54 protein-coding genes and 1 tRNA gene are annotated in these 56080 nt (G+C 67.2%); 41 read left to right on the forward strand and 14 right to left on the reverse strand.

Annotation, left to right across the window (positions count from 1 at the left end; genetic code table 11):
- The 8 genes from CDV49_RS20545 to CDV49_RS17540 form a co-directional block, all read left to right on the forward strand.
- A partial coding sequence (locus CDV49_RS20545) for a cell envelope biogenesis protein TolA (protein ID WP_088216681.1) occupies window positions 1-1009 on the forward strand: 1009 nt, incomplete at its 5' end.
- On the forward strand, window positions 1006-2343 hold the full coding sequence (gene tolB, locus CDV49_RS17510; protein ID WP_088216682.1) for a Tol-Pal system beta propeller repeat protein TolB: 1338 nt from the start codon (window positions 1006-1008) through the stop codon (window positions 2341-2343). The genes CDV49_RS20545 and tolB, both read left to right, overlap by 4 nt.
- 117 nt (window positions 2344-2460) lie before the next feature.
- Complete coding sequence (gene pal / locus CDV49_RS17515; RefSeq protein WP_088216683.1) at window positions 2461-3024, forward strand: peptidoglycan-associated lipoprotein Pal; 564 nt, start codon at window positions 2461-2463, stop codon at window positions 3022-3024.
- 10 nt (window positions 3025-3034) lie between these two features.
- Window positions 3035-3868 (forward strand): tol-pal system protein YbgF, encoded by an 834-nt coding sequence (gene ybgF / locus CDV49_RS17520; RefSeq protein ID WP_306424955.1) that lies wholly within the window; start codon window positions 3035-3037, stop codon window positions 3866-3868.
- Window positions 3859-5124, forward strand: coding sequence for a tRNA lysidine(34) synthetase TilS (gene tilS, locus CDV49_RS21015; RefSeq protein WP_306424956.1), 1266 nt, complete (start codon window positions 3859-3861; stop codon window positions 5122-5124). The genes ybgF and tilS overlap by 10 nt, the downstream gene beginning before the upstream one ends.
- 87 nt (window positions 5125-5211) lie before the next feature.
- Entirely contained in the window at window positions 5212-7119 is a 1908-nt protein-coding gene (ftsH, locus tag CDV49_RS17530; RefSeq protein WP_088216684.1) for an ATP-dependent zinc metalloprotease FtsH, read from the forward strand.
- Window positions 7120-7215: 96 nt separating this feature from the next.
- Complete coding sequence (locus CDV49_RS17535; protein WP_179209256.1) at window positions 7216-8217, forward strand: magnesium transporter CorA family protein; 1002 nt, start codon at window positions 7216-7218, stop codon at window positions 8215-8217.
- Window positions 8214-8996 carry a methyltransferase domain-containing protein gene (locus CDV49_RS17540; protein ID WP_306424957.1) on the forward strand — a complete coding sequence of 261 codons (783 nt, stop codon included), beginning with the start codon at window positions 8214-8216 and terminating at the stop codon, window positions 8994-8996. The genes CDV49_RS17535 and CDV49_RS17540 overlap by 4 nt, the downstream gene beginning before the upstream one ends.
- Before the next feature lie 128 nt (window positions 8997-9124).
- Here CDV49_RS17540 and CDV49_RS17545 read toward each other — a convergent pair.
- From CDV49_RS17545 to CDV49_RS17560, 4 genes are all read right to left on the reverse strand, one after another.
- Window positions 9125-9199 (reverse strand) — tRNA-Gly (locus tag CDV49_RS17545).
- Between the two features lie 132 nt (window positions 9200-9331).
- Window positions 9332-9685: a DUF1428 domain-containing protein gene (locus tag CDV49_RS17550; protein WP_088216687.1), complete on the reverse strand. Its 354-nt coding sequence runs from the start codon at window positions 9683-9685 to the stop codon at window positions 9332-9334.
- A gap of 77 nt (window positions 9686-9762) precedes the next feature.
- Window positions 9763-11517, reverse strand: coding sequence for a monovalent cation:proton antiporter-2 (CPA2) family protein (locus tag CDV49_RS17555; protein WP_088216688.1), 1755 nt, complete (start codon window positions 11515-11517; stop codon window positions 9763-9765).
- 127 nt (window positions 11518-11644) lie between these two features.
- Window positions 11645-13216 carry a fatty acyl-CoA synthetase gene (locus tag CDV49_RS17560; protein WP_088216689.1) on the reverse strand — a complete coding sequence of 524 codons (1572 nt, stop codon included), beginning with the start codon at window positions 13214-13216 and terminating at the stop codon, window positions 11645-11647.
- A gap of 298 nt (window positions 13217-13514) precedes the next feature.
- On the opposite strand from CDV49_RS17560, the gene CDV49_RS17565 reads away from it, so the two are divergent.
- The 11 genes from CDV49_RS17565 (at window position 13515) to CDV49_RS17615 (ending at window position 24992) form a co-directional block, all read left to right on the forward strand.
- The gene (locus tag CDV49_RS17565) at window positions 13515-14456 is read left to right on the forward strand and encodes an ABC transporter substrate-binding protein (RefSeq protein WP_088216690.1); all 942 of its coding nucleotides are present in this window, start codon (window positions 13515-13517) and stop codon (window positions 14454-14456) included.
- Between the two features lie 101 nt (window positions 14457-14557).
- Complete coding sequence (locus CDV49_RS17570; RefSeq protein ID WP_088216691.1) at window positions 14558-15331, forward strand: ABC transporter permease; 774 nt, start codon at window positions 14558-14560, stop codon at window positions 15329-15331.
- Complete coding sequence (locus CDV49_RS17575; RefSeq protein WP_088216692.1) at window positions 15328-16110, forward strand: ABC transporter ATP-binding protein; 783 nt, start codon at window positions 15328-15330, stop codon at window positions 16108-16110. The genes CDV49_RS17570 and CDV49_RS17575 overlap by 4 nt, the downstream gene beginning before the upstream one ends.
- Window positions 16111-16325: 215 nt before the next feature.
- The gene (gene hutI / locus CDV49_RS17580; RefSeq protein WP_088216693.1) at window positions 16326-17558 is read left to right on the forward strand and encodes an imidazolonepropionase; all 1233 of its coding nucleotides are present in this window, start codon (window positions 16326-16328) and stop codon (window positions 17556-17558) included.
- Window positions 17555-19111: a histidine ammonia-lyase gene (hutH, locus tag CDV49_RS17585; RefSeq protein ID WP_088216694.1), complete on the forward strand. Its 1557-nt coding sequence runs from the start codon at window positions 17555-17557 to the stop codon at window positions 19109-19111. Before hutI ends, hutH begins: the two co-directional genes overlap by 4 nt.
- A 2-nt stretch (window positions 19112-19113) precedes the next feature.
- A complete protein-coding gene (gene hutG, locus CDV49_RS17590; RefSeq protein ID WP_088216695.1) occupies window positions 19114-19914 on the forward strand; it encodes an N-formylglutamate deformylase in 801 nt (266 codons plus the stop codon).
- Between the two features lie 4 nt (window positions 19915-19918).
- Complete coding sequence (hutU, locus tag CDV49_RS17595; protein ID WP_088216696.1) at window positions 19919-21595, forward strand: urocanate hydratase; 1677 nt, start codon at window positions 19919-19921, stop codon at window positions 21593-21595.
- 1 nt (window position 21596) lies between these two features.
- Window positions 21597-22250 carry a flavin reductase family protein gene (locus CDV49_RS17600; RefSeq protein WP_088216697.1) on the forward strand — a complete coding sequence of 218 codons (654 nt, stop codon included), beginning with the start codon at window positions 21597-21599 and terminating at the stop codon, window positions 22248-22250.
- Window positions 22247-22918 carry a HutD/Ves family protein gene (locus CDV49_RS17605; RefSeq protein ID WP_088216698.1) on the forward strand — a complete coding sequence of 224 codons (672 nt, stop codon included), beginning with the start codon at window positions 22247-22249 and terminating at the stop codon, window positions 22916-22918. The genes CDV49_RS17600 and CDV49_RS17605 overlap by 4 nt, the downstream gene beginning before the upstream one ends.
- Window positions 22915-24276, forward strand: coding sequence for a formimidoylglutamate deiminase (locus CDV49_RS17610; RefSeq protein WP_088216699.1), 1362 nt, complete (start codon window positions 22915-22917; stop codon window positions 24274-24276). The genes CDV49_RS17605 and CDV49_RS17610 overlap by 4 nt, the downstream gene beginning before the upstream one ends.
- Window positions 24277-24314: 38 nt before the next feature.
- The gene (locus CDV49_RS17615; protein WP_088216700.1) at window positions 24315-24992 is read left to right on the forward strand and encodes a UTRA domain-containing protein; all 678 of its coding nucleotides are present in this window, start codon (window positions 24315-24317) and stop codon (window positions 24990-24992) included.
- A gap of 159 nt (window positions 24993-25151) precedes the next feature.
- Here the strand turns inward: CDV49_RS17615 and CDV49_RS17620 are convergent, their stop codons facing one another.
- Entirely contained in the window at window positions 25152-25586 is a 435-nt protein-coding gene (locus CDV49_RS17620) for a MarR family winged helix-turn-helix transcriptional regulator (protein WP_088216701.1), read from the reverse strand.
- A 64-nt stretch (window positions 25587-25650) separates the two neighbouring features.
- Here CDV49_RS17620 and CDV49_RS17625 point away from each other — a divergent pair, with 64 nt between their 5' ends.
- From CDV49_RS17625 to rpsD, 4 genes are all read left to right on the forward strand, one after another.
- Window positions 25651-26010 carry a DUF1428 domain-containing protein gene (locus CDV49_RS17625; protein ID WP_088216702.1) on the forward strand — a complete coding sequence of 120 codons (360 nt, stop codon included), beginning with the start codon at window positions 25651-25653 and terminating at the stop codon, window positions 26008-26010.
- A 2-nt stretch (window positions 26011-26012) separates the two neighbouring features.
- The gene (locus CDV49_RS17630; RefSeq protein WP_088216703.1) at window positions 26013-26777 is read left to right on the forward strand and encodes a VOC family protein; all 765 of its coding nucleotides are present in this window, start codon (window positions 26013-26015) and stop codon (window positions 26775-26777) included.
- Window positions 26777-27250, forward strand: a complete 474-nt coding sequence (locus CDV49_RS17635; RefSeq protein ID WP_088216704.1) for a VOC family protein — start codon at window positions 26777-26779, stop codon at window positions 27248-27250. The genes CDV49_RS17630 and CDV49_RS17635 overlap by 1 nt, the downstream gene beginning before the upstream one ends.
- Window positions 27251-27497: 247 nt before the next feature.
- A complete protein-coding gene (gene rpsD / locus CDV49_RS17640) occupies window positions 27498-28118 on the forward strand; it encodes a 30S ribosomal protein S4 (RefSeq protein WP_088216705.1) in 621 nt (206 codons plus the stop codon).
- Window positions 28119-28306: 188 nt separating this feature from the next.
- On the opposite strand, the gene CDV49_RS17645 is transcribed toward rpsD, so the two are convergent.
- Window positions 28307-28876 (reverse strand): thymidine kinase, encoded by a 570-nt coding sequence (locus CDV49_RS17645; protein ID WP_088216706.1) that lies wholly within the window; start codon window positions 28874-28876, stop codon window positions 28307-28309.
- A gap of 412 nt (window positions 28877-29288) precedes the next feature.
- Window positions 29289-30575, reverse strand: a complete 1287-nt coding sequence (locus tag CDV49_RS17650; protein WP_088216707.1) for a DEAD/DEAH box helicase — start codon at window positions 30573-30575, stop codon at window positions 29289-29291.
- A 343-nt stretch (window positions 30576-30918) separates the two neighbouring features.
- Here CDV49_RS17650 and CDV49_RS17655 point away from each other — a divergent pair, with 343 nt between their 5' ends.
- The 3 genes from CDV49_RS17655 (at window position 30919) to CDV49_RS17665 (ending at window position 33620) form a co-directional block, all read left to right on the forward strand.
- Window positions 30919-31536, forward strand: coding sequence for a hypothetical protein (locus CDV49_RS17655; RefSeq protein WP_088216708.1), 618 nt, complete (start codon window positions 30919-30921; stop codon window positions 31534-31536).
- 195 nt (window positions 31537-31731) lie between these two features.
- A complete protein-coding gene (locus CDV49_RS17660) occupies window positions 31732-32895 on the forward strand; it encodes an alpha-hydroxy acid oxidase (RefSeq protein WP_088216709.1) in 1164 nt (387 codons plus the stop codon).
- 110 nt (window positions 32896-33005) lie between these two features.
- Window positions 33006-33620, forward strand: coding sequence for a 50S ribosomal protein L25/general stress protein Ctc (locus CDV49_RS17665; RefSeq protein WP_088216710.1), 615 nt, complete (start codon window positions 33006-33008; stop codon window positions 33618-33620).
- Between the two features lie 333 nt (window positions 33621-33953).
- On the opposite strand, the gene CDV49_RS17670 is transcribed toward CDV49_RS17665, so the two are convergent.
- Window positions 33954-34262 carry an antibiotic biosynthesis monooxygenase family protein gene (locus tag CDV49_RS17670; RefSeq protein ID WP_088216711.1) on the reverse strand — a complete coding sequence of 103 codons (309 nt, stop codon included), beginning with the start codon at window positions 34260-34262 and terminating at the stop codon, window positions 33954-33956.
- Window positions 34263-34362: 100 nt separating this feature from the next.
- Between CDV49_RS17670 and pth the strand changes: the two genes are divergently transcribed.
- From pth to CDV49_RS17720, 10 genes are all read left to right on the forward strand, one after another.
- Window positions 34363-35043: an aminoacyl-tRNA hydrolase gene (gene pth / locus CDV49_RS17675; RefSeq protein ID WP_088216712.1), complete on the forward strand. Its 681-nt coding sequence runs from the start codon at window positions 34363-34365 to the stop codon at window positions 35041-35043.
- Window positions 35043-35423 carry a DUF2237 family protein gene (locus CDV49_RS17680; protein WP_088216713.1) on the forward strand — a complete coding sequence of 127 codons (381 nt, stop codon included), beginning with the start codon at window positions 35043-35045 and terminating at the stop codon, window positions 35421-35423. The genes pth and CDV49_RS17680 overlap by 1 nt, the downstream gene beginning before the upstream one ends.
- Entirely contained in the window at window positions 35420-36028 is a 609-nt protein-coding gene (locus CDV49_RS17685) for a (d)CMP kinase (protein WP_088216714.1), read from the forward strand. Before CDV49_RS17680 ends, CDV49_RS17685 begins: the two co-directional genes overlap by 4 nt.
- Before the next feature lie 111 nt (window positions 36029-36139).
- A complete protein-coding gene (rpsA, locus tag CDV49_RS17690; protein ID WP_088216715.1) occupies window positions 36140-37819 on the forward strand; it encodes a 30S ribosomal protein S1 in 1680 nt (559 codons plus the stop codon).
- A 264-nt stretch (window positions 37820-38083) separates the two neighbouring features.
- A complete protein-coding gene (ihfB, locus tag CDV49_RS17695; RefSeq protein WP_035707499.1) occupies window positions 38084-38380 on the forward strand; it encodes an integration host factor subunit beta in 297 nt (98 codons plus the stop codon).
- Window positions 38380-38748, forward strand: a complete 369-nt coding sequence (locus tag CDV49_RS17700; protein WP_088216716.1) for a LapA family protein — start codon at window positions 38380-38382, stop codon at window positions 38746-38748. Before ihfB ends, CDV49_RS17700 begins: the two co-directional genes overlap by 1 nt.
- A gap of 11 nt (window positions 38749-38759) precedes the next feature.
- Window positions 38760-39422, forward strand: coding sequence for a phosphoribosylanthranilate isomerase (locus CDV49_RS17705; RefSeq protein ID WP_088216717.1), 663 nt, complete (start codon window positions 38760-38762; stop codon window positions 39420-39422).
- A 2-nt stretch (window positions 39423-39424) separates the two neighbouring features.
- Entirely contained in the window at window positions 39425-39868 is a 444-nt protein-coding gene (locus CDV49_RS17710; protein ID WP_256947395.1) for a GNAT family N-acetyltransferase, read from the forward strand.
- Between the two features lie 13 nt (window positions 39869-39881).
- Complete coding sequence (gene trpB, locus CDV49_RS17715; RefSeq protein WP_088216718.1) at window positions 39882-41111, forward strand: tryptophan synthase subunit beta; 1230 nt, start codon at window positions 39882-39884, stop codon at window positions 41109-41111.
- A 93-nt stretch (window positions 41112-41204) separates the two neighbouring features.
- Window positions 41205-42170: an alpha/beta hydrolase gene (locus CDV49_RS17720; protein WP_088216719.1), complete on the forward strand. Its 966-nt coding sequence runs from the start codon at window positions 41205-41207 to the stop codon at window positions 42168-42170.
- Window positions 42171-42250: 80 nt separating this feature from the next.
- Here the strand turns inward: CDV49_RS17720 and hemE are convergent, their stop codons facing one another.
- The gene (hemE, locus tag CDV49_RS17725; protein WP_088216720.1) at window positions 42251-43276 is read right to left on the reverse strand and encodes a uroporphyrinogen decarboxylase; all 1026 of its coding nucleotides are present in this window, start codon (window positions 43274-43276) and stop codon (window positions 42251-42253) included.
- 118 nt (window positions 43277-43394) lie between these two features.
- Between hemE and CDV49_RS17730 the strand changes: the two genes are divergently transcribed.
- The gene (locus CDV49_RS17730) at window positions 43395-43610 is read left to right on the forward strand and encodes a hypothetical protein (RefSeq protein ID WP_256947394.1); all 216 of its coding nucleotides are present in this window, start codon (window positions 43395-43397) and stop codon (window positions 43608-43610) included.
- Window positions 43611-43612: 2 nt separating this feature from the next.
- On the opposite strand, the gene CDV49_RS17735 is transcribed toward CDV49_RS17730, so the two are convergent.
- From CDV49_RS17735 to CDV49_RS17755, 5 genes are all read right to left on the reverse strand, one after another.
- Window positions 43613-45019 (reverse strand): FAD-binding oxidoreductase, encoded by a 1407-nt coding sequence (locus CDV49_RS17735; protein ID WP_088216721.1) that lies wholly within the window; start codon window positions 45017-45019, stop codon window positions 43613-43615.
- Between the two features lie 127 nt (window positions 45020-45146).
- Window positions 45147-45821, reverse strand: a complete 675-nt coding sequence (locus tag CDV49_RS17740) for an arylesterase (protein ID WP_088216722.1) — start codon at window positions 45819-45821, stop codon at window positions 45147-45149.
- On the reverse strand, window positions 45821-47149 hold the full coding sequence (locus CDV49_RS17745; RefSeq protein ID WP_088216723.1) for a virulence factor family protein: 1329 nt from the start codon (window positions 47147-47149) through the stop codon (window positions 45821-45823). The genes CDV49_RS17740 and CDV49_RS17745 overlap by 1 nt, the downstream gene beginning before the upstream one ends.
- Entirely contained in the window at window positions 47146-49770 is a 2625-nt protein-coding gene (gene mprF / locus CDV49_RS17750; protein WP_088216724.1) for a bifunctional lysylphosphatidylglycerol flippase/synthetase MprF, read from the reverse strand. The genes CDV49_RS17745 and mprF overlap by 4 nt, the downstream gene beginning before the upstream one ends.
- 330 nt (window positions 49771-50100) lie before the next feature.
- On the reverse strand, window positions 50101-50580 hold the full coding sequence (locus CDV49_RS17755) for an Lrp/AsnC family transcriptional regulator (RefSeq protein ID WP_088216725.1): 480 nt from the start codon (window positions 50578-50580) through the stop codon (window positions 50101-50103).
- A gap of 198 nt (window positions 50581-50778) precedes the next feature.
- On the opposite strand from CDV49_RS17755, the gene CDV49_RS17760 reads away from it, so the two are divergent.
- The 4 genes from CDV49_RS17760 to lpdA are packed head-to-tail and all read left to right on the forward strand — an operon-like array spanning window position 50779 to window position 55833.
- Window positions 50779-52011, forward strand: coding sequence for a 3-methyl-2-oxobutanoate dehydrogenase (2-methylpropanoyl-transferring) subunit alpha (locus CDV49_RS17760; protein ID WP_088216726.1), 1233 nt, complete (start codon window positions 50779-50781; stop codon window positions 52009-52011).
- Between the two features lie 3 nt (window positions 52012-52014).
- Window positions 52015-53028 carry an alpha-ketoacid dehydrogenase subunit beta gene (locus tag CDV49_RS17765; RefSeq protein WP_088216727.1) on the forward strand — a complete coding sequence of 338 codons (1014 nt, stop codon included), beginning with the start codon at window positions 52015-52017 and terminating at the stop codon, window positions 53026-53028.
- Between the two features lie 2 nt (window positions 53029-53030).
- Entirely contained in the window at window positions 53031-54443 is a 1413-nt protein-coding gene (locus CDV49_RS17770) for a dihydrolipoamide acetyltransferase family protein (RefSeq protein WP_088216728.1), read from the forward strand.
- A 1-nt stretch (window position 54444) separates the two neighbouring features.
- On the forward strand, window positions 54445-55833 hold the full coding sequence (gene lpdA, locus CDV49_RS17775) for a dihydrolipoyl dehydrogenase (protein WP_088216729.1): 1389 nt from the start codon (window positions 54445-54447) through the stop codon (window positions 55831-55833).
- Window positions 55834-56080 lie beyond the last annotated feature (247 nt).

Consider the following 56080-nt stretch of genomic DNA (forward strand, 5'->3'; position numbering starts at 1 on the left):
GCTGCCCGCCGAACCGCCGCCGGAAACGGCGCCGGAAGGGGTGGTGGTGCTCGGCCCCCCGATCTCGGACCGGCCCCCGGCGCAGGAAACGCCGCCCGCGCCGAAAGTGTCCGAGCGGCCGAAGCAGCGCCCGGTGAGCCGCGTGGCCCCCACGCCGACCGAAGCGCCGCCCCCCGAAGCCAAGACCGCCGAGACGCGGCAGGAGGCCGTGCGCGCCGATGCGCCCGCGCCGCCCAAGGAGGCGAGGGAAGCACAGGAGGCCACCGCACCCGAGGAGGCGACAACCCGCGTCGTGACGGAGGCGACAGAGGTCGCGGAGGAAGCCGCGGCCCCGAAACCCGCCGCCCCCGCCTCCGCGGCGCCCCCCCGGAACCGGCCGGAGAAGCCGAAGCCCGAGATGAAACCGGTGGAAACCGCCGCGGTCGAGCCGGAGAAGAAGCCGCAGCCGCCGAAACCCGTCTCCAAGCCGGATGCGCCGAAGGAAACCAGGAAGGAACCGCCGAAGCCCGCGGAACCCGCCCGCGAACCGCCGAAGAAGGAAGCGCCGAAAGAGCCCAGGAAAGCGGAGGCCCCGAAGCCCGCCGCTTCCGATGCGATCGCCGATGCCGTGGCCGCCGCCGTTGCGGGCGGCGCTTCCAGCGCGTCGGGGAGTGGCACCGGAGGGCGGGGCACCGCGCCTTCCGGCCCGCCCATGACCTCCGGGGAGAAGGATGCGCTTCGCGTCGCGGTGCAGTCCTGCTGGAACGTCGGCTCGCTCTCCTCCGAGGCGCAGAACGTCACGGTCACACTCGGCGTAAAAATGGCGCAGAGCGGCATCCCGGAGGGCGGCTCCGTGCGCATGATCGGGTATGAGGGCGGTTCGGAGACCGCGGCGCGGCAGGCCTATGAGGCCGCGCGCCGGGCCATCCTCCGCTGCGGAGCCAAGGGCTTTCCGCTGCCGGCCGAGAAATACGAACAGTGGCGGGACATCGAGATGGTGTTCAACCCGGAGAGCATGAGGATCAAATGAAAGTGCTGCGGACAGCCCTTGGCGCGACGGCGATCGCGCTCGCCTGCCTCGCCGCGACCGCGACGGTTGCCCCGGCGCAGAACGGGCCGCTGAGGATCGAGATCACCGATGGGGTGATCGAACCTCTGCCCTTCGCCATCCCGCCGTTCATCGCGGCGAACGGCGGCGCGCAGCAGCTTGCCGCCGACATCTCCCGCGTCGTGGCGGCGGATCTGGTGGGAACGGGGCTGTTCCGGGAAATCCCGCCCTCCGCCTATATCTCGCGCGTGACCTCCTTCGACAGCCCGGTGCAGTATCAGGACTGGAAGGCGATCAACGCGCAGGCGCTCATCACCGGGGCCGTGTCGGTCGAGGGCGGGCGCGTCACGGTGAAATTCCGCCTGTTCGACGTGTTCTCGGGCCAGCCGCTGGGCGAGGGGCTTCAGTTCACCGGGAGCCAGCAGGGCTGGCGGCGGATGGCGCACAAGGTCGCCGATCAGGTCTATTCCCGCATCACCGGCGAGGGGCCGTATTTCGACAGCCGGGTGGTGTTCGTCTCCGAAAGCGGGCCGAAGGACGCGCGGGTCAAGCGGCTTGCCGTCGCGGATTACGATGGGGCCAGCATGGGCTTCCTGTCCGACGGGCGGGCCATCGTGCTCGCGCCCCGCTTCTCGCCCTCGGGCGACAGGGTGCTCTACACCTCCTATGAATCCGGCTTTCCGCGCATCTACATCATGGACGTGGCCAGCGGCAGCCGCCGCGCGCTCGACGATCAGCCGGGCACGATGACCTTCGCGCCGCGCTTCTCGCCCGATAGCCAGCGGGTGATCTTCTCGCTCTCGCAGGGGGGGAACACGGATATCTACGCGCTCGACATCGCGTCGGGTCGGCGGACCCAGCTCACCTCCACCCCCGCCATCGAAACCGCGCCCAGCTTCTCGCCCGACGGGCGGCAGATCGTGTTCGAGAGCGACCGCTCCGGCTCGCAGCAGCTTTACATCATGGGCGCGAACGGCGGCGAGGCACGGCGGATTTCCTTTGGCGAGGGGCGCTACGGCACGCCGGTCTGGTCGCCGCGCGGCGATCTCATCGCCTTTACCAAGCAGAACGCCGGCCGCTTCCATATCGGCGTGATGCGCACCGACGGGTCGGAGGAGCGGCTGCTCACCGCCTCCTATCTCGATGAGGGTCCGACATGGTCGCCGAACGGGCGTGTCATCATGTTCACCCGTGAAGGCGCGGGGGCCGGTGGCCAGTCGCAGCTGTTCTCCGTGGACATTTCGGGCCGGAACCTGAAGCGGGTGCCGGTGAACGGCTCCGCCTCCGACCCGGCCTGGTCGCCGCTGATGAAATGAAGGCCCGCCGGCCCGCCGCGGGCGGGCAGGCGCGAACGTGAACGGACACTGGGCCGCGCGGCGTTTCCACAACGGCTGCGGCATGTTAAACAGCCTCAAGCGAGGACGGGGACAGAAATGAAATTCGCAACGACAGCACTTCTTCTGGTGGCAGGCCTCGGGCTTGCCGCATGTAACAACCCGGACAAATACGCGACCGGCGCGGGCGGCTACGGTGCAGGCGGGGCCGGGGGTGTCGGCGGCGCTGGCGGTGCGGGCGGCTATGGGGCCGACGGCATCGGGACATCCGGTATCGGGGATGCGTCCAATCCGCGCTCCATCGCCTATTTCAACCAGACGGTCGGGGATCGGGTGCTGTTCCTCGTCGATCAGTCCACGGTTTCGCCGCAGGCCCGCACGATCCTCGACGGGCAGGCGCGCTGGCTTGCCACCAATCCCGAATACCGCATCACAATCGAAGGCCATGCCGACGAACAGGGCACGCGGGAATACAACCTCGCGCTTGGCGCGCGGCGGGCGAATGCGGTGCAGGAATACCTGATCTCCCAGGGCATCGCGCCCAGCCGGATGCGGACGGTGAGCTATGGCAAGGAACGCCCCGTCGCCACCTGCCCCGATGAAAGCTGCTTTGCGCAGAACCGTCGTGCCGTGACGGTCCTCGCCTCCGGCGCGGGAAGCTGAGGCGACAGTGATGCTCAGTCTGCGTCTTATCGTCCTCTGCACGGGTCTGGCGCTTCCGATCGCCGCGGGAGCGCAGAACCGGCAGGAGACGCTGGCCGATATCCGCAAGGAGGTGAACAGCCTGTCCTCGGAGGTCCAGTCCCTCCGCTCGGAGATGATCGCCTCTGCCGGACAGGGCGGGCCGCGGATCAGCGGCACGACCCTCCAGCGGCTCGACCTCATCGAGGCGGAGCTTCAGCGCCTGACCAATCGGACGGAGGAGCTTGGCCACCGGATCGGCAAGGTGGCCGACGATGCGGCGAACCGCATCGGCGACCTTGAGTTCCGGCTGACGGAGCTGGAGGGGGGCGACCCCACGGCAGCCGGGGCCGCGGCCCCGCTGGGCGGCGGGGGGGCGGCCCCCTCGCAGAACGCGCCCAGGACATCCACCCCCGCGCCCGCTTCCGCAGCGGCGCAGAAGGCCGTGGGCGAGCAGGCGGATTTCGATCGGGCCCGGGCGGTGCTCGATCAACGTGACTTTCGCACCGCCGCGGGTCTCTTCACCACCTTTGCCGAAACCTACCCGGCGGGCGCACTGACGGGCGAGGCACATTACTACCGCGGCGAGGCGCTTGCCGCGGATGGCGATACGCTCGGCGCCGCCAAGGCCTATCTGGAGAGCTATTCCGGCTGGCCGCGCGGTGAGCGGGCGTCGGAATCGCTGCTGAAGCTTGGCACCAGCCTCGGCGATCTGGGTCAGACCAACGATGCCTGCACCACGCTGTCGCAGGTTTCCGTGCTCTATCCCGATACGCCTGCCGTGGCCCAGGCGACCACGGCGATGCAGAAGCTCGGATGCAACTGACGCCAGAGGAGGCCTTTGCCGGTGCGATGGCAAGGCTTCTTCCGGCGCAATCCTCCTCCCCTATGCCCTCTCTGGGGCTTGCCGTCTCGGGCGGCGGCGATTCCATGGCGCTGACCTGGATCGCGCATCGCTGGGCGCGGGAGCGGGGCGTGGCCCTGCACCTCGCTACGGTCGATCACGGATTGCGCCCGCAGGCGGCGGCGGAGGCGGCGGACGTCGCGGCTTTCGCGGCGCGACTTGGTCTTTCGCATGACACCCTTCACTGGCGGGGCTGGGATGGGCGCGGCAACCTGCAGGATGCCGCCCGCCGCGCCCGCCGCCGCCTGCTCTCCGCATGGGCGGGGGAGCGGGGGCTGGGGGCGGTCCTCATCGCGCATACCGCCGACGATCAGGCGGAGACCTTTCTCTTGCGCCTCGCCCGCGGTTCCGGCGTCGATGGGCTGTCGGCCATGCGGGAGTCGCGGCGGGAGGCGGGGCTGCTCTGGCTCCGCCCGCTGCTCGGCGTGCGCCGCGAGGCGCTGCGGGAGCTGCTGCGGCGGCAGGGCATCGGCTGGGCCGAAGATCCCAGCAATGCCGATCCGCGCTATGATCGTGTGCGCATGCGTCAGGCGCTCCCGGCGCTCGGCGCCCTCGGCCTGACGGTGGAGCGGCTCTCGGACACGGCCGCGCGGCTCGCCGAGGCGCGGGATGCGCTTGCGGTTCAGGCGGCGCTTGCGGCGCGGCGGCTCCTTCGGGTGGAGGCGGGGGATGTGCTCGTCGATCTCGCGGGGCTGGCGGCGGAACCGGTGGAGATTCGCGCGCGCCTGCTTTCGGCCGCGCTTTGCTGGGTGTCGTCGGCGGAATACCGCCCTCGCCGGGCGGCGTTGGACCGGCTCTCGGCGGATCTCGCAAGGGGGACGGGCGGCACGCTGCACGGATGCCTTGTGACGGAGCGGCACGGTGTCGCACGAATCGGACGGGAGCCGCAGGCGGTTCTGGGGCTGCGCCGCGCCGCGCCGGGCGTCTGGGATCATCGCTGGCGGCTTTTTGGCCCCGATTGCGATGAGTTGGAAATCGGGGCGCTGGGGCCCGGCGGCCTGTCACAACGGCCCCGCTGGCGGGAAAGCGGCCTGCCGCGCCGCACGCTCCTCGCCCAACCCGCCCTCTGGCAGGGCCAGCGACTCATCGCCGTGCCGGTGCTGGAACCCGGTGGTGCGTGGCGCGCGGAACTGCTGGGCGGAGCGGACGCGTTCCATTCCTCCCTCATCCCGCATTGAACCTCCCCCCGTATTCTCTATCTTAGGGGGTAGCAGCGCGTGAGCCCGGACTTTTCCCGGGTTGGCGCGTATCAAGGGGAGTATCTCGTGGGTAACGCGCGCAACATTGCGTTCTGGGTCGTCCTGTTCCTTCTGATCCTGGCGCTGTTCAACCTGTTCAGCGGCGGCCAGTCCACCATGGCCTCCCGCACGGTGGCCTATTCGGATTTCATCGAGCAGATCGACAACGGCGGCATCAGCAACGTCACCATCGACGGTGAGCGGATCCTGTTCCGCGACAAGGACGGTCAGCAATATGTCACCATTCAGCCGCAGGGCGCGAATGTCGCCGACAAGCTGATCGCCAAGAACGTCAGCGTGAACGTGGAGCCGCAGGAGCAATCGGGCTTCCTGTCGCTTCTGTCGCTGTGGCTGCCGTTCCTCGTGCTGATCGGTATCTGGATCTTCTTCATGAACCGGATGCAGGGTGGTGGACGCGGCGGCGCGATGGGTTTCGGCAAGTCGCGCGCGAAGCTGCTGACGGAAAAGCATGGCCGCGTGACCTTTGACGACGTTGCCGGCATCGACGAGGCCAAGGAAGAGCTGGAGGAGATCGTGGAATTCCTGCGGAACCCGCAGAAGTTCTCCCGTCTCGGCGGCAAGATCCCCAAAGGCGCCCTGCTCGTCGGCCCGCCCGGCACCGGCAAGACGCTGCTCGCCCGCGCCATCGCGGGGGAGGCGGGCGTGCCGTTCTTCACCATCTCCGGCTCCGACTTCGTCGAGATGTTCGTGGGTGTGGGTGCGTCCCGCGTGCGCGACATGTTCGAGCAGGCGAAGAAGAACGCGCCCTGCATCGTCTTCATCGACGAGATCGACGCGGTCGGCCGCTCGCGTGGCGTGGGCTACGGCGGCGGCAACGATGAACGCGAACAGACGCTGAACCAGCTTCTGGTCGAGATGGACGGGTTTGAGGCGAACGAGGGCATCATCATCGTCGCGGCCACCAACCGGCCCGACGTGCTGGACCCGGCACTGCTGCGCCCCGGCCGCTTCGACCGGCAGATCCAGGTGCCGAACCCGGACATCAAGGGACGGGAGAAGATCCTCTCCGTCCATGCCCGCAAGGTGCCGCTCGGCCCCGACGTGGACCTGCGCATCATCGCTCGGGGGACGCCCGGCTTCTCGGGCGCCGATCTCGCCAACCTCGTCAACGAGGCCGCGCTGATGGCTGCCCGTGTGGGCCGGCGGTTCGTGACGATGGAGGACTTCGAGAACGCCAAGGACAAGGTGATGATGGGCGCGGAACGCCGCTCCATGGTCATGACCGAGGACGAGAAGAAGCTGACCGCCTATCACGAGGCCGGTCACGCCATCGTCGGCCTGAACGTTCCTCAGCATGATCCGATCCACAAGGCGACGATCATCCCGCGCGGTCGCGCGCTGGGGCTGGTGCTGTCGCTGCCGGAGCGGGATACGCTCTCCGTCACCATGACGAAGTACAAGTCGAAGATCGCCATGGCGATGGGCGGCAAGGTGGCGGAGGAGCTGATCTTCGGTCGGGAAAACGTCACCTCTGGCGCGACCTCCGACATTCAGCAGGCGTCGCGAATCGCGCGCGCGATGGTGACGCAGTTCGGCATGTCGGATCAGCTCGGCAATATCGACTACGCCAACGAACAGCAGAGCTATCTCGGCAATTACTCGGGCGGCACAACCCATTCGCCCGAGACGCAGGAGAAGATCGACGCGGAAGTCCGCCGTATCGTTGACGAGGGCTTCGACCGTGCCCGCACGATCCTGACCGAGAAGAACGAGGATCTGCATCGGCTTGCACAGGGCCTTCTGGAATATGAAACCCTCACGGGGGACGAAATCCGAAAGGTCATCGCGGGCGAGCCCCTCAGCCGCGGCAATGATGACGACGCACCGCCGAGCGGACTGCCGCCCAGCCTGACGGCGATCCCGAAGACGCCCCGGCCGAAACCGTCGGGTCTTGAACCGGAATCCTCCGCCTGACCTTGAAGCGGCGCGCGGTTTGAGCCAGATCATAAGCGCCCCGGAGCCATGGCCGCTCCGGGGCGTTTTCTTGTCTCCAGCTCCCAGGAGGAGGCCATGATCAAACTTTTCGGTCAGACGGCGGGCCAGCTCAAACCGCTCGACATAGATCCTGCCGTGCCGCTTCCGGTCGAGGCTGCGGTCTGGATAGACTTGTACCAACCGACGCGGGAGGAGGAGCAGTCGCTCGAAGCGGCGCTCGGCATCTCCATCCCGACGCGGGCCGACATGAACGAGATCGAGGCCTCCTCCCGCTTCTATCATGAGGACGGGGCGCTGTTCATGACGGCAAACGTGCTTTCGCGGCCCGCACAGGGAACCGGCGACCCCGCGCAGCAGGACGTGTTCCTGTCGATGCCGGTCACCTTCATTCTGGTCGGCGCGCATCTGGTGACGGTCCGTTACCACGAACCCCGCTCCTTTCAGATGTACACCAACTGGGCGGAGCGCGGCGATGCGCCCTGCGCCAATGGCAACAGCGTGTTGCTCGGTCTGTTCGAGGCCATCGTTGACCGTCTTGCCGATATCGCGGAGGAGGCGGGCACGGGGCTGGACCTCATCGGGGCCCGGCTGTTCGATTCGCTTCCCGACGATGGCGCCCCGGACGAGACGCTCGACATGCTGGTGGAACGTATCGGGCGGGCCGAGGATCTGAACGGCAAGATCATGGCCTCCATCGTCACGCTGAACCGCGTGGTGACGGCGATGAGCACGCTGCCGAAGATGGATGCGAAGAGGGACGCGAAACTCCGGCTGAAGACGCTGGGGCGCGACCTTCAATCCGTGTCGGATCACGTGGAGCGGCAGGCCCGGCGCATCACCTTCCTGCTCGATTCCACCCTTGGCAAGATCAACATCGAACAGACGGGCATCATCAAGATCTTCTCCGTCATGTCGCTGGTCTTCATGCCGCCGACGCTGATCGCGTCCATCTATGGGATGAACTTCGATTTCATGCCGGAGTTGCACTGGGAGGGCGCGTATTACGTGGTGATCGTGCTGATGATCGTCTCCTCCGTCGCGCCATATCTGTATTTCAGGAAAAGGGGCTGGCTGTGAACGACTGGAATCCCGAACTTTACCACCGGTTTGCCGATCTGCGGTTGCGGCCTGCGCTGGACCTGATGGCGCAGGTGCCGCGCCTGCCCGAAGGCGATGTGATCGACCTTGGCTGCGGTAGCGGGGCGGCGGGGCCCGCGCTTGCTGCCCGCTTTCCGGGGCGGCGGATCATCGGCGTGGACAGTTCCCCGGCCATGCTGGCCAAGGCCGGGGAGGCGGGCATCTATGCCGATGTGATCGAGGCGGATGCCGCCACCTGGCGACCGGACACACCGCCCGCCCTCATCTTTTCCAACGCGCTGCTGCAATGGCTGCCGGACCACGACACGCTGATGCCGCACCTCGTCGCGCTGCTGGAGCCTTATGGCGTTCTGGCAGTGCAGATGCCGCGGCAGGAGGCTGCCCCCTCGCATCGGCTGATCCGGGAAGTGGCCGCCGCGCGTTACCCGGACCGGTTCGGCGACCCGGAGGCATTCCGCACGACGCTCCGCCCCGCGACCGGTTATGTCCGGCTCTTGGAGCCGGAGGGCGAGATCAACGCGTGGGAAACCGAATACGTCCAGCGGCTGCAACACTCGGCGGAGGGGCACCCGGTGCGGCTGTTCACCAGTTCCACGGCGATGCGGCCGGTGCTGGACAGGCTGACGGCGGCCGAGCAGGCGGATTTTATCGCGGCCTATGAAGCAGCAATCTCTCCGTTCTATCCGCAGGAGCCGGACGGAACGGTGCTGTTTCCGTTCTTGCGGCTGTTTTTCGTTCTTCGGCGCGGGATCCTGTGATCCCGCCCGTAGCCGGGGGAGATGCCGGTTCCCGAAACCTTTCCCGTCGAAGCAGTACAGCATAAGCGGCCGGACATGCCAAAGCTCCCCCGGAGGGGAGTTTTCTGATCGACTTGACGGAGAAAAATTGGAGCGGGCGATGGGATTCGAACCCACGACCCCAACCTTGGCAAGGTTGTGCTCTACCCCTGAGCTACGCCCGCTTCCTTCTGGGTGAGGGTCATTTATCCAACCGTGCTCGGACCCGCAAGACCAAAAACGAAGATTTCTGCGAATTCCCTTTTGCGCGCTGCGAAGGGCAGGGACAGGGCGGGTGTCGGGGGGCGAGCGGGTGGTCAGGGCCGGCGGACGACCACCTCGAAGCCGCCATAGATCATCCTGTCCATGCTGAAGGGCGGGTCTTCCGCGTCTGACGACAGGCGCGGATCTGACATGACCTTTTCATTGACGGCGTCGCGATGCGCCCTGTCGCGGAAGGTGATCCATGAGAAGAACACCACCTCGTCATCGGCCAGCAGCACCGCCTGCGGAAAGGAGGTGAAGGGCCCCGAGGCGATATCATCGCCCTTTGCCTCCACCACGCTCAGCGCGCCATGTTCCGTCCAGAGCGATCCGGCCAGATCGGCGAGCTTGCGGTAATCCTCCATCCGGCTCTTTTTGACCGGGACGACGAAACCGTCCACATACATCCGGCATCTCCCACTTCCCTTGGAGGGAGACTAGCGCGCGGCGATGAACGCGCAACGCGGGTGAGGGGCCGAACGCGTCAATTCTGTTTCATGTTGCCGATCAGCAGATCACGCCCGGCAAAGATCCCGCCGCTGATCTCCTGCTCCAGCCGTTCCTTGTCGCGCTGCCGGATACTGGCGACGAGATCGCGGATCGTGTCCTCGTCGTTGTCCATGCGGCGGAGCGCCTCCTCCGCCATCACGAAGGCGGATTCCATGGTTTCGCGGATCTGCCAGTCCACCCCGGCATGGACGAGTTCCAGCACATGTTCCCGGTCCCAGGCACGGGCAAGCACGGGTACGTGCGGAAACTCCGATTTCATCAGCTCGACCGCCTTCACCGCTGCCGTCTTGTCGTCCATCGCGATGAGGACGAGCTTTGCCTCGCCCGCGCCCGCCGCATGCAGGATATCGAGTCGCGAGCCGTCACCGTAATGCACCTTGAAGCCGTATTCCGCCGCGCTGCGGATCGCATCGGGGTCGATGTCGATGATGGTGATCGAACAGAGCTGACCCAGAAGCGGCTGGCTGGCGATCTGACCGAAGCGGCCAAAGCCGACCAGAAGGACGCTGGCGCGCTGATTGCTGACTGCTTCAACGCCTTCCATCGAAGGGGTTTCGGGCGGGGTCAGGCGATCGTGGATGATGATGAGGATCGGCGTCAGCACCATGGAGACGATGATCATCGCGGTGAGGATGGCGTTTTCCTCTCCGGTGAAGATCCCCGCGCTCGTTGCGGCGGCATAGAGGACGAAGGCAAACTCTCCGCCCTGCGCCATGAGCACCGCACGCTCGAACGCTTCACGGTTGCTGGCGCGGAACAGCCGGGCTACGGCATAGATGCCCGCCATCTTCAGGATCATGTATCCCGCGACGCAGATGGCGATCAGGCCGATATTCGCGGCGATCACATTGAGATCCAGCGCCATCCCGACGCCGAGGAAGAACAGCCCGAGCAGGATGCCGCGGAACGGCTCCACATCCGCCTCAAGCTGATGCCGGAACGAGGATTCGGAGAGCAGCACACCGGCCAGAAATGCGCCCATCGCCATGGACAGGCCCGCCCATTCCATGACGAGCGCCGCGCCCAGCACGACCAGCAGCGCCGCCGCCGTCATCACCTCCCGCGCCCTGGAGCGCGCGAGCAGCGAGAAAAGCGGATCGAGCAGCCACAATCCCGCCACGACCAGCGCGCCGATGGCCGCCAGACCCGTCAGGATGGAGGTGAGCCGGTGCGCCAGCGTCACCTCCTCCCCTCCGCCGGGGGCGATGAAGGCGACGATGGCAAGAAGCGGGACGATCGCGAGATCCTCCAGCAGCAGCACAGCCACGATCCTGCGCCCGGAGGGGAGGCCCAGTTGCCGCCGCTCCTCCAGCATCTGCATCACGATGGCAGTGGAGGTGAGCACGAAGCCCGTCCCCGCCACGAAGCTTTCCGCCAGCGAATACCTCAGCGACAGCCCGACGCAGGTCAGAAGCGCGATGCAGACCAGAACCTGCGTCGCGCCAAGTCCGAAGATATCCCCGCGCATCGACCAGAGGCGGGAGGGCTGCATCTCCAGCCCGATGACGAACAGGAAGATGACGACCCCAAGCTCCGCCACGTGAATGATCGCCTGCGGATCGTGGAACAGCGCCAGCCCGTAAGGGCCGACGACAAGCCCGGCCGCGAGATAGCCCAGCACCGAGCCGAGGCCCAAGCGTTTGAACAGCGGCACGGCAATGACCGCCCCGGCAAGCAGAGCCACGACCTGAAGCATGTCAAAGCCGTGGCTGGCCGTTTCACCTTCCATGCGATCCTCCGCGCGCGCTGTAGCAAGGAGTAGCACGGGAATGCGAAAAGGCTATCGCCATATGGTCTGACCGGAAGATGAGGGCCCGCCGGGCGGGACTCCCTTCCGGCCCGCCCTCACTCCGCCGTTACTCCGCCGTCTCCGCGTTCAGCCCGGCATATTCGTTGCGGAGTTCCCGCTTGAGCAGCTTGCCCGCGCTGTTCCGGGGGATGTCCGCGCGCACGACGACGCGCTTCGGCAGTTTGAACGGCGCCAGACGGGAGCGGCAGAAGTCGATCAGTTCCTCCTCCGTCGCCGTCATGCCGGGGCGGAAGACGACGATGGCCGTCACCGCCTCGATCCACCGTTCGTGCGGCAGGCCGACCACCGCGACTTCGGAGATGGCGGGGTGCTTGAAGATCGCCTCCTCCACCTCGCGGCTCGCCACCATGGTGCCGCCGGTCTTGATGACATCCTTCACCCGGTCAACGACATAGAGAAACCCTTCGTCGTCGAAATAGCCGATGTCGCCGCTGTGGAACCAGCCGCCCGCAAAGGCTTCCTCCGTCGCCTCCGGCTTGTCCCAGTAGCCGATCAGGAGCTGGGGCGAGCGATGCACGATTTCGCCATGGGTGCCGGGGGGCACGTCGTTCATGGCTTCGTCCACCACGCGGGTCTCGACCGTCATCGCGGGTTTGCCGGCAGAGGCGGGACGAGTGTCGTGGTCCTCCGGCCGCAGGACGGTGGCAAGCGGTGCGATCTCGCTCTGGCCATAGCAGTTATAGGCCCCCGATCCCGGCAGCCGCGCGCGCAGTTCCTGCAGGACCGGCACCGGCATGATCGAGGCTCCGTAGTAGAGCTTTGCAAGGCTGGAAAGGTTCCGCTTGTCGAAATCCGGGTGGCGAAGCAGGCTGATCCACACGGTCGGCGGCGCGAAGAAGGAGGTGATGGCCTCCTCCTCGCACAACCGCAGGACCGTCTCGGCTGCGGGCGTCTCGATCAGCAGGGTGGAGGCCCCGAGCAGCAGTTGCGGCATGGTGAACACATGCATCTGCGCCGAATGGTAGAGCGGCAGTGCCGCCAGCGCCCGATCCTCCCGCTTGAGGTCGAGTTCCAGCGCGCAGGCCATGTATTCCGACAGCAGCGCCCGATGGGTCATCATCGCGCCCTTCGGGGCGGCCGTGGTTCCCGAGGTGTAGAGGAGTTGAACGAGGTCGTTCTCATCCACCGGCAGCAGGTCGAGCCGCGGATCCGACGGGCCGGAGGCGGCTGTCAATACGTCGAATCCATGGCCACCGTGCAACGTTCCAACGAGCTGGATGCCCGCCGCTTTCGCGATCTCCGTGGCCAGCGGCGCCAGCGCCGGATCATGGAACACCGCCGTGGCACCGGACTGGCGGAGCAGGTAATCCAGCTCCGGCGCGGTCAGCGCATAGTTCACGGGAACATGAACCAGCCCTGCCCGCGCGCAGGCAAGCCAGAGGATGAGGTAGGCATCGGAATTGCGCCCGAACGCTGCGACCCGTTCCCCGCGCGACAATCCGGCGGCGACCAGCGCGCCCGCGGTCGCGTCCACCGCGCGCAGCAGCTCGTCATAGCTCCAGCGCCGGGTGCCGAAACTCAGGGCGAGCCTTTCGCTGTTCCGGCGGGCCGAGCGGCGGAACGCGTCGTAGATCGTGTTGCGCCGGGCGAGCGCGCCGGCACGGGTATCGTCGGTCATGTCTTCCTCCTCGTAACGCGCGTCCCCGTGGGGCCTCCGTCGCGCGCCGTCCTCCGCCGGCGATGCCGGTGCTGCCATCCTGTCGAGTCCCGGGAATACCCGCAAGTAGCCGCGCAGTCGCATTGCCACTTGGCTCGTATTGGTCCCCCTGGTGAGCCGGACGCGAGCCGACTGGGCACGCATGCGTAATTATTGGGCGATGCCCCATTTTTCCGCGATCTTCTGGTGAATTTGTATAGACAAAAGCAGCTTTCAGGCGTCCTGCTAGGCAAAAGACTACTGAACAGGGTTGAAAAAGATGACTGTCAGAACGCTTCTCGGCGCTTTCGCGCTGGGTCTCATCTCCAGCGCGGCAAGCGCTGCCACTCCCGTTACGGTCGGGCTTTCCGGCTGGACGGGGTTCGCACCCCTCACGCTTGCCAAGGAAGCGGGGATCTTCGAGAAGAACGGGCTCGACGTGTCGCTGAAGAAGATCCCGCAGGCCAGCCGGGGCCTCGCCATGGCGTCGGGTGACATTCATTGCGCGGCGACCACGGTGGAAACCTGGCTGGTGTGGAGCGCGAACGGCGTGCCTGCCAAGCAGATCTTCCAGCTCGACAAATCGCATGGCGCGGACGGGATGGTGGTGCGCGGCAATGTCGAGAAGATCTCCGACCTGAAGGGCAAGACGATCGCCGCTTCGGCCCCCGGCACCTCACCCTATTTCTTCCTCGCCTGGATCCTCAATGAAAACGGGCTGAAGATGTCGGACGTGCGCGTGGTGAACCTGGAGCCGGGACCGGCGGCGCAGGCCTTCATCGCCGGGCAGAACGACGCGGCGATGACCTATGAGCCCTATCTCTCCTCCGTGCGGGAGGCAAAGGATGCGGGCAAGATCATCGCCACGACGATCGACTACCCCGCCGTGATGGATACCTTCGGCTGCACCCCAGATTTCCTGTCGAAGAACCCGGAGGCCGCAAAGGCGCTGGCGAAAAGCTATCAGGAGGCGCTCGACCTCATCAAGGCGGAGCCGGAGAAGGCCTTCGGCATCATGGGCGCCGACGTGAACCAGACGGCGGAGCAGTTCAAGGGCTCGGCCCAGTATCTCGAATGGCAGGATCTGGCGGCGGCCAAGACCTTCTTCGCGGGCGAATACCTCGATTTCGCGGGCAAGGCCGGGAAGCTGATGGTGGAGATGGGCCTGCTGAAGTCCGAGCCTGACGTGGCCGCGCTGATCGACACGCAGTTCATTCAGTAACGCAACGACCGGGCGGGGGCGCTGCCTCCGCCCGCCTGCAATGACAGCCGACAGCCGATGGCCTGTTCGGACCAACAACCGGGAAGGCCGCCGGAACGCTCATGAAACCGCTCGAACCGATAAGCCCGCGCCTGCGCATGGTGCTGGGGATCATCTTCTTCATCCTGTTCTTCGCCCTCTGGGCGGGGGTCACGCTCACGGGTTACGTCTCGCCCACCTTCCTCGCCAGCCCGGTGCAGATGCTCAAGGACGGCTGGTGGCTGCTCACGGAACGCGGCTTCCTGACGGATATCGGCATGACGGCCTGGCGGGTCTTCGGGGGCTTCGCCATGGCGACGGTGGTGGCGGTGCCACTGGGCATCGCCATGGGTGCCTACAAGCCGATAGAGGCTTTGTTCGAGCCGTTCGTGTCCTTTGCGCGCTACCTGCCTGCCTCGGCTTTCGTGCCGCTGCTCATCCTCTGGGCGGGGATCGGCGAAATGCAGAAGCTGCTCGTCATCTTCATCGGCTCGGTGTTCCAGCTCATCCTGATGATCGCGGTGATCGTGGCGGGCACGCGCAAGGATCTGGTGGAGGCCGCCTATACGCTCGGCGCGCGCCAGAACGGCATCCTGCGCCGGGTGATTCTGCCCTCCGCCGCACCCGAGATCGCCGAGACGCTGCGGCTCGTGCTCGGCTGGGCCTGGACCTATGTGATCGTGGCGGAGCTGATCGGCGCATCGTCGGGCATCGGCTACATGATCATCAACGCACAAAGCCTGATGGCGACGGGGCAGATGATCTTCGGCATCATCGTCATCGGGGTGATCGGCCTGATCACCGACCTTGCCTTCCGCCGCCTGAACCTGCGCCTTTTCGCCTGGAGATACACATGAGCCTTCTGGAGATCCGCGGCGTCACGCGCACCTTTCCCGGCGTCCGGGGCGGCCAGCCGGTGCTCGCCCTGCAACCCACCGACCTTACGCTGGAGGAGAACGATTTCGTCACCATCCTCGGTCCCTCCGGCTGCGGCAAGTCCACGCTCCTTCGCATGGTGGCGGGGCTGGACACGCCCACCGCCGGGACGATCACGCTGGACGGCAGGCCGGTGAAGGGTCCGGGCGCGGAGCGGGGGATGGTGTTTCAGTCCTATACGCTGTTCCCCTGGCTGACGGTGCGCCAGAACATCGCCTTTGGCCTGCGGGAGAAGGGCGTGTCGGCGGGCGAGCAGAAGGACATCGTGGAGAGCTACATCGACCGGGTGGGCCTGCGCGGGTTCGAGGAGCACTGGCCGCGCCACCTGTCGGGCGGCATGCAGCAGCGCTGCGCCATCGCGCGGGCGCTGGCCAACCAACCGCGCGTCCTGCTGCTGGACGAGCCCTTCGGCGCTCTGGACAACCAGACCCGGAGCCTGATGCAGGAGCTGCTGCTGGGGATCTGGGAGCGGGAACAGAAGACGGTGATCTTCGTGACCCACGACATCGAGGAAGCGGTCTTCATGGCCTCCCGCGTGGTGACAATGAGCGCGCGTCCAGGGCGGATCAAGTCGATCACGCCGGTGCCGTTCGGCCATCCGCGGGACTACACGCTCAAATCCTCGCCCGAATTCTCGCAGATCCGGCTGAAGCTGACGGAGGAAATCCGGGGCGAGGCGATCGCGGCAGCCGCGCATTGACGGTGGGCCGGGAGATATCCCGGCCAGCCGCCACCAGCAGCCATGACGCCCTGAAAGACGGACGGCAGTTCCCCGCCGAGGCAGGCGGGGCAGTGCGGCGGAAATGGCACCATGGCGTGTCATGCGACGGGCCCTTCTTCAAAACATGTGGAAGCGGGCGGGAAAATAGGTGCTAATATGTACATACATATTAGGCGAATCGGACGGAGAGCGACATGGAACTCTTTTCTGACGGCGCAGGCGGCAACGGCTCCGGCCTGTGGCGCAATGCCCGCCTCCTGACGATGGTCGAAGGCGCCGCTCCGGTGGAGCAGGGCGCGGTGGCGGTGCGGGACGGGCGGATCATCTATGCCGGGCCGGAGGCGGGGCTGCCGGAGGGCCTGGATGATCTTTCCGTCACGGATTGCGGCGGGGGGTGGATCCTGCCCTCCTTCGTGGATTGCCACACGCATCTGGTCTTTGCCGGCAACCGCGCGCGGGAGTTCGAGATGCGCCTGGCCGGGGCGAGCTACGAGGATATCGCCCGGGCGGGGGGCGGCATCCTCTCCTCCGTCGCTGCGGTGAATGCGGCGGAGGAGGATCGCCTGCTGGCCGAAAGCCTCCCCCGGCTGGACGCCATGCTGGCGGAGGGCACCTCCACCGTCGAGATCAAGTCTGGCTACGGGCTGAACATCGGGGCCGAACTGCGGATGCTGCGCGTCGCCCGTCGTCTGGGCAGGATGCGGAGTGTGCGGGTCAGGACGACATGGCTCGCCGCCCATGCCGTGCCGCCGGATTACCGCGGCCGGAACGCCGACTACATCCGGGAGGTCGCCATCCCCGGGCTGGAACAGGGCCATGAGGAGGGGCTGATCGACGCGGTGGACGGGTTCTGCGAGCGGATCGCCTTCACCACGGAGGAGCTTCGCCTGCTCTTCGAGAGGGCGCGGGCGCTCGGCCTGCCGGTGAAACTCCATGCGGAGCAGCTGTCGGATTCCGGCGGCAGTGCCTTCGCGGCGGGATATGGCGCGCTGTCCTGCGACCATCTGGAATATCTCGACGCCACGGGCATTGCGGCGATGGAGGCGGCCGGGACGGTCGCCGTGCTGCTGCCCGGTGCGACCTATGCGATCCGGGAGGCGCAAATGCCCCCCGTTGCCGGTCTGCGCGAGGCGGGCGTGCCCATCGCGCTTGCCACCGACTGCAACCCCGGAAGCTCCCCGCTCACCTCCCTGCTGCTGACGATGAACCTTGGCGCCACGCTGTTCCGCCTGACGGTGGCGGAATGTCTGGCCGGGGTCACGCGGGAGGGCGCGCGCGCGCTTGGCCTTCTGGCGGAGACGGGCACGCTGGAGGCGGGCAAGAGCGCCGACTTCACCCTGTGGCAGATCGGGTCGCCTGCGGAACTGGTCTACTGGCTGGGCTTCAATCCCGCGCATCAGCGGGTCTATCGCGGATTTGCCGAATGACGATCACGCTGACACCGGGGCAGGTGACGCTTGCCCAGCTTGAACGCATCTATCGCGACGGCGCTGCCGCGCGGCTGGACCCGGCGACTGCGCCGGGGATCGCGCGGGCCGCGGCGCGCATCGCCGCCATCGCTGCGGGGAACGAGGCCGTCTATGGCGTGAACACCGGCTTTGGCAAGCTCGCCTCCATCCGCATCGGGGCCGCCGATACCGCGACGCTCCAGCGCAACCTGATCCTGTCGCATTGCTGCGGCGTGGGGGAGCAGCTGCCCGAACCGGTGGTGCGGCTGATCCTGGCGCTGAAGCTCGTGTCGCTGGGGCGGGGTGCCTCCGGCGTGCGGCCGGCGGTGACGGCGCTTCTGGAGGAGATGCTGGCGCGGGGGGTCGTGCCGGTCATTCCGGGACAGGGGTCGGTGGGCGCGTCGGGTGACCTGGCGCCGCTCGCCCATATGGCCGCCGTGATGATGGGCGAGGGGGAGGCCGTCGTCGGCGGCACCCGTCTTCCGGGCCGCGATGCGCTGATGCAGGCGGGCCTGTCCCCCGTGGTTCTGGCCGCCAAGGAGGGGTTGGCCCTCATCAACGGTACGCAGGTTTCCACCGCTCTGGCGCTGGCCGGGCTGTTCGGCGCGCATCGGGCGGCGCAGGCGGCGCTGGTGACGGGCGCGCTCTCCACCGATGCGGCGATGGGGTCGTCCGCGCCCTTCCACCCGGAAATCCACCGCCTGCGCGGCCATCGCGGCCAGATCGACGCGGGCGCGGCGCTCGCCGCGCTGCTGGACGGCTCGGCGATCCGCGAAAGCCATCTGGAGGGCGATACCCGCGTGCAGGATCCCTACTGCATCCGCTGCCAGCCGCAGGTGGACGGCGCGGCGCTCGACCTGATCCGGCAGGTGGGCCGCACGCTGGAGGTGGAGGCGAATGCGGTGACGGACAACCCGCTGGTGCTGACCGATGACAGCGTGGTCTCCGGCGGCAATTTCCATGCGGAGCCGGTGGCCTTCGCCGCCGACATCCTCGCGCTGGCCGTGTCGGAGATCGGGGCGATCGCCCAGCGGCGGATCGCGCTGCTGGTGGATCCGGCGCTGTCTTTCGGGCTGCCCGCGTTTCTGGCGGCGGAGCCGGGGCTGAACTCCGGGCTGATGATCGCAGAGGTCACCTCCGCCGCCTTGATGAGCGAAAACAAGCAGATGACCCACCCGGCCTCGGTCGATTCGACGCCCACATCGGCCAATCAGGAGGATCACGTCTCCATGGCCTGCCACGGCGCGCGGCGGCTGCTGCGGATGGTGGAGAACCTAAACGCCATTCTGGGGATAGAGGCGCTGACCGCCACGCAGGGCATCGAATTCCGTGCGCCGCTGGCGACCAGCCCGGGCCTTGGCAGGGTGATGGCCGTGGTGCGCGGCGTGGTGCCGACCCTGACGCAGGACCGCTACATGGCCCCCGATCTGGCGGCAGCGGCGGCGCTGGTGGCCAGCGGCGCGCTGACCGCGCCGGTCGCCGACATGCTGCCCAGACTGGAGGCCGGATTGGAGGCCGGATTGGAAGGATGACAATGCAGGTATTCGAGGTTTCCGAAGGGGAGGGGCCGGTCATTCTGGGCCTGCCGCATACCGGCACATGGGTGCCGAATGACGTGGCAAAGACGCTGAACGAGCGGGGCCGGGGGCTGGACGATACGGACTGGCACATCGAGCGGCTCTATGCGGACCTGCTGCCCGGCGTCACCACGGTCCGGGCGCGGTTCCACCGCTACGTGATCGACGCGAACCGCGATCCGTCGGGGGAGAGCCTGTATCCCGGGCAGAACACTACCGGCCTCGTGCCGCTCACCGATTTCGACGGCAACCCGATCTGGGCGGAGACGCCCGATGCGGCGGAGGTGGAGCGGCGGCGGCTGGCCTTCCATGCGCCCTATCACGCGGCACTGGCCGCGCAGGTGGAGCGGGTGCGGGCAAGGCATGGCGTGGCGATCCTCTATGACTGCCATTCGATCCGCAGCCGCATCCCCTTCCTGTTCGAGGGTACGCTCCCCGATTTCAACGTGGGCACCAACAACGGCACGACCTGCGCACCGCAGGTGGCGGAGGCCTTGACCGGCGTCACCACCGCGGCGGAGGGCTATACGCATGTCCTTAACGGGCGCTTCAAGGGCGGCTGGACGACGCGCCACTACGGGCGGCCCCTTGAGGGCATCCACGCGATACAGATGGAGCTTGCCCAATCCACCCACCTTTCCACCGAAGCCCAACCCTTCGCCTATGACGAGACGAAGGCCGCGCGGCTCCGCCCGCATCTTTCCCTGATCCTCCACCGCCTCGCCGCGCTTGCGGCTGCGCTTGCCCGCAAGGAATAACGCCATGAACGCCGATCCCCGCCACAACCAGCGCGACATCTTCCCGCCGACCGGCACGGAACTGAACGCGAAAAGCTGGCTCACCGAAGCACCGCTGCGGATGCTGATGAACAACCTTCACCCCGACGTGGCGGAGCGCCCGCATGACCTCGTGGTTTATGGCGGCATCGGGCGGGCGGCCCGGACATGGGCCGATTTCGACCGGATCGTCGCGACGCTGAAGACGCTCAACGATGACGAGACGCTGCTGGTGCAATCCGGCAAGCCGGTGGGCGTGTTCCGCACCCACAAGGACGCGCCGCGCGTGCTGATCGCCAATTCCAACATCGTGCCGCATTGGGCGAACTGGGAGCATTTCAACGAACTCGATCGCAAGGGCCTGATGATGTACGGCCAGATGACGGCCGGGTCTTGGATCTACATCGGCGCGCAGGGCATCGTGCAGGGCACCTACGAGACCTTCGTGGAACTGGGCCGCCAGCATTACAACGGCGATCTCAAGGGAAAATGGGTGCTGACCGGTGGCCTGGGCGGCATGGGCGGCGCGCAGCCGCTGGCCGCCGTGATGGCGGGCGCCTGCTGTCTGGCGGTGGAATGCGACGAAAGCCGCATCGATTTCCGCCTGCGCACCCGTTACGTCGATGAAAAGGCCCATACGCTGGACGAGGCGCTGGAAAAGATCGACCGCTGGACGAAGGCGGGGGTGGCGAAATCCGTGGGTCTGGTGGGCAATGCCGCCGAGATCTTCCCCGAGCTCCTGAAACGCGGCATCCGCCCGGACATCGTGACGGATCAGACCTCCGCCCATGATCCGGTGCACGGCTACCTGCCCGAAGGCTGGGGGGTCGCCGAATGGCGCGCAAAGCAGGAGAGCGACCCGGAAGCGGTGAACCGCGCCGCCCGCGCCTCCATGCGGCGGCATGTGGAGGCGATGGTGGGCTTCCACGACGCGGGCGTGCCCACGGTGGATTACGGCAACAACATCCGGCAGATGGCGCTGGAAGAAGGGTTCGAGCGCGCCTTCGCCTTCCCCGGTTTCGTGCCCGCCTGCATCCGGCCGCTGTTCTGCCGCGGCATCGGGCCGTTCCGCTGGGCGGCGCTGTCGGGCGACCCGGAGGATATCGCGAAAACCGATGCCAAGGTGAAGGAGCTGATCCCGGACAACCCGCATCTGCACAACTGGCTGGACATGGCGGCGGAGCGGATCGCGTTTCAGGGTCTGCCCGCGCGGATCTGCTGGGTGGGGCTGGGCGACCGGCACCGGCTGGGCCTTGCCTTCAACGAGATGGTGGCCAACGGCGAGCTGAAGGCCCCGGTGGTGATCGGGCGGGATCACCTCGACTCCGGCTCCGTCGCCAGCCCCAACCGGGAGACGGAGGCGATGCGTGACGGGTCCGACACCGTGTCTGACTGGCCACTGCTCAATGCCCTGCTGAACACCGCCTCCGGCGCGACCTGGGTGTCGCTGCATCATGGCGGCGGCGTGGGCATGGGCTTCAGCCAGCATGCGGGCATGGTCATCTGCTGCGACGGGACGGAGGATGCCGCGCGCCGGATCGAGCGGGTGCTGTGGAACGACCCGGCCACGGGTGTGATGCGCCACGCCGATGCCGGCTACGACATCGCCATCGACTGCGCCACGGAACACGGGCTGCGCCTGCCCGGCATTCTGGGGAACTGAGATGGACTACGCCCCCGGACGCGAGGCCTGCCCGCTGCCGTTCTCGCCTTTCAAGGCCTGCACGGTGCCGCGCCCCATCGGCTGGATCTCCACCGTCTCGCGATCGGGGGTGGCGAACCTCGCACCCTACAGCCAGTGGCAGAACCTGACCTTCGACCCGCCGATGGTGATGTTTGCGGCCAACCAGTATTCGGACGGCCGCCGCAAGCATTCGGTGGTGAACGCCGAGGAGACGGGCTGGTTCGTCTGGAACATGGCGACATGGGAGCTGCGGGAGGCGGTGAACATCTCCGCCGCCGAATGGCCCGACGGGGATGACGAGTTCCTCCGCGCCGGTGTCACCCCAGAACCCTGCGTGGAGGCCCCCGGCCCCCGTGTTGCGGAAAGTCCCGCGCATTTCGAATGCCGCTACCTTTCCACCCACCGCCTGCGCGGCAATTCCAGCCACGGCTGGGTGGAGGTGGTCTATGGCGAGGTGGTCCGCATCCACGTGAAGGACAGCGTCCTGACCCCGGAGGGGAAGCTCGACTATCCCCGCATCCGCCCGCTCGCCCGCATGGGCTATTACGATTACGCCGCCATCAGCGAGACGTTCGAGATGCGGGTGCCGGGGGCTTCGGGCGCAGCCTCCGCCGGGCTGGAGGGCAAGGCATGAGGCATCTTTCCGTCAGTGATTACCTGACCCAGCCGTGGAAGAATGGCGGCGGCCTCACCCGGGAGATCGCGCGTGCGCCGGAGACGGGGGAGTTCGACTGGCGGCTCTCCATGGCGACGGTGGCGGAGGATGGCGCGTTCTCGACCTTTCCCGGCGTGGACAGGACGCTGACGGTTCTGACCGGCGCGGGGATCGTCCTTACCGTGGCCGGGCGGGAGGCGCGGCTGACGCCCGGCGTGCCCTTCGCCTTTCCGGGCGACGTGCCCGCCGCTTCCCGCCTGCTGGCGGGTGAGGTGACGGACCTGAACGTCATGACGCGCCGGGGCAGGGTCTCTCACGAGGTGACACGGCAGACCGGGCCCGCCATGGTCCTCAACCCTGCCGTGGTTCCCAACCCCACCGTGGTCCTCAACCCCGCGTTGGTTCCCGGCCTGCGGGCGGGCACCGGCCAGCCCGCTTCCACTGCACGGGGCGCTGACGACCTGCCGGAGGCCGATCCGGCCGGTTCGCCGGAGGAGCGCCACATGCTTCTTTTTGCCCTGACTGCGTTCACCGTGAACGGGATTGACGTCGCCCGGTTCGACACTCTGATACCCGACCGGGACGAGACGCTGCATTTGCCGGAGGGTGCGGAGGTTCTGCTCATCCGGCTGGAGACACTGCCATGACCATTCTATGGGCCGAAACCGCCTTGACGCCGGAGGGCTGGCGCGACGGCGTGCGGATCGAGATCGCGGAGGGCCGCATCCTCTCCGTGACCTGCGGGACGGAGGCGGAGGGCGAGCGCCATCCGATCCTGCTGCCCGCGCCGGTCAACCTGCACTCGCATGCGTTTCAACGCGCGATGGCGGGGCTGACCGAACGGCGTGGCCCCGATCCGAAGGACAGTTTCTGGACGTGGCGGGGGCTGATGTATCGCTTCCTCGACCATCTGACGCCGGAAGATGTGGAAGCCATTGCCGCGTTCGTGCAGGTGGAGATGCTGGAGGCGGGCTATGCCGCCGTCGCGGAGTTCCACTACCTCCACAATACGCCCAACGGCGCGCCCTACGCCGATCCCGCAGAGATGTCGGCCCGGATCGTGGCGGCAGCGGCCGATACCGGCATCGGGCTTACCCTGCTGCCGGTGTTCTACCAGTATGGCGGCTGCGACCGGCGCCCGCTGGGCCCGGGGCAGATGCGGTTCTTCAACACGCCCGACAGTTTCGCGGTGCTGCATGCCGCCGCTGCTCAGGCGGTGGCGACGCTGCCCGGCGATGCGCGGATCGGCATCGCGCCGCATTCCCTCCGCGCCGCGGACCCGGAGGGGCTGGCGGCCGTTCTACCGCTCGCGCCCGATGGGCCGGTACATATCCATGTGGCCGAGCAGGTGGCAGAGGTGGAGGAGGTGCTGGCCCATCGCGGCGCCCGCCCGGTGCGCTGGCTGCTCGACAATGCCGCTGTCGATGAGCGCTGGTGCCTGATCCATGCCACGCAGATGGAACCGGCGGAGACGGAGGCGATGGCGCGCTCCGGGGCGGTGGCGGGTCTCTGCCCGATCACGGAGTCGAACCTCGGCGACGGGATCTTCGACGGGCGGCGGTTTCTGGACGCGGGCGGCGCCTTCGGTGTCGGCTCCGACTCCAACGTCCGCATCGCGCTGGCGGAGGAGCTTCGCACGCTGGAGTATTCCCAGCGGCTGCGCGACCGCGCCCGCGCGGTGCTGGCGGAGCAGAAGCGGTCCACGGGCCGGGTGCTGTTCGAGGGCGCGGCCAAGGGCGGTGCCCAGGCGGCGGGCCGCGCTGCGGGCGGCATCGCGCCGGGTCTCTGGGCGGATCTCGTGGCGCTGGACGGCGGGGCGGTCGATCTGGATGGACGGCGGGGGGATGTGATCCTCGACAGCTACATCTTCGCGGGCGATGACCGGATGGTGAGCGATGTCTGGTCCGCCGGGCGGCATGTGGTGACGGAGGGGCGGCATGTTTCGCGGGACCGGATCGCCGCCCGCTACCGGGAGACGCTGGCCCGGCTGAGGGCGCGGCTCTGACCGTCGCCCAGATACGCTCCGGCGCCTCGTGGCAGGCGATCCGCGACGAGGTGCTTCGCCGCATCCGCGCCCGTGACTGGCCACCCGGCACCTCCATCCCGAACGAGGCCGATCTCGCCGTGGAGTTCGGCTGCGCGCGGGCGACGGTGAACCGCGCGCTCCGCGACCTTGCCGCGGCGGGCGTGCTGGAACGCCGCCGCCGCGCGGGCACCCGCGTCGCCGCGGCCCCCGCAGGCCGGGCGCAGCTCGAGATACCCGTCCTTCACCGCGATGTGGAGGAAAGCGGCGCGGCCTATGGCTATCGGCTGATCTCCCGCAGGACGGAGCCGCCACCGGCGGCGCTGGCCCTGCGGCTCGGGCTCGATCCGGCGCGCGCGCTCTTGCATCTCCGCTCCCTGCATCTCGCGGATGATGCGCCGCATGTGTTCGAGGACCGCTGGATCAACCCCGCTGCCGTGCCCGAGATCCTTGCCGTCGATCTGGAGCGCGTCAGCGCCAATGAATGGCTGGTGGAGAATACCCCCTTCAGCGCCGGCGACATGCGCATCTCCGCAGAAGCGGCGGAGGCGGAGGTGGCCAGACATCTGGGCGCGGCAGTAGGGGCCGCACTGCTGGTCGTCGAACGCTCCACCCGGCGGGAGGCGGCGGTCATCACCCATGTCCGGCAGTTCTTCGCGCCGGGCCACCGCATCGACCTTGCCCTCTCCACGGGTTAGCAGGCCGCTGAAAAAGATTTTAGGCTCCGCGTTGGAGCGGATATCATTCGCACTCTGGTGAAGGTCAGCCGGAAATCTACATGTTCCGGGTTATTTCCCGGCTGATTTCCCGATTTCCAGAGCATGGAGACGACACCTCCGAACGTTTTCAGCAGCCTGTTAGAGCGCGGCAAGCAGGCTGCGCAGACGGTCGTCCTCCTCGGCCAGCGCCGATGTCAGCTCCGCATGGGTGCGGTGCCAGGCGGGGAGCGCCGCGAGCAGCCGTGCATGGCCCGCTTCGGTCAGCGCGAGCCGCCGCTGCCGTTTGTCCTTCGCATCGGGAGTGCTGGTCGCCAGACCGTCCCGCTCCAGCGGCTTCAACGCCGCGGTAAGCGTCGTGCGGTCCATGGCGAGGATCTCCGCCACGCGGCCCAGCGTCGGCGGTTCGGGCTGGTTCAGCGCCATCAGCAAGGAGAACTGCCCGTTGGACAGTCCGAAGGGCCGGAGCGCATCGTCAAACCGCCGCGCAAGGCGGCGGGCCGCGCGCTGCACATGCAGGCAAAGGCAACTGTCGTGGACGGCGAGCGTGGTCTGGAACGGAACTTTCTTTGACATGACGTTGTTATGTTGATATCAACTCAATAAGTCAAGGGAAGCGATTCTTCAGGGAGGAGATGTCATGTCCTATGTCGAAGGTTTCATTCTGGCCGTCCCCGCCGACCGGCGGGAGGATTATCGCAAGCACGCGGAGGAAGGCGCGGCCTTGCTGCGCCAGTTCGGCGCGACCCGCATCGTGGAGGCGTGGGGCGACGACGTGAAGGAGGGTAAGTGGACCGACTTCCGCCGCGCGGTCAAGGCGGAGGAGGGGGAGGACGTGGTATTCAGCTGGATGGAATTCCCGTCCCGCTCCGTCAGGGATTCCGCCTTTGAAAAGATGATGTCCGATCCCCGCATGGAGGAGATGGGAAAGAACATGCCCTTTGACGGCAAGCGCATGGTGTTCGGCGGGTTCGAGGTCATCCTCGACACCGTGGCCTGACCATGGCGAACCGTCATGGCGACCCGGTGTGGTATGAACTGCTGACGCGCGCGCCGGAGCGGGCAGCGGCCTTTTATGGGGCGCTGCTGGGTTGGACCATCCGGGACTCGGATGCGGGCCGCCCCGGCTACCGCCTGCTGCTGGCCGGGGAGGACATGGTCGGCGGTCTGTTCCCGGCGGCGGCGGAGATGCCGGTCGGCTGGCTGTCCTACACTGCCGTCGGGGATGTGGACGCCGCCGCCGCATCGACGGCGGCGGCGGGCGGCAAAGTGCTGGCCGGACCGATGGACAATCCTGCGGCGGGGCGTCTGGCGGTCCTCACCGATCCGCAGGGGGCAATGTTCGCCCTCATGTCCCTTCAGGACGGCTGGGAAAGCCATGCTTTCCAGGACAGTCCGGGCCATTGCCGCTGGAACGAACTCACCACCTCCGATCAGACGGCGGCCCTTGGTTTCTACGGGGCGCTGTTCGGCTGGACGGCGGGCGGCGGCATGCCGATCTCCCCCGAGCAGGGCGATTACCGCTTCATCCAGCAGGGTGAGACGGTGCTCGGCGCGGTGATGAACGGTGACGCTTCCGCGCCGCCGCCCGCGTGGCTGTTCTACTTCGGCGTGGATGATGTGGCGGCGGCCGTGGCGCGGCTGACGGCCGCCGGGGGCAAGGTGCGGGTCGGCCCGGTGGAGGTGCCGGGCGGCGACTGGATCGTCGTGGCCAGCGACCCGGAGGGCGCGGCGTTCGGACTGGTCGGCCCGAAGGGGGGGGTGTGATGGAGGTGGTGCAGACCCTCTGGTTCGCGAACGGCATGGATGCCGCGCTGACGTTCTACACGTCGCTCATTCCCGGCTCGGGCATCGACGCCCAATGGACCATGGCCGCCGACAGTCCCGCCGGACCAGCGGGCAGCGTGCGCGTGGCGACCTTTCATCTGGGCGATCAGTGGTATCAGGCGATGGAGGCGGGGGATGGCGAGCCGTTCACCCCTGCCTTTTCCATCACGCTGCTCTGCGACGATCAGGCGGAGGTGGACAGGCTGTGGTCCGCCATCGCCGATGCTGGAGGAACGCCGGTCGAATGCGGCTGGATCCGCGACCGCTGGGGGCTTTCCTGGCAGATCGTGCCCCGCCGCCTGATCGAGCTGATGTCCCAACCGGACAAGGAAGCCGCAAGGCGCACGGCGGAAGCGATGATGCGGATGGTGAAATTCGATATCGCTTCGCTGGAGGCGGCCTCGGCGGGGTGAGGCACACTCCCTCCCCGGCCGGGGTTTTGCGGGGCCGGGTTTTTCGCAGCGTATCGCCGGCAGGGCCGGATGAATCGACTGCCCCCGCATTGACAGACCGGGCGCCGCGATATATGCCGCCGCGTCCGGCCCCCTCAGGGGTGCGGAATTATTGGTGTTGGTGGACCCCGCGAGGGGAATCCTGTCGCCCGCAAGGGAAAGGACAACGCCCTTCACGGCCTTCCGGCCCTATCGAAGGAGATCAGCGGTGACCAAACGCACCTCTGCCAAGTACAAGATCGACCGCCGCATGGGCGAAAACATCTGGGGCCGTCCGAAGTCCCCGGTGAACAAGCGCGAATACGGCCCCGGCCAGCACGGCCAGCGTCGCAAGAACAAGCTCTCCGACTTCGGCACGCAGCTGCGCGCCAAGCAGAAGCTGAAGGGCTACTATGGCGACCTGACCGAGAAGCAGTTCCGTCGCATCTACGCGGAAGCCGAGCGCGTCCGTGGCGATACCGGCGAAAACCTGGTGGGCCTGCTGGAGCGTCGTCTCGACGCCGTCGTCTATCGCGCGAAGTTCGTTCCGACCGTGTTTGCCGCCCGCCAGTTCGTCAACCACGGCCATGTGACCGTGAACGGCCAGCGGGTGAACATCGCCTCCTACCGTGTGAAGGAAGGCGACGTGATCGCGGTTCGCGACAAGTCCAAGCAACTCGCCATCGTTCTGGAAGCTGTTCAGCTGACCGAGCGTGATGTGCCGGACTACCTCGAAGTCGACAACTCCAAACTGACCGCGACCTTCGTGCGCACGCCCCAGCTGGGCGATGTGCCGTATCCGGTCCGCATGGAACCGAACCTCGTCGTCGAATTCTACGCCAAGAACTGAGTTCTTTCGTATCTTGTGCTTTATGAAGGGCTGCGCCTCCCGGGCGCGGCCCTTTGCTTTTGGGGCTCTGCATTCGCGGGGTATTCAGGCGGGGTGCGTTCGGGCTGGGTGGTGGGTCAGGGTGGCGGCTGCTTTCGCTTCGCCCAAAGCCTGTGGGGGAGGGCTCTGCCTGCCCGGACGCGCGGGCGTCAGTCCCCCATCGCGGCGAGCCAGTGGCGGCGGCAGAGGGAGACGTAGCTTTCGTTGCCGCCGATCTGCACCTGCGAACCTTCGCGCAGCGCCGCCCCATCCGGGCCGAGCCGCACCACCATGGTCGCCTTGCGCCCGCAGTGACAGACGGTGCGGACCTCCCGGATCTCATCCGCCAGTGCCAGAAGCGCCGCGGAACCGGGGAACAGATCGCCTCGGAAATCGGTGCGGAGGCCGTAGCACATCACGGGTATGTCCAGATCGTCCACCGCGCGGGCCAGTTGCCAGGCCTGCGGTGCCGTCAGGAACTGTGCCTCATCGACAAAGACGCAGGCGAGGGGCGCGCGCTCCGCGATCCTGTGGAAAAGATCGTCCTCCGGCAAGAAGCATTCGGCGGCGGAGGAGATGCCGATGCGGGACGCGATCCGCCCCGGGCCGGCCCTGTCATCCACGGCGGAGGTGAGGAGCAACACCTCCATCCCCCGTTCGCGGTAGTTATGCGCGGCCTGCAGCAACGCGGTGGACTTGCCCGCGTTCATGGTCGAGTAATGCAGAAAGAGCTTGGCCATCAGATTTTCACTGCGGATTTACGGGGTGAGGATCGCCTGGTCGCGGGCAGCAGGGCCATGCCGACACTCCGGGCCGGCATGCAGATGCAGGGGAAAGCACCCTCCCGATGACCTCCAGCCCCAGGGGGCAGGAGACCCCGCGGATAGGGTAGTGGCCCCGCTGCCCCTCGGCCGCGAAGCCATGACAGGCTGCTGAAAAATGCATTCCGGGATTGCCCTGAGGCGGAGATGTTCCCGCATTGCGGGGAGAGCGTCTGAGAAACCGCAAGTTCTGGCTCTCGACCGGACCGATTTCCTGGCTCTCAACGCAAGCCCAATGCCCGACTCTTTCAGCGGCCTGATAAAGGCGCGGCACGGAAACAGGTGCGCTGCGCGGCGCGGAGACATTGGCCCCCAGCGCCGCGCCAGGGGATCATGCCCCCGCGGTGGCCCGCTGTTCCCGCTTCGGGCGGCGCGAAGGACGCCGCGCCGGACGGCCGTTGCCGTTGCTGTTGCCGTGGTTGCGCCCCGGTCCCCCGCGACGGTCCCCTCCCTGCGGCCTGCCCTGTGCCCGCTTCTGCGGTTCGCCCACGGGCGGTTCACCGCCTGCGACGGGAATGGCGATCTTCATCACCTTTTCGATCGCACGCAGTTCGGAGATCTCGGCAGGAGCGCAGAAAGCCACGGCCCGCCCATCAGCCCCCGCCCGCGCCGTGCGGCCGATGCGGTGGACATAGTTCTCCGGCACGTTCGGCATGTCGTAGTTATAGACATGACGCACGCCCGGAATGTCGATGCCGCGCGCCGCGACATCCGTGGCGACCAGCACCTTCAACTCGCCGTCCCGGAAGGCTTTCAGCGTGCGTTCCCGGTGGTTCTGGCTCTTGTTGCCATGGATGGATCCGGCCGCATAGCCGGAGGCGTCGAGATGCTTCATCAGCTTCTCCGCGCCATGCTTGGTGCGGGAAAAGACCAGCGCCATTTCACCCGGATGGCTGTCGAGCTGCGATTTCAGCAGCGTCGCCTTGTCGCCCTGATTCACGAAATAGACCGACTGGTCGATCTTGTCGGCGGCCTTGCCGGGGGGCGAAACCTCCACCCGCACCGGATCGCGCAGGTAGGTCTGGGCCAGCTCTTCCATCTGCTTCGGCATGGTGGCCGAGAACAGCAGCGTCTGCCGCCGCACCGGCAGGTGACGGGCGATCTTGCGCAGCGCGTGGATGAAGCCGAGGTCCAGCATCTGGTCCGCCTCGTCCAGCACGAGATAGCCCGTGTGCTCCAGCGTCAGCGCCTCCCGCTCCAGAAGGTCGATCAGGCGGCCGGGCGTCGCGACGAGGATATCCGTGCCGCGGCGCAGACGGGTCGCCTGCGCATGGAGCGAGGAGCCGCCCATGATGCGCTGCACCCGGATGGGCGAGGTGCCGGCGTAGAGTTCAAGGTTCTCCGCGATCTGGTTCACAAGCTCCCGCGTGGGGGCGAGGATCAGGGCGCGCACCGTCATGGGCGCGGGCGGTTTGCCCATGTTCAGGAGCCGGTGCAGGATCGGCAGGCCGAAGGCCGCCGTCTTGCCGGTGCCGGTCTGGGCGAGGCCCATAACGTCGCGGCCCTGCATGGCATGCGGAATGGCCCCCGACTGGATCGGGGTGGGTTGGGTAAGCCCCTGCTTGGCAAGGGTGGTGAGCAGCCTCTTGTCGAGGCCGAGAGTATCGAACTGTGTCATCTGTGCCTTTCGGGGCAACGGGCGCGGACGCGCGTCATCGGTCAGGCCCCCGCGGGGAGCGCGGGTGCCGGCTGGCAAGAGTGGCGTCCGAGGCCTCACCCTCCGGCGGATACCGGCGGGCCGTCTGGACGCGGCGCCCCTGCGTGATATGGGAACCGGGAAAATCTCATCCGTCCGGGCGGCACATTGGCCGGGCCTGCTCACGCGGCAGCGGAACGGATCGGCGGAAGATGGTCCAAAGCGGCCCGAAAGTCAAGCCACCCGCTGTGCCAATGACGGGAAAGCAGGGCCTGCCGCAGCGTCTCTGCTGTGGTATGTAGCGGAAAAACCGGCGTTTTCCCCCATGTTCCGATTCGCTGCCGTTCTTCTCCTGCTGTTGCTGTCGTCGCTCCCCGCCCATGCCGCCTTGCGCACCTGCGAGACGCGGGTGAACGGGGAGCCTGTGGCGCTCACCTTCGATGATGAGGAGGAGGTCTGGTCCTCCTACCGCGAGGGCTGGTTCGCCAAGGGGGCGACCTGTCCCGGCCTCATCGTGCTCCGCCAGCTCACGCCCGATCTCGACGATACGGAGCGGGGCGTGTTCTGCGCCGTCTGGGATGCGGAAGGGGAGCAATACACAGGCTTCGCCACCGGCGCGCGGGACGGGTATGGCCGCTGCCGGAAGCCGGGCCTGATCTGCCGGGGGGTGAAGGCGACGGCGGGGGAGGTCATGGCGGTGTCCGGTCTGGGCATCCGGGTGGAGGAACCTGCCGCGCCGGAGCAATCACCGCCGGGCCTGCTCGGTGCGCTGGCTCAGCAGGCGGGCGCGGTGGTGCTGTCGGGCACGGCGGCCCATGTCGCCAGCGCCCTTCAGGGGGCTGGCGCGGCGCTGGCGGCGACCGTCGGCGGCCCGGTGGCGCTTGCGGGCGCGGCAGTCACTGTCGTGGCGGTGGGAGGCGCACTTTACATGTGCAGCGGCTGAGCGCGGAGCATTGGGCCTCCCGGTTCATTCTGCTGCCCGGATGGTGGGTCGCGGGGAAGGTGGCTGCGGGGAAAAGCGGGCGGGAAAGCGAATGCCGGCCCGGCATGGAGGCCCCGCTTCGGGTTCCAAGCGCCCACAGACGTTGAAACCCGGGCCTCCGGGCCCTAGGAAAAGGAAGCCATCCCGGAGACTGACATGACCGTGATTACCTCGATCGACGACCTGAAGCGGCTCTACAAGCGGCGCACGCCCAAGATGTTCTACGATTATGCGGAATCGGGAAGCTGGACCGAGCAGACCTTCCGCGAGAACTCCTCCGATTTCGCCGACATCCGCCTGCGCCAGAAGGTTGCCGTGAACATGGAGGGCCGGACGACGGCCTCCGAGATGCTGGGCCAGCCCGTCGCCATGCCGGTGGCGCTGGCGCCCGTCGGGCTGACGGGGATGCAGCGCGCGGACGGGGAGATCAAGGCCGCGCGGGCGGCAGAGACGTTCGGCGTGCCTTTCACCCTCTCCACCATGTCGATCTGCTCCATCGAGGATGTCGCCGCCCATACGGTGAAACCCTTCTGGTTTCAGCTCTACGTCATGCGGGACACGGAGTTTCTGGAGGGGCTGATCGAACGGGCGAAGAAGGCGAATTGTTCTGCCCTTGTGATCACGCTGGATCTGCAGATCCTCGGCCAGCGACACAAGGATCTGAAGAACGGCCTGTCCGCCCCGCCGAAGATGACGCCCGCCAATATCCTGAACCTCGCCACGAAGGTGCAGTGGGGGATGGAGATGCTGCAGACCAAGCGGCGCACCTTCGGCAATATCGTGGGACATGCGAAGAACGTGAGCGATGTCTCCTCCCTGTCCTCCTGGACGGCGGAGCAGTTCGATCCCAAGCTCGACTGGGAGAAGATCCAGCGGATCCGCGATCTGTGGGGCGGAAAGATCATTCTGAAGGGCGTTCTGGACGAGGAGGATGCGAAGCGCGCCGCCGATTTCGGGGCCGACGGGATCATCGTGTCCAACCATGGCGGGCGGCAGCTCGATGGCGCGCTGTCCTCCATCCGGCGGCTGCCGCCGATCCTGCGTGCGGTGGGCGACCGGACGGAGGTCTATATGGATGGGGGCGTGCGTTCGGGACAGGACGTGCTGAAGGCGGTGGCGCTCGGCGCGAAGGGCGTGTTCGTCGGGCGGGCCTTCGTCTATGGGCTCGGCGCGATGGGGGAGCAGGGGGTCAAGACCGCGCTCGACGTCATTCACCGGGAACTCGACATCTCCATGGCGCTCTGCGGCGAGCGGGATGTGAAGAACCTCGGGCGCCACAATCTCTACGTGCCCGCGAATTTCGAGGGGGAATGGGCCTGACAGGGGCGATTGTGCTTGTCTGAAAGGCCCGCTCCGTGTAGAGGCGCCACCTTGGACCGTCCATGCACCCTTGGAGGATGGGCGGCCGCATTTAACCAATGGAGTATCCTATGGCTGGTGAGATCCCGAATCTTCAGGCCGAGGTGCGGACGGGGACAGGCAAGGGGGCCGCTCGTCAAGCTCGTCGTGAGGGCAACGTACCCGGTATCGTTTATGGCGACGGCAAAGAGCCGCTCGCGCTGAACCTCAACTACAACTACCTGCTGAAGCACCTGAAAGCCGGGCGCTTCATGTCGACGCTCTTCAACCTGAAGGTCGAAGGCCAGGAAGACGTGCGCGTCATCTGCCGCGGCGTTCAGCGCGACGTGGTGAAGGACCTGCCGACGCATGTCGATTTCATGCGCCTGCACCGCAACAGCCGCATCAACCTGTTCATCCACGTGAACTTCGAGAATCACGAAACGTCCCCGGGCCTCAAGCGCGGCGGCACGCTGGTCATCGTGCGTCCCGAAGTGGAACTGGAAGTCACCGCCGGTGACATTCCTGACCACATCACCGTGGACCTGTCGGGCAGCAACATCGGCGACGTGATCCACATCAACGACATCCCGCTCCCCGCCGGCGTGAAGCCGACGATCGACCGGAATTTCGTGGTGGCGAACATCTCCGCGCCGTCGGGCCTGCGTTCGGAAGAGAATGAGGAGGCTGCCGCGGAAGAGGCGTGAGCCTCTGACGTGCAGCCGGCCCGCAAAGGGCCGACCTTCGGGAAGGGGCATCGGGGAACCGGTGCCCCTTTTCCTTTGGCGCCGCAGAGCTTCCTTTGGCGCCGCAGGGCGGGCCCGCTGTTCCGGTCGGTCAAGGCGGGTCGTATGTGTGTTCGCTGGACATCCGGCCGCTGGAGCAGGCCGGTCTCCGGGTGAGGCCGACCTGCAGGCGGCGCACTCCACATGCGCGACATGCGCGGGGGAAGGCGCGGGCTCAGGCGGGCGCTGCCCGCCATTCCCCCGCGCCTCGCGGAGCCTTGCTCCACGGGTCCGGCGTTACCGCTGGCGAGCGGCTCAACCGGCCAGCACGGCGGTGAAGGTCTCAAGCTCCGGCCGGCCAAGATAGATATCCGCATGTCCGCCCGCGCCCGCATGGGCATGGCGGAACTGCTCCGACCGGGTCCAGTCCTGGAAGGCCTCTTCCGATTCCCATGTGGTGTGGGAGGCATAGAGCGTGTGATCCTCCTTCGACGGTCCCCGCATCAGGTGGAAGGCGATGAAGCCCGGCACTTCCTTCAGTCGGCTGTCGCGGCTTTTCCAGATTTCCTCAAACACCGTTTCGGAGCCGGGCTTGATGCGGAAGCGATTCATCGTCAGGTACATGTGTCGTCAGATCCTCGTGCTGTGGAGCCGCGGGGCTGGCGGGCGCGTTGCGCTGGCGGGGCGGCGCGGCTAAGGTGAAGGCCAGCCGGAGGATACGCCAGTGAAACTTTTCGTGGGTCTCGGAAATCCCGGATCGCGTTACGCCGGAAACCGTCACAATATCGGCTTCATGGCGGTGGACCGGATTGCCGCCAGCCATGGTTTCGCGCCGTGGCGGCAGAAATTTCAGGGCCAGGTCACCGAAGGGCGTCTGGGCAACGAGAAGGTCGTGCTGCTGAAGCCGGAGACATTCATGAACCTCTCCGGCCAGTCGGTGGGGGAGGCCATGCGCTTTTACAAACTTACACCGCAGGAGATCGTGGTGTTCCACGACGAGCTCGACCTGCCGCCCGGCAAGGTGCGGATGAAGGCGGGCGGCGGCCATGCCGGGCACAACGGTCTGCGCTCCATGCACCAGCATATCGGCGAGGCCTATGCGCGCGTGCGGCTGGGGATCGGCCATCCCGGCGACAAGGAGAAGGTGGCGGGCTACGTGCTCTCCGATTTCGCCAAGGCCGATGCGCCCTGGCTGGAGGAGGTGCTGACCGGGGTGGAACGCGGCGCGCCGGACCTGGCGGAGGGCAACTCCTCCCGCTTCATGACGGCGCTTTCGCCCGAACCGGCGGCCAAACGGGCACCCGCAGCGCAGACCGCGACGCCTGAAGCCGCGAAGCCAGCCCCGCCGGAGCCCTCTGCCAGTCCCTTCGAGCGGCTGCGCCGCCTGCTCCCGGGATCGCGCTGATGAGTGAGAGCGGACGGCTGCCGTCGATCAACGTGCTGGGCGAGCCGCTGGAGACCTGTTCCACCCGTCCGATGACCGGCTTCTGGCGGAACGGCTGCTGCGATACCGGACCGGCGGACGGCGGGCGTCACTCCGTCTGTGCCGTGATGACGGCGGAGTTTCTCGCGCTCTCCAAATATCTCGGCAATGACCTCTCCACGCCACGGCCGGAATACGGCTTTCCCGGCCTGCAACCGGGGGACAAGTGGTGTCTCTGCGCGGGCCGGTTCCTTCAGGCCTGGGAGGAGGGCGCTGCACCGCGCATCCGCCTTGCCGCCTGCCATGCGGCAACGCTGGAGGTGGTGCCCCTCGAAATCCTCATGGAATGCGCCACGGAATGACGTCTTTCTTCTTTACCGTCGCGATCGACGGGCCAGCGGCTGCCGGCAAGGGCACCATCTCCCGTGCGGTCGCGGAGCGTTTCGGTCTCGCTCATCTGGACACCGGGCTGCTCTACCGGGCTGTCGGGCGCCGGGTGCTGGCCGGGGAGGATGCGGTTGCCGCTGCGGAGGCGCTGGGGCCGGATGATCTGGAAGGCGATCTTCGCCAGCCGCAGATCGCGGATGCGGCCAGCCGCGTCGCCGCGATTCCAGAGGTGCGTGCGGCGCTGGTGGCCTTTCAGCGCCGCTTCGCGCGGCGGGACGGAGGCGCCGTGCTGGACGGGCGCGACATCGGGACGGTGATCTGCCCGGAGGCGGAAGTGAAGCTCTATGTCACCGCCTCGCCGGAGGTTCGCGCGCGGCGGCGGCAGGCCGAGGAAGGGCGCGACTATGCGGATGTGCTGGCCGATGTGCTGGCCCGCGACCGGCGCGACAGCGAGCGGACGACCGCTCCGCTCAGGCCCGCGGAAGATGCAGTCTTGCTCGATACGTCGGATCTCGCTATAGACGCGGCCGTCAGCCGGGCGATTGCGGCAATCGAGTCGAAGTGGAAAGGGCGGAAGTGATCTTTCGCCCCATTCTTGCATAAGACGCCACGTCATACCACCTGACACCACACAAAGACCGGCGGAGCCAACCGCCAGGCCCGTATAACATGCAAAGGAAACTGTTTATTTATGTGCGCTAAAGCGACCATGGAGGAGTTCGAGGCCCTCCTTAACGACAGCCTCGCCATCGACACGCCCCAAGAGGGCTCCGTCGTCCGCGGCAAGGTCATCGCCATCGAGGCGGGCCAGGCCATCATCGACGTGGGCTACAAGATGGAAGGCCGCGTCGATCTGAAAGAATTCGCAGCCCCTGGCGAGGCTCCGGAAATCGCCGTGGGCGATGAGGTCGAGGTTTATCTCGACCGCGTCGAGAACGCCCGTGGCGAAGCGGTCATCAGCCGCGAGAAAGCCCGTCGTGAGGAAGCCTGGGATCGTCTGGAGAAAGCCTACGCCGCCGAACAGCGCGTCGATGGCGTCATCTTCGGTCGCGTCAAGGGCGGCTTCACCGTCGATCTCGGCGGTGCGGTGGCCTTCCTTCCGGGAAGCCAGGTCGATGTCCGCCCCGTGCGCGATGCCGGCCCGCTCATGGGCATGAAGCAGCCGTTCCAGATCCTCAAGATGGATCGCCGCCGGGGCAACATCGTCGTTTCCCGCCGTGCCATCCTTGAAGAGTCCCGCGCCGAGCAGCGCGCCGAAGTCATCGGCAAGCTCACCGAAGGCGATGTGGTGGACGGCGTCGTCAAGAACATCACCGAATACGGCGCTTTCGTCGATCTGGGTGGTGTGGACGGCCTGCTGCACGTCACCGACATGGCGTGGCGCCGCGTGAACCACCCGTCCGAGATCCTGGCGATCGGCGAGACCGTGAAGGTCCAGGTCATCAAGATCAACAAGGAAACCCACCGTATCTCCCTGGGCATGAAACAGCTCCAGGACGATCCGTGGGATGCGGTCGAGCGGAAATACGCCATCGGCACCGTCCACAAGGGCCGCGTGACCAACATCACCGACTACGGCGCATTCGTCGAGCTGGAGCCGGGTGTCGAGGGTCTGGTCCACGTGTCCGAGATGTCCTGGACCAAGAAGAACGTCCACCCCGGCAAGATCGTCTCCACCTCGCAGGAAGTGGAGGTCATGGTGCTGGAGATCGACAGCGCGAAACGCCGCGTGTCGCTCGGCCTCAAGCAAACCATGCGCAACCCGTGGGAAGTCTTTGCGGAAACGCATCCCGTCGGCACGCAGATCGAGGGCGAGGTCAAGAACATCACCGAATTCGGTCTGTTCGTGGGTCTCGACAACGACATCGACGGCATGGTCCACCTCTCCGATCTCTCCTGGGATCAGCGGGGCGAGGATGCCATCCAGAACTACCGCAAGGGCGATGTCGTCCGCGCGGCGGTGACGGAAGTCGATATCGACAAGGAGCGTATCTCGCTCTCCATCAAGGCGCTTGGCGACGACACCTTCTCCGAGGCGATCGACGGCGTGAAGCGCGGCTCGATCGTGACGGTCAACGTCACCGCGATCGAGGATGGCGGCATCGAGGTCGAGTACAACGGCATGAAAGCCTTCATCCGTCGTTCCGACCTGTCGCGTGACCGCGCCGAGCAGCGCCCCGAGCGCTTCCAGGTCGGCGATCATGTCGATGCGCGCGTGACCAACGTCGACTCCAAGACCCGTCGTCTGGGCCTGTCGATCAAGGCGCGCGAAATCGCCGAGGAAAAGGAAGCCGTGGAGCAGTACGGTTCCTCCGACTCGGGCGCGTCTCTGGGCGATATTCTGGGCGCCGCGCTCAAGGATCGCAGCTGAGCCTTTTCAGGTTGCAAGTGATTTGGGCGTCCACCCCTCGGGGTGGGCGCTTTTCTTTGCAAAAATTGTTGGCCGTTTTCGTGCCTGAGTTGATTTACTCGCTCATTCCGTGTCGAAATTTCCGCACGATCACTCAATAGGCGGATATCGGCCCGGATGTTTCCGGTTTCTCCCGTCTTTCCAATGGTTTCCTGTTTCTCGCGCTTGCGAAAGAACGTATAGTCCCGATGGAATAGTCGCGATATTTGTGAAACGGGGGGACGGATGATCCGGTCGGAACTCATCCAGAAGATTTCCGAAGAGAACCCGCACCTGTTTCAGCGGGATGTGGAGCGTATCGTCAACACGATCTTTGAAGAGATCATAGAGGCGATGGCGCGGGGCGACCGGGTGGAACTCCGGGGTTTCGGAGCCTTCTCCGTAAAGCAGCGGGACGCGCGCGTTGGCCGCAATCCCCGCACCGGAGAATCGGTTGAAGTCGAGGAGAAGGCAGTGCCATTCTTCAAGGCCGGCAAGCTTCTGCGTGACCGGCTGAACGGGAAGGAAGGTACTGAGGACTGATGCGCTATCTCCGTTACGGATTGATCGCGGTGCTGGGCATCGTGCTTGTCGTCATTGCCGTCGCGAACCGCGATCCGGTGGTATTCCGCTTCCTGCCGGTGTCCGCCGCGCAGACGTTCGGCGGAAGCTGGGCGGTGCAGCTGCCGATGTTCGTCATCCTGCTGGGGGGCATTGCGATCGGGGTTCTTGTCGGCTTCGTCTGGGAATGGTTCCGGGAGCATGGACACCGCAAACGTGCCCGCGTGAAATCGAAGGAAGCCGCGAAGCTGGAGCAGGAAGTCGTTCAGCTCCGGCGGGAGACCGGACGCCCCAACGGCAAGAAGGATGAGATCGTGGCCCTGCTTGAGACCGGCAACGGCAAGCGGTAGAACCGCGGCTGATGACACGTCTTCGCATCCCCCCCAAATCTGTCCGCGTGAAGGTCTGCGGCCTGCGCGAGCCCGCCCATGTTGCAGCAGCCGCAGAGGCGGGCGCCGCCTATGCGGGCCTTGTCTTCTTTCCGCGCTCTCCGCGCGCCCTCAGCATCGCCGAGGCGCGGATGCTGGCGGCGGAGGCTCCTGCCGGCTTGGCCAAGGTCGGACTTGTCGTCGATGCCGATGATGCGCTGCTGGACGCCATCCTGGCCGATGTGCCGCTCGACATGCTGCAACTGCATGGCCGGGAAACACCGGCGCGGGTGGCCGAGATCCGTCAGCGCTACGGATTGCCGGTGATGAAGGCTGTCGGCATCGCCGGACCGGAGGATATCGCGCGGCTTGCCGATTACTGGCCGGTGGCCGACCAGATCCTCGTCGATGCCAAGGCCCCGAAGGATGCGGCGCTGCCCGGCGGCAACGGCGTGGCCTTCGACTGGGGTCTTTTGTGGAACCTGCGCTGGCCGGTGCCGTGGATGCTGGCAGGGGGGCTGACGCCCGCGAACGTGGCCGATGCGCTGCGCGTCACGGGGGCTGCGCAGGTCGATGTCTCCTCCGGCACCGAAAGCGCGCCGGGCGTGAAGGATCCCGATCTGATCCGTGCCTTCATCCGGGCGACGCAGTTGTGAGCGTGACCTTCCGCCCCGCGCGGCTGGAGGATGTGCCCGCCATCGTGGCGCTGCTGGCGGATGATCCGCTTGGCGCGGCGCGGGAATCCGCGACGCTTGCGCCCTATGAGGCCGCCTTTGCCCGGATCGCCGCTTCGGCGGACATGCATCTGATCGTTGGCGAACGGCAGGGGCGCGTCGTCGCGACCTATCAGCTGGCGATCATGCCGGGTCTGTCCAATGCGGGCCGGACGCGTGCCACGCTGGAAGCGGTGCGCGTGGCGGCGGAGCTGCGCTCGCAGGGGGTGGGCGCATTGCTCGTGGCGGATGCGGAGGCCCGGGCGCGCGCTGCCGGAGCGGGGATTTTGCAGCTCACCACACATAAAAGCCGCAGCCGGGCGCATGCCTTCTACGACAGGCTTGGCTTTACCCCATCCCACATAGGTTATAAACGCGATCTGACCTGACGGGAGGCGCGCGATGCAAGGCGGGAGCAACAGCTACAGGACCGGACCGGACGAGAACGGAAGGTTCGGCAATTACGGCGGACGTTTCGTCTCGGAGACGCTGATGCCTCTGATCCTGTCGCTTGAGGCGGAATACGAGCGGGCCAAGCACGATCCGGAGTTCTGGGCGGAGATGAACGATCTCTGGACCCATTACGTCGGCCGCCCCTCCCCGCTCTACTACGCCGAACGTCTGTCGGAGACGCTGGGGGGTGCAAAGATCTACCTCAAGCGCGAAGAGCTGAACCATACCGGCGCGCACAAGATCAACAACGTTCTGGGCCAGATCCTGCTTGCCCGGCGCATGGGCAAGACCCGGATCATCGCGGAAACCGGCGCGGGCCAGCACGGTGTCGCCACTGCCACGGTCTGTGCCAAGTTCGGACTGAAGTGCATCGTCTATATGGGCGCGCATGACGTGCAGCGTCAGGCCCCCAATGTGTTCCGCATGCGGCTTCTAGGGGCGGAGGTCGTTGCCGTCACCTCCGGGCGCGGCACGCTGAAGGATGCGATGAACGATGCGATGCGCGACTGGGTGACCAATGTGCGCGACACGTTCTATTGCATCGGCACGGTCGCGGGGCCGCATCCCTATCCGACCATGGTGCGCGATTTCCAGAACATCATCGGCAATGAGACCCGCGCCCAAATGGAGGCGCAGGAAGGGCGGCTGCCCGACACGATCATCGCGGCCATCGGCGGCGGGTCGAACGCCATGGGTATCTTCCACCCGTTCCTCGACGATCCTTCCGTGCGGATCATCGGTGTCGAGGCCGGGGGCAAGGGCGTGGATGAACGGATGGAGCATTGCGCCTCGCTCACCGGCGGGCGTCCGGGCGTGCTGCATGGCAACCGGACCTATCTGCTGCAGGATGCCGACGGGCAGATCCTTGAAGGTTTCTCCATCTCTGCCGGTCTCGACTATCCCGGCATCGGGCCGGAGCACGCCTGGCTGCACGATACGGGCCGGGTCGAATATGTCTCCATCACCGATGCGGAGGCGCTCTCCGCCTTTCAGGATCTGTGCAGCTACGAGGGCATCATTCCGGCGCTGGAATCGAGCCACGCGCTCGCCCATGCCATCAAGATCGCGCCCGATCTGCCGAAGGATCACCTGATCGTGGTCAACCTGTCCGGGCGGGGGGACAAGGACATCTTCACCGTCGCCCGCGCGCTCGGGGTCGAGGTGGAAGTCACGCCCTGAACGGGCGCCGTTCCGCCGCAGGGGCGGGAGCGGACTGGCGTTTTCGCGCAGGATCATTAGCCTTCCGGTCAGCCCCTGCCGACCGGAGACAAGATGACCCTGCGCCTGCTTGCCGCCCTGCTGCTGACCCTTGCCACCCCGCTCCGGGCCGATCTGCGCCCCGAGACCTTCGCCAGCCCCGCGCTGCACCGCGACATCCCCGCGAATGTCTATGTGCCTGACGGTGACCCGCCGCCGAACGGCTGGCCCGTGCTCTACCTGCTGCATGGCCACGGCGGAAACCAGAACAGCTGGCGCGATCTGGGGAATATCGAGCCGACGCTTGACCGGCTGATCGGGGAGGGGCGGATCGATCCGCTCCTCGTCGTCATGCCGGATGCCGGGAACAGCTGGTATGTGGACAGCGCCACGCTCGGCGGGCCGGGGGATTACGAGACCGCCATCACGCATGACCTGCGGCTCGCCGTGGAGGCGCGCTATCCCGTCCGCAAGGACAGGGAGGGCCGGGGCATCGCGGGCCTTTCCATGGGTGGGTTCGGGGCGCTCCGCCTCGCCTACAGCCACAACGATCTCTACGTCGTCGCGGCGAGCCTGTCGGGCGCGATCTGGCAGAATGTGACCGCGCCCAATCTCGACGACACGCCGGAGGAATTGCAGGTGGTGCAGGAATCGGCCTTCCTGAAGAACCCGACTTCCGCCCTTGCGCTGCCGTCGGTGGGCGATCACTTCGACGGGGCTTTCGGCCGACCCTTCGACGCGGAGCGGTTCAACCGGCTGAATGTGTTCACGCTGATCGAGGGCGCCGTCGCCTCGGAGAAGCCGCTGCCCGTCACCTATATCACCTGCGGGGACGATGACGGTTACCGGCTGTGGCGCGGCGCGGTGGACCTGCATGAGACGCTGCAGGCGGCGAAGCGGACCTCCGAACTGCGTATCACCGATGGCGCGCATACATGGTCGCTCTGGCAGCAGACCATCGTCGATGCGCTGCTGTTCATCGACCGCCAGTGGTTGCCCACCGCCTATCCCGAACCCGCCGTCAGCCCGCCCAAACCCTGACCGAAGCCCTGAGATGCCGGCCGGCGAAACCCAAGGGCGTCAGGCCGCGTCAAGGCGCCACCGCGCCGGAGGGAGGCGCTTCAGCCCCGGATCGCCTCCAGCATCCGGCTGACGTTATCGGGATCGGCGTCGGGCGTGATCCCGTGGCCGAGGTTGAAGATATGCGGCCCCTGAGAGAACGCGCGTACGATCCGGCGCGTCTCCGCCACGAGGTCCGGCCCTCCGGTGACAAGGTGGTGAGGGGCGAGGTTGCCCTGCACGCAGCCATCCCCCTGCACGGCCCGCGCGGCCCATTCGGCATCGACCGAATTGTCCAGCGCGACGCAGTCAGCCCCCGTCGCCCGCGCAAAGCCCGCATAGCGCTCCCCTGCCTCCCGCGGGAAGGCGATGATCGGCACGCCGGGATGGCGCTCCTTCAGCGCGGCGATGATGCGCCGGGCGGGGGCGACGGCGAATTGCTCGAAATCCGCGCCCTTCAGCGACCCGGCCCAGCTGTCGAACAGCTTGACGACCTCCGCCCCGGCCTCGATCTGGGCGGAAAGGTAAAGGACCGTCGCCTCCGAAATCCGGTCGATCAGCGCGGCGAAGGCCGTCCGGTCGCGCGCGATCATCGCATGGGCCGGCCCCTGATCCGGGGTGCCGCGCCCGGCGACCATGTAGGTGGCCACCGTCCAGGGCGCCCCGGCGAAGCCGATGAGCGTCACTTCCGGCGGCAGCGCGCGCGCCACGAGGCGCACCGTCTCATAGACGGGGGAGACCGTCTCGTGCACCGCCGCGGCCGGGCGGAGCGCCGCGACCCCCGCCGCATCGGTCACGGTGGAAAGACGCGGCCCCTCTCCCTGCACGAAGCGCAGGTCGAGCCCCAGCGCCTGCGGCACCAAGAGGATATCGGCAAACAGGATCGCCGCGTCGAAGCCGTAGCGCCGGATCGGCTGGAGCGTCACCTCCGCCGCGAGGTCGGGGGTGTAGCACAGGTTCAGGAAATCCCCGGCCTTCGCCCGCGTGGCGCGGTATTCGGGCAGGTAGCGCCCCGCCTGCCGCATCATCCAGACGGGCGGAACATCCTGCCGTTCCCCGGCGAGGGCACGAAGTATCTTCTTGGTCATGGCGGCTCTCCTCCGCCGACCGTGAACGCGACGCGGGGGCAGAAGTCAAGTCAGCCGGTTGCCGCGCCGGAGAGGGAGGCGTAAGCCCTCCGCATCCAGCCGGACATATGTGCAAGACATGATCTTCTTCATCCCCTTCCTTCTGCTCGCCGTGATCGTTGGTCTGTGGTGGACGCGCCGGGGCAGCACGCTCACCCGCGATTGCCGCTGGCGGGAGGATCGCGCCCATGCCACCGCGACCGAGCGCGTCTTTCGCTGCGCGGCCTGCGGGGCGGAGACACGCGTTCCCGCGGGCCGGGAGCCGCGCGACTGCCTCCGGGCGCAGACGCCCTGAGGTCAGGGCAGCACCTTTCCGGGATTGAGCAGGCCCTGCGGGTCCAGCGCGGCCTTGATCCGGGCCATGACATCAAGTGCTACGGGATCCTTGTGGGCCGCCATCGTGGGCCGCTTGGACAGGCCGATCCCGTGTTCGGCGGAGAAACTGCCGCCCAGCCGCACTGCCTCTTCCGCCACAGCGTTGCGCAGCGCGGCGAGCAGGGGAGCGTCATCGCGTGTGGGGAAGGCGGTGTAATGGAAGTTTCCGTCGCCCAGATGCGCGATGGCCAGCTCATCCGCGCCCGGATCGAGCGCATGGAGCCGCGCGGTCATCGCGGTGAGGAAGTCCTGCATCCTGTCGAGCGGCAGGGAGATGTCGGTATCGACATGCGGCTTCTGCGCGAATGTGATCTCCGCCGCGGCCTCCCGCACCGCCCACATCTCCGCCCGCTGTGCCTCCGTCCGGGCCAGCGTGGCATCCAGCACCTCACCCCGCGCCATCGCCATGGCAAGCGTATCCTCCAGCCGTGTCACCACCGGAAGCGAGCCGTCGGCGAGCGGCTCCGCCTCATGCGGGGCGGTCACGCCGATCTCGATGAGCAGGGTGGAGGGGTAGCGCGTGGCGAAGGGTTCCTTCAGGTCGGGGCGATGCCGGGCGAGCCGCTCCATATAGGCGGCGGGCAGGTATTCGAACGCCTCGACCGCGCCGCCCGTCTCCCCCTGCAACCGGTTGAGCAGGTCGAGCGCCACGGCAAGGCCCGGCACCGCGACCATCGCCGTCGCATGGGCGCGGGCGGCGGGCACCAGCTTCAGCACCGCCGCCGTGATGACGCCGAGCGTGCCCTCCGCCCCGATGAACAGGTCGCGCAGGTCGTAGCCGGTGTTGTCCTTGCGCAGTTCCGACATGAGGTCGAGCACGCGCCCGTCCGCCAGCACCACCTCCACACCCAGAACGAGCGCGCGGGTATTGCCGAACCGCACCACGTTCGAGCCGCCCGCATTGGTGGAGAGAAAGCCGCCCACCTGAGCCGAGCCGCGCGCGCCGAAGGTCAGCGGGAAGGCCAGATCATGCTCCGTCGCCGCGTCATGGATGGCCGAGAGGACGACGCCCGCCTCGACTACGGCGATGCGGGAGGCGGGGCGGATCTCGCGGATGCGGTTCATCCGTTCGAGCGAGAGCATGACCCCGCCCTCCGCGAAGGTGCCGCCATTCAGCCCCGTGCCGCCGCCGGTCGGCACCACCGGGACACCCGCCGCGGCGCAGAGCCGCAGGATAGCGGCCACCTCCTCCCTGCTGGCCGGACGCACGACGGCGAGCGGCGTCCAGACGTATTTGCCCGTCCAGTCGTGGCTGTAGCGTGCCGTTTCGTCGCCGGTCAGTACGTTGGCCGGGCCGGTGATGTCCCGAAGAGCGTCGATCAGTGCCATGCGATGTCCCCCGCCGTTTCGCGCGGCACCTGACGCCTGCGCCCCACCGCTGTCAACCGGACGCTGTGCTCTGCCTGCTTCGCTGACGCTGGACCATGAGTGGCAAAGCGGCTGCCCGGAGGCGCTTTCAGCGCGGCAGGATTGCCTCCACGGCGGGGCCGAGCGCCTCCACCACCAGTGCCACGCCCTCCGCATTCGGATGGATGCCGTCCAGCAGGTAGCGGGGCGCCTCGAACGGGGTGGAGAGGTGGCGGAGGATGCCGAGGTAGAAATTGGGATAGAGCGGCACGTCCTGCGCGGCGGCGACCTCTGACCACAGGCGATTGTAGCGGAGCGCCGGGGCATGGATGCCGGGGATCTCCACGCCGACCAGCAGCGCCGGGATGGCGCGCACCCGGATCTCTCCCATGATCGCCGTCAGATTGGCCGCGGCGGTGTCATAGGGCACGCCGCGGAAGGCATCGTTGCCGCCTAGGCTCACGATCATTGCATCGGGTCTCGGACGGAGGGCCCTGTCGAGCCGCGCGCGCCCGCCGCGCGTGGTGTCGCCCGCGACGCCGGCGTTCTCCACCCGCACATCCCAGCCGCGCGCCCGCAGCCACGCTTCGAGCTGCACCGGCAGGCTCTGCCGCGCGGGGAGGCCGAAGCTCTGCATCAGGCTGTCGCCAAAGGCCACGACGCGCAGGGTGCGAGCCTCTGCGGAAGGGGCCGCGAGGAGGACGAGGCAGAGAAACAGCAGTCCAAGGACCGCCGCCTTCGCGACGGAAACCTTGCATGCTGGCAGGCTCCGGCGGCGGGTCATCAGGGTAGCAGCTTTGCCATCAGCTTGGCGGCCAGCGCATCATAATCGCCGTCGAAATGGTGCCCGCCCGTCGTCTGTATCTTGCCGAAGCCGGCAAGGCGCGGATCGTTGCAGGCGGTATCTTCCTCCTCGTCGCCGGAAACGCAGATCGTCCTGTCCGCCGGCAGCGCGGCGATGGCAGCCGGCACGTCGTAGCCGGTGCTGTCGAGCCCCAGCCAGCCGCCCACCGTCACCTGGAACGAGGTGGAGGGGCCGGGTGCCAGCAGCCCGATGAGACGCGTCCGGTCGCGGAGCGGCTGCGGCAGCAGGGGCCAGGCGAAGGGCAGCGTATCGGCGCCGAAGGAATAGCCGATCAGCCCGACCGGCAGCTTGCCCGTGGGATCCGCCTTTGCGGCGATCGTGGCAAGGTCGCGGGCCAGTTCCTCCGGCGTCCGCTGGGACCAGAAGTAGCGCAGGGCGTCCAGCCCCACGGCGTGAACGTCATGCTGGGCGAGCCAGTCGGCCACCGACTTGTCCAGGTCGCGCCATCCGCCATCCCCGGAGATCACGATGACAAGCGCACGTGGTTTGCCGCCGGTCGCCGGAACATCGACAGCCGGCAGGTCACCGAACGGCTTCACCGAATCCGCGATGTCGCTCACGGCGGCGGCGACCTGCGCCTCCGACGCATCGGTGTCCAGCTCCTCCACCGTCACCTCCTCCTGCCCGGAAGCGGCCTCCTCGACGGCGGAGAGCACCGCCTCCGGGGCAAAGAGATGCGCGGTCCGCTGCACGGCGGGGTCGAAACCCATGGGGCCGGGCGCGGGCAGGTCATCCGGGCGGCATACCGGGCGGGGCAGGGCGGTTTTGCCGTCGAAGCCGCTGCCCACCGCCGCGGCAAAGGAGGCGACAGGCGCTTCCGCCACGGCGGCATAGGCGAATGCCGCCCCCGCGCCGCGCCCCGCGAGGATCGGCGGGAGGTAGGTCTGAAGCCCCGCCTGCCGCTCCGCCGTCTGGGCCAGATCGCTGATCGCGCCGTCCACCGGCAGGCAGTCGCCCTCCTCTGCCGCGAGTTCCCGCATGTGACGGGCATAATCCACCGCAAGGACCATGGACCCCTCCGCCGTCAGTGCCGCGACCATCCGGTCATCCGCCGCCTGCCAGCCTGCCGCGTCGGAGAAATAGACGACGACCGCTTTCGGCCCATCCTGCGGCAGGGGGGCCGGCATGTGGAACGGGACGTCGGTCAAACCCTCCGCGCTCACCGTGGGGGGCGCATCCTGACCGTGAACGGGCGTCACGGCGAGCAGCGCCACAAGGGCCGTCAGCACAGATTTTGCATATGTCATCGTTTCAACACCCGTATCGGATTGCCGGAGATCAGCGCCGTCACATCCATCAGCGCCTGCGGCATGGCGAAGCCGCCGGGACAGGCGAGGTACTGCGACGTCCAGACCGGCCCGAACTTCTGCTTGAAGGCGCGCAACCCCTCGAAATTGTAGAACTCGTCGCCCCGCCGGTAGATGAAGGTGCCGAGCCGGTTCCATGTCGAGGCCAGCGGATGATCGGCCAGCCCCGCAAGAGGCGCCGCGCCAAGGTTGAACCAGCGATAGCCCTCCGCCTTTCCGTAGAGCAGCAGCCGGGCGAAGAGCGCGTCCATGATGACCTTGGACACGCCGGGCCGGTAACGCATGAGGTCGATCGACAGTTCGTTCAGATTGTCGCCGGACCGCCAGAGATTGGCAAAGGCGACGATGGCCCCCTCCTTGCGGAGCACGGCGATGTCGAATTCCTTGATGTAGTCGTCATCGAACCGGCCGAGGGAGAAGCCCTTCTCCGCACCATGCTTCGTCTCCAGCCAGGCATCCGACACGCCGCGGAGATCCTCCAGAGCGGCAGGAACCTCCGCCGCGGGGATGACGGAGAATTCCAGCCCCTCACGGGTGGCGCGCTTGTCGGCATAGCGGAAGTCCTGCCGCGAGGGCCCTTCCAGCGAGAAGCTGTGCAGGTCCACCCGCGCGACCTCTCCCGTCTTCAGAAGGGCGAGACCAAGCTCCAGATACACGGCCAGCCATTCCGGGGTGACGGAATAGTGGATGGCCCGCATGCCGTTGCGATCGGCGGCCTCGGCAAAGCGCCAGATCAGCCGGCGACCCGCTTCCGCATCGCCCACCGGATCGCCGAGCGCGATCCAGCTGTTGCCCTGCTCGCCATACATCAGGAAGGCGGTTTCGTCGGCGGAAACCATGAAGGACTTGTCCCCCAGCAGCGCCACGTTGGGCTGGGTGGCGGACGTGGTCTTCAGGATGCGCCGGACGGCATCGGGGATCTCCACCGGGCCGGAAACCTGCCTCCCGGTGGGCCGGTTCAGCCAGCTGTCGATGGTGAGCGCCCCGGTGATGATGACGAGCGCCAGCGTCGCCCGCAGGAAGCGCGAGGCGTCCCCGTCCCAGTCGAAGCTCCACCAGAGATTGTTTTCGTAATCCACGTGGCGGTAGGCCAGCAGCCCGATCAGCGTGAAGAAGGCGATGATGACGATCAGCAGGGCGAGCCAGGTGGGCGTCAGCCGGAAGGATCGCATCCGCCCGCGCCGGTAGAAGGCGCCCGGAAACATCGCGAGCAAGAGGGCGGCGGCGAGCAGGCCGCTCGCCTCCTCCCAGTCCAATCCCTTGGCGAGAGAAAACACCGCCCCTGCGCAGAGCAGGCAGAGCGCCAGCAGGCGGGCGCGGGCAATCCTCCTGAACAGGCCGCGGGAGATGACGATGAGGAACAGGCCCGCGACGCTTGCCATCAGGTGTGAGGCTTCCGCAAAGGGAAGCGGTATCAGCCCGCTCAGCAGACCCACCCGATCGGCGAGAGCGGGGACGTTGCCGGACAGCAGGAGGATGCAGCCGCCGACCAGCGTCGCCGTTCCCGCCAGAGGCGGCACGATCCGCTGCACGACAGGGCTGACCCGCCCCGCTACCGCCCGGACGGCATGGCGCGCCCGGTAGCCCTCGAAGCCCAGAAAGGCGATCCCGGCGATTGCCAGAGGCAGGAAGTAGTAGATCACCCGGAACAGCACGAGCGCGGCCACCACATCCGGCCGGTTGCCCGCGCCGAGCCCCAGCAGCACCGTCGCCTCGAACACGCCGAGGCCGCCGGGCGCGTGGCTGACCGTGCCGATGACCAGCGCCACGACGAACAGGATCAGGAACATCGCGTAGCCCTGCGTGACATCGCCGGGCAGCAGCACATAGAGCGCGGCGGCGGCGGCGGCGATATCGGCGGCGGCGACGAGGATCTGGGCCGTCGCGTTCCGGGCGGAGGGCAGCGGCAGGCGCCAGTTGAACAGCATGACCTCCCGCGGGTTGCGAGAGAGCCACAGGAGGGCGGCCAGGATCGCCGCGACGATGACCCCGCCGATGACCCGGTCCGCCATGGGCGAGACGATCTGAAGGAAGGGAATGCCGTCCGGGTCGAGCAGCAGCGCCAGTCCGATCACCGCACCGATCCCGGCAGTGAAGCTCAGAAAGGATATGCCGACGATGCGCCCCACATCGGAAGCATCCAGCCCCGCCGCCTGATAGATGCGGTAGCGGATCGAACTGCCCACCACGACGTGAAAGCCGATGGCGTTGGAGATCGCATAGGCCACCGCGCCCGCAAAGGCCGCGAGCCGGACGGGCACCCTGTCCGGCGCGACGCGCCGCGAGGCCAGAACGTCGTAGAGCCCGAGGGCGCAGAAGCTCAGCACCGTGAAGCCCAGAGCCTCCGCCAGCGCGATCCGGGGCGTGCCCGTGATGGCGGCCTTGATGTCGTCCAGCCGAAGCTCGTCGCTGATCTTGTAGATCACCACGGTTGCGATGACGGCGATGACCGCGCCGATCAGCGGCCCCGCCACCCGCGGCTCCAGCAGTCGGACGGCTAGCTTCGCAACGCCCGTCTTTTCAGGCGAGGGACGCGGCATTTCCATATTCTTTTCGGTCATTGAGACCCGCTCTTGGCAGCCCGGATACGGGTCATCTTGTCGCAGAAAAATAAGAGACCGGCCATAGTCCTGTTCCTGTCTGACAAGCACGCTTGTGCGATCCGGCCCCGGTGCGGAGGGGGAGGGCGTACCGATGCCGGCTTGGCGGTTGCCGGTCTCCCGCCGCCGCTTCCGTCAGCGCTCCTCCTCCGCCGCTGGCCCAAGGCGCGCGCGACAGATGGTGCAGTTTCGCGCGGCGTCGAGACTTTTCCCAAACTCCTTCGCCCCCTGCGCCTTCCCCATGCGCTTTCGACACGGCTTACGCTCTTTTCCTTTCCGCGCGATGAATGCTCAGATCTCCGGCACGACGGACTGGCTCCGCTTGAGGCAACGCAGCGTGAAGCTCGACCGGGCATGGCGGATGCCCGGCACGCGGAACAGCTTCTGGCGGAGGAAGTCCTCGTATCCCCGCGTGCCATTGGCGGCGACCTTGATGAAATAGTCGTATTCGCCGGTGGTGAGATAGACCTCCAGCACCTCGGGCAGAGCGACCATCGCCTTGCCGAAGGCTTCGAGTGCGGTGTCATCATGGCGGTCGAGCATGACTTCGATGATGACCGTCTCCGCCATGCCGAGCCGTTCCTGATCCAGCACGGCGGTATAGCCCCGGATGTAGCCCTCTGCCTCCAGCCGCCGGGTGCGCTGCCAGCAGGGGCTGGGCGAGAGACCTATCTCGTCTGCGAGCTGGGCATTGGTCAGGCGGCCGTTCCCCTGAAGGGCGCGGAGAATCCGGCGGTCGATTCGATCGAGGATGCGGCTGGGTTCGGGCATGGTGTCCAAAGATGCTGCCGGGATTGGCGCAGATCGTGAAAGAAGCTTCTGACACAAAATCGCCATGCGCAAGGATCGGAATTTCCTTTTGGCCGCTCGGCATTATCCTCATACCGGGGAGAGGGGGCGGAGAGGAGCCGCCCGGCACGCCGTGGCCAACCCTTCCCATACCGCGCGACCGCGCCTTGAGGAGACGCCATGGACGACCTGCCGCCGCTCAGCCTGCACGTTCCCGCCCCGGAGGTCCGGCCGGGAGACAAGCCGGACTTCAGCCATGTGACGATCCCCCGCGCGGGCACGGTCCGCCGCCCCGCGATCGACGAGAACCCCGAGGATATGCGGGACATGGCCTTTACCATCATCCGGGTGCTGAACCGGCAGGCGGAGGCGGTCGGGCCCTGGGCCATCGAGCTGTCCGATGACGCGCTCCGCGACGGGCTCAGGCACATGATGATCCTGCGCGCCTTCGACGCCCGGATGCTGACGGCGCAGCGCCAGCAGAAAACCTCCTTCTACATGCAGCATCTGGGCGAGGAGGCGGTGTCCTGCGCCTTCCGCAAGGCGCTGAACCCCGGCGACATGAACTTTCCCACCTACCGGCAGGCGGGATTGCTGATCGCGGGCGACTATTCGCTCCGCACGATGATGAACCAGATCTATTCCAACGCGGAGGATCCGATGCGCGGCCGGCAGATGCCGGTGATGTATTCGGACAAGCCGCAGGGGTTCTTCTCCATCTCCGGCAACCTTGCGACGCAGTATATTCAGGCGGTGGGCTGGGCGATGGCTTCGGCCATCATGAACGACCGCAAGATCGCCGCGGCCTGGATCGGCGATGGCTCCACGGCGGAGAGCGACTTCCACGCGGCGCTGGTCTTTGCCTCCACCTACAAGGCGCCGGTGATCCTGAACGTGGTGAACAACCAGTGGGCCATCTCCACCTTCCAGGGTATCGCGCGGGGCGGGTCGGGCACCTTCGCCGCGCGGGGGCTGGGGTTCGGCATTCCCTCTCTCCGGGTGGATGGCAACGACTATCTCGCGGTGCTTTCCGTCGCGCGCTGGGCGGCGGAGCGGGCGCGGCGGAACCTCGGGCCGACGATGGTGGAATATGTCACCTACCGGCAGGGGGCGCATTCCACCTCCGACGATCCCTCCGCCTACCGCCCTGCAGAGGAAAGCTCCGCCTGGCCGCTGGGCGACCCCATCCTGCGGCTGAAGAACCACATGATCCTGAAAGGCATCTGGTCCGACGAGCGTCACGCCCAGGCGGAAGCGGAGATCATGGCCGAGGTCGTTGCCGCGCAGAAGGAGGCCGAGGCCATCGGCACGCTGCATTCCGGCCACCGCCCCTCCGTGCGCGAGATGTTCGAGGACGTGTACGAGACGATGCCGCCGCACCTGATGCGCCAGCGGCAGGAAGCGGGGTACTGAGCCATGGCGCGCATGACGATGATCGAGGCGCTGCGCGACGCGCTCGACGTGGCGATGGGCCGCGACAACCGCGTGATCGTGTTCGGCGAGGATGCCGGATATTTCGGCGGGGTCTTCCGTGTGACCTCCGGCCTGCAGAAGAAATACGGGCCGACGCGCTGTTTCGATACGCCGATCAACGAATCCGGCATCGTCGGGGCGGGGATCGGCATGGCGGCCTATGGGCTTCGCCCGGTGGTGGAGATCCAGTTCGCGGATTACGTCTATCCCGCCTATGACCAGATCGTGTCGGAGGCCGCGCGGCTGCGCTACCGCTCCAACGGGGAATTCACCTGCCCCATGGTGATCCGCATGCCCACGGGCGGCGGCATCTTCGGCGGGCAGACGCATTCCCAGTCGCCGGAGGCGCTGTTCACCCATGTGACGGGGCTGAAGGTCGTCGTGCCGTCCAACCCGCAGGACGCCAAGGGGCTGCTGCTGTCCGCCATCGAGGATCCCGATCCGGTGATCTTCATGGAGCCGAAGCGGCTCTACAACGGCCCGTTCGACGGCCATCATGAACGCCCGGTCGCATCGTGGAAGAACCATCCCTTCGGAGAGGTGGAGCCCGGCCACTACACCGTTCCCTTGGGCAAGGCCGCCATCCGGCGGGAAGGCTCCGCCGTGACGGTGCTGACCTATGGAACCATGGTCCATGTGACGGAGGCCGCTGCGGAGGAGACGGGTGTGGATGCCGAAGTGATCGACCTGCGCACGCTGCTCCCGCTTGATCTGGAGGCGGTGACGGCCTCCGTGCGCAAGACCGGGCGTTGCGTGATCGTGCATGAGGCCACGCTCACCTCCGGCTTCGGGGCGGAACTGGCGGCGCTGGTCCAGCAGGAGTGTTTCTACCATCTGGAGGCTCCCGTGCGGCGGGTGGCGGGCTGGGACACGCCCTATCCGCATGTGCATGAGTGGAGCTATTTCCCCGGGCCTGCGCGGGTCGGCGCGGCGCTCACCAGCATCATGGAGGCGTGAGCATGGGAACCCTGTCGATCAGGATGCCCGACATCGGCGAAGGCATCGCCGAGGCCGAGCTTGTGGAATGGCACGTGGCACCCGGAGACATCGTGCAGGAGGATCAGCCGCTCGCCGCCGTGATGACGGACAAGGCGACGGTGGAAATCCCCTCTCCCGCTTCCGGCAAGGTGGTCTGGCTGGGCGGAGAGGTGGGCGACAGCATCGCCGTGAAGGCGGAACTGATCCGGCTGGAAGTGGAAGGAGAGGGGAATGTCTCCGCCGATGCGGAGCCGCCGATGCGGGCGGCGAAAGCAGCGGAAGAAGGGAGCGGGGCGGACGAAGCGCCACGCGCGGGTGTGCCTGCCGCAGGGGCCGCCGAATCCGCTGCCGAATCCTCCGCCACCAAATCCTCCGCCACCAAATCCTCCGCCACCAAATCCTCCGCCACCAAATCCCCGGCCGCCAAATCCCCGACTGCCAAAAACGGCGAGGCTTCGCGCGCGGCTGCAAGGCCCGAACCCCGGGGGCAGGGGCGCCCTGCACCCGCCGCCGCTCTCCGGCCGGAGGGGGAGCGGCCGCTCGCCACGCCCTCCGTCCGTCAGCGGGCGCGGGAGGCCGGGGTCGATCTGCGCTTCGTGCGCGGTTCCGGGCCAGCGGGGCGGATCACCCATGACGATCTGACCGCGCATGTAGAGGCGGGCGCGCCCGAGGGCCGCCCCGCCCATCGCCGCGACGGCTCCGTCACGGAGGTGAAAGTCGTCGGCCTGCGCCGCAGGATCGCGGAGCGGATGCAGCTCGCCAAGCGCAACATCCCCCATATCAGCATCATCGAGGAGGTCGATGTCACCGGGCTGGAGGACCTGCGCGCCAAGCTCAACGCCGAAGGCAGGGGCGCGGCCAAGCTGACCCTGCTGCCGTTCCTCATGAAGGCCATCGTGCGGGCGGTGCGGGAGCAGCCCGCGCTGAACGCGCTCTATGATGACGAGGCGGGCGTCGTGCGGCAGTTCGGCGGCGTGCATATCGGCATCGCCACCCAGACGCCGAACGGGCTGATGGTTCCGGTGGTGCGTCATGCGGAGGCGCTGACACTGCGCGAGGCGGCGGGGGAGCTGCTGCGGCTGGCGGAGGCCGCGCGCGACGGCAGCGCCACGCGGGAGGAGCTTTCCGGTTCCACCATCACCATCACCTCGCTGGGCCCGCTCGGGGCCATCGCGACCACACCGATCATCAACCACCCGGAAGTCGCCATCGTCGGGGTCAACCGGATGCAGATCCGGCCCTTCTGGGACGGGACGGAATTCGTGCCCCGCAAGATGATGAACATTTCCTGCTCCTTCGATCACCGGGTGATCGACGGATGGGACGCGGCGGTCTTCGTTCAGCGGCTGAAGACGCTGCTGGAAACGCCTGCGATGATTTTCGTGGAGGAATGACATGGCCGAACTGACCTGCAAGCTGCTCGTGATCGGGGCAGGCCCGGGGGGCTATGTCTGCGCGATCCGCGCCGGGCAACTGGGGGTGGACACGATCATCGTCGATCCGCGCAAGCCCGGGGGCACCTGTCTCAACATCGGCTGCATCCCGTCCAAGGCGTTGATCCACGCGGCGGAAGAGTTCGCCCGCCTGCGCACCTTCGCGGCGGAGGGGGCGTTGGGCATCACCGCCGCCGACCCCGCCATCGACCTTTCCCGCACGGTGGCGTGGAAGGACGGCATAGTGGAGCGGCTGAACGGCGGCGTCGGGGCTTTGCTGAAGAAGGCCAAGGCGCGGCTGATCGAGGGCACCGCGCGTTTCGTGGATGGCAAGACCGTGACGGTGACCTCGGCGGAGGGCGAGAGCTACACCATCACCGCGGAAACCGTGGTGATCGCGACCGGCTCCGTGCCGGTGGAACTGCCCTTCCTGCCCTTTGGCGGGGATGTCATCTCCTCAACCGAGGCGCTGTCGCTCACCGATATCCCACGGACGCTGGCGGTGGTGGGGGGCGGATATATCGGCCTCGAACTCGGCACGGCCTTCGCCAAGCTGGGGTCGCAGGTCACGGTGGTGGAGATGGCCGACCGCATCCTGCCGCTTTACGACGCGGACCTTACAAGGCCCGTGGCGCAGCGGTTGCAGGCGCTTGGCGTCCGGGTGCTCACCGGGGCGAAGGCGCGGGTGTTCGGCAACGGCCAGCTCACCGTGGAGACCGGCCGCGAGGTGGAGCAGATCGCGGCGGAGAAGGTGCTGGTGACCGTCGGGCGGAAGCCGCAACTGGAGGGGTGGGGGCTGGAGGAGCTGTCGCTCACCCGGAACGGCCGGTTCCTTGCGGTGGATGACGGGTGCCGGACATCCATGCGGGGGATCCATGCGATCGGCGATGTGACGGGGGAGCCGATGCTCGCCCATCGTGCGATGGCACAGGGGGAGATGGTGGCCGAGATCGTCGCGGGGGAGCGGCGCGTCTGGGACAAGCGGGTGATTCCCGCCGTGTGTTTCACCGACCCGGAGGTGGTGACCGCCGGCCTTTCCCCCGAGGAGGCGGAGGCGCAGGGCATCGCCATGCTGACCGCGAGCTTTCCCTTCGCCGCAAATGCCCGTGCAATGACCGTCGAGCGCGACGACGGTTTCATCCGCGTGGTGGCCCGCAAGTCCGATCACCTGATCCTCGGGATCCAGGCGGTGGGCCATGGCGTTTCGGAACTGGCGGCGGCCTTTGGTCTGGCCATCGAGATGGGGGCGCTGCTGGAGGATGTGGCGGGAACGGTTCACGCCCATCCCACGCAGGGCGAGGGTCTGCAGGAGGCCTGTCTTCGCGCGCTCGGCCACGCGCTGCACATCTGAGGAAAGCCACGCGTTGTGCAAAAAGGAAGAAGCCGCGCCTTTTGGGAAGGCGCGGCTCAACATTCACTTCGGTCACTCAGAAAACGTTAACGAGATAGAGGATTATGATGAGGGGGATCGGAATACCGATCAGCCAAGCAAGTACGCCCTTCAACGGAGGCTCCTTAGTTTACGGGTGCCTGTTCACGCGCGTTCTGCGTGATCTTTGCCGTTCCACTCGAACCGGCATGTCGCGCGCGATAAGCTT

Origin of the sequence: Haematobacter genomosp. 1, from assembly GCF_002196855.1 — a bacterium.
Classification (GTDB): Bacteria; Pseudomonadota; Alphaproteobacteria; order Rhodobacterales; family Rhodobacteraceae; genus Haematobacter.

Bases quoted from the DNA above. Each gene is read 5' to 3' on its own strand.
- CDV49_RS17760 (WP_088216726.1), top strand. From the start codon at position 50,779: ATGGACGACCTGCCGCCGCTCAGCCTGCACGTTCCCGCCCCGGAGGTC.
- ybgF (WP_306424955.1), top strand. From the start codon at position 3,035: ATGCTCAGTCTGCGTCTTATCGTCCTCTGCACGGGTCTGGCGCTTCCG.
- hutH (WP_088216694.1), top strand. From the start codon at position 17,555: ATGACGATCACGCTGACACCGGGGCAGGTGACGCTTGCCCAGCTTGAA.
- CDV49_RS17600 (WP_088216697.1), top strand. From the start codon at position 21,597: ATGGACTACGCCCCCGGACGCGAGGCCTGCCCGCTGCCGTTCTCGCCT.
- lpdA (WP_088216729.1), top strand. From the start codon at position 54,445: ATGGCCGAACTGACCTGCAAGCTGCTCGTGATCGGGGCAGGCCCGGGG.
- CDV49_RS17635 (WP_088216704.1), top strand. From the start codon at position 26,777: ATGGAGGTGGTGCAGACCCTCTGGTTCGCGAACGGCATGGATGCCGCG.
- CDV49_RS17705 (WP_088216717.1), top strand. From the start codon at position 38,760: ATGACACGTCTTCGCATCCCCCCCAAATCTGTCCGCGTGAAGGTCTGC.
- CDV49_RS17625 (WP_088216702.1), top strand. From the start codon at position 25,651: ATGTCCTATGTCGAAGGTTTCATTCTGGCCGTCCCCGCCGACCGGCGG.
- CDV49_RS17740 (WP_088216722.1), bottom strand. From the start codon at position 45,821: ATGACCCGCCGCCGGAGCCTGCCAGCATGCAAGGTTTCCGTCGCGAAG.
- mprF (WP_088216724.1), bottom strand. From the start codon at position 49,770: ATGACCGAAAAGAATATGGAAATGCCGCGTCCCTCGCCTGAAAAGACG.
- CDV49_RS17645 (WP_088216706.1), bottom strand. From the start codon at position 28,876: ATGGCCAAGCTCTTTCTGCATTACTCGACCATGAACGCGGGCAAGTCC.
- CDV49_RS17575 (WP_088216692.1), top strand. From the start codon at position 15,328: ATGAGCCTTCTGGAGATCCGCGGCGTCACGCGCACCTTTCCCGGCGTC.
- hemE (WP_088216720.1), bottom strand. From the start codon at position 43,276: ATGACCAAGAAGATACTTCGTGCCCTCGCCGGGGAACGGCAGGATGTT.
- CDV49_RS17560 (WP_088216689.1), bottom strand. From the start codon at position 13,216: ATGACCGACGATACCCGTGCCGGCGCGCTCGCCCGGCGCAACACGATC.
- tolB (WP_088216682.1), top strand. From the start codon at position 1,006: ATGAAAGTGCTGCGGACAGCCCTTGGCGCGACGGCGATCGCGCTCGCC.
- CDV49_RS17765 (WP_088216727.1), top strand. From the start codon at position 52,015: ATGGCGCGCATGACGATGATCGAGGCGCTGCGCGACGCGCTCGACGTG.
- rpsA (WP_088216715.1), top strand. From the start codon at position 36,140: ATGTGCGCTAAAGCGACCATGGAGGAGTTCGAGGCCCTCCTTAACGAC.
- hutU (WP_088216696.1), top strand. From the start codon at position 19,919: ATGAACGCCGATCCCCGCCACAACCAGCGCGACATCTTCCCGCCGACC.
- hutI (WP_088216693.1), top strand. From the start codon at position 16,326: ATGGAACTCTTTTCTGACGGCGCAGGCGGCAACGGCTCCGGCCTGTGG.
- CDV49_RS17680 (WP_088216713.1), top strand. From the start codon at position 35,043: ATGAGTGAGAGCGGACGGCTGCCGTCGATCAACGTGCTGGGCGAGCCG.
- CDV49_RS17655 (WP_088216708.1), top strand. From the start codon at position 30,919: ATGTTCCGATTCGCTGCCGTTCTTCTCCTGCTGTTGCTGTCGTCGCTC.
- pal (WP_088216683.1), top strand. From the start codon at position 2,461: ATGAAATTCGCAACGACAGCACTTCTTCTGGTGGCAGGCCTCGGGCTT.
- CDV49_RS17770 (WP_088216728.1), top strand. From the start codon at position 53,031: ATGGGAACCCTGTCGATCAGGATGCCCGACATCGGCGAAGGCATCGCC.
- CDV49_RS17720 (WP_088216719.1), top strand. From the start codon at position 41,205: ATGACCCTGCGCCTGCTTGCCGCCCTGCTGCTGACCCTTGCCACCCCG.
- CDV49_RS17660 (WP_088216709.1), top strand. From the start codon at position 31,732: ATGACCGTGATTACCTCGATCGACGACCTGAAGCGGCTCTACAAGCGG.
- CDV49_RS17605 (WP_088216698.1), top strand. From the start codon at position 22,247: ATGAGGCATCTTTCCGTCAGTGATTACCTGACCCAGCCGTGGAAGAAT.
- CDV49_RS17730 (WP_256947394.1), top strand. From the start codon at position 43,395: ATGATCTTCTTCATCCCCTTCCTTCTGCTCGCCGTGATCGTTGGTCTG.
- trpB (WP_088216718.1), top strand. From the start codon at position 39,882: ATGCAAGGCGGGAGCAACAGCTACAGGACCGGACCGGACGAGAACGGA.
- CDV49_RS17755 (WP_088216725.1), bottom strand. From the start codon at position 50,580: ATGCCCGAACCCAGCCGCATCCTCGATCGAATCGACCGCCGGATTCTC.
- tilS (WP_306424956.1), top strand. From the start codon at position 3,859: ATGCAACTGACGCCAGAGGAGGCCTTTGCCGGTGCGATGGCAAGGCTT.
- CDV49_RS17685 (WP_088216714.1), top strand. From the start codon at position 35,420: ATGACGTCTTTCTTCTTTACCGTCGCGATCGACGGGCCAGCGGCTGCC.
- CDV49_RS17555 (WP_088216688.1), bottom strand. From the start codon at position 11,517: ATGGAAGGTGAAACGGCCAGCCACGGCTTTGACATGCTTCAGGTCGTG.
- CDV49_RS17670 (WP_088216711.1), bottom strand. From the start codon at position 34,262: ATGTACCTGACGATGAATCGCTTCCGCATCAAGCCCGGCTCCGAAACG.
- CDV49_RS17550 (WP_088216687.1), bottom strand. From the start codon at position 9,685: ATGTATGTGGACGGTTTCGTCGTCCCGGTCAAAAAGAGCCGGATGGAG.
- ihfB (WP_035707499.1), top strand. From the start codon at position 38,084: ATGATCCGGTCGGAACTCATCCAGAAGATTTCCGAAGAGAACCCGCAC.
- CDV49_RS17610 (WP_088216699.1), top strand. From the start codon at position 22,915: ATGACCATTCTATGGGCCGAAACCGCCTTGACGCCGGAGGGCTGGCGC.
- CDV49_RS17630 (WP_088216703.1), top strand. From the start codon at position 26,013: ATGGCGAACCGTCATGGCGACCCGGTGTGGTATGAACTGCTGACGCGC.
- CDV49_RS17735 (WP_088216721.1), bottom strand. From the start codon at position 45,019: ATGGCACTGATCGACGCTCTTCGGGACATCACCGGCCCGGCCAACGTA.
- CDV49_RS17745 (WP_088216723.1), bottom strand. From the start codon at position 47,149: ATGACATATGCAAAATCTGTGCTGACGGCCCTTGTGGCGCTGCTCGCC.
- CDV49_RS17565 (WP_088216690.1), top strand. From the start codon at position 13,515: ATGACTGTCAGAACGCTTCTCGGCGCTTTCGCGCTGGGTCTCATCTCC.
- CDV49_RS17570 (WP_088216691.1), top strand. From the start codon at position 14,558: ATGAAACCGCTCGAACCGATAAGCCCGCGCCTGCGCATGGTGCTGGGG.
- hutG (WP_088216695.1), top strand. From the start codon at position 19,114: ATGCAGGTATTCGAGGTTTCCGAAGGGGAGGGGCCGGTCATTCTGGGC.
- CDV49_RS17535 (WP_179209256.1), top strand. From the start codon at position 7,216: ATGATCAAACTTTTCGGTCAGACGGCGGGCCAGCTCAAACCGCTCGAC.
- CDV49_RS17650 (WP_088216707.1), bottom strand. From the start codon at position 30,575: ATGACACAGTTCGATACTCTCGGCCTCGACAAGAGGCTGCTCACCACC.
- CDV49_RS17665 (WP_088216710.1), top strand. From the start codon at position 33,006: ATGGCTGGTGAGATCCCGAATCTTCAGGCCGAGGTGCGGACGGGGACA.
- CDV49_RS17700 (WP_088216716.1), top strand. From the start codon at position 38,380: ATGCGCTATCTCCGTTACGGATTGATCGCGGTGCTGGGCATCGTGCTT.
- CDV49_RS17620 (WP_088216701.1), bottom strand. From the start codon at position 25,586: ATGTCAAAGAAAGTTCCGTTCCAGACCACGCTCGCCGTCCACGACAGT.